Origin of the sequence: Pseudomonas sp. lyk4-TYG-107, assembly GCF_030209055.1 — a bacterium.
GTDB classification, from domain to species: Bacteria; Pseudomonadota; Gammaproteobacteria; order Pseudomonadales; family Pseudomonadaceae; genus Aquipseudomonas; species Aquipseudomonas putida_A.
In genome coordinates this window covers 1-57,671 of sequence record NZ_JARVST010000008.1, presented here as the reverse complement: position 1 = coordinate 57,671, position 57,671 = coordinate 1, and the positions used below count along the sequence as shown (strand labels likewise).

The 57,671-nt window shown below is 59.9% G+C and carries 46 protein-coding genes (1 of these 46 running past the window's edge); 20 read left to right on the top strand and 26 right to left on the bottom strand.

Going from position 1 to position 57,671, the window contains the following annotated elements:
- Positions 1 to 118, bottom strand: partial view of a copper-resistant cuproprotein CopI gene (gene copI, locus QRN61_RS09015; RefSeq protein WP_134786947.1) — the 5' portion only. Its footprint begins 416 nt before the window's first position; 118 of the gene's 534 nt are visible here — the first part of the coding sequence; the start codon lies at positions 116 to 118; its stop codon lies beyond the left edge, outside the window.
- Positions 119 to 272: 154 nt separating this feature from the next.
- Between copI and QRN61_RS09010 the strand changes: the two genes are divergently transcribed.
- Positions 273 to 953 (top strand): heavy metal response regulator transcription factor, encoded by a 681-nt coding sequence (locus QRN61_RS09010; protein ID WP_098964794.1) that lies wholly within the window; start codon positions 273 to 275, stop codon positions 951 to 953.
- Complete coding sequence (locus tag QRN61_RS09005) at positions 953 to 2,302, top strand: heavy metal sensor histidine kinase (protein WP_285373607.1); 1,350 nt, start codon at positions 953 to 955, stop codon at positions 2,300 to 2,302. The genes QRN61_RS09010 and QRN61_RS09005 overlap by 1 nt, the downstream gene beginning before the upstream one ends.
- Before the next feature lie 98 nt (positions 2,303 to 2,400).
- Here the strand turns inward: QRN61_RS09005 and QRN61_RS09000 are convergent, their stop codons facing one another.
- From QRN61_RS09000 to QRN61_RS08990, 3 genes are all read right to left on the bottom strand, one after another.
- Entirely contained in the window at positions 2,401 to 3,645 is a 1,245-nt protein-coding gene (locus tag QRN61_RS09000; RefSeq protein ID WP_285373606.1) for a lipoprotein-releasing ABC transporter permease subunit, read from the bottom strand.
- A 169-nt stretch (positions 3,646 to 3,814) separates the two neighbouring features.
- Entirely contained in the window at positions 3,815 to 4,501 is a 687-nt protein-coding gene (gene lolD / locus QRN61_RS08995; RefSeq protein ID WP_171061910.1) for a lipoprotein-releasing ABC transporter ATP-binding protein LolD, read from the bottom strand.
- Positions 4,502 to 4,508: 7 nt separating this feature from the next.
- Positions 4,509 to 5,759 (bottom strand): lipoprotein-releasing ABC transporter permease subunit, encoded by a 1,251-nt coding sequence (locus tag QRN61_RS08990; RefSeq protein ID WP_007968198.1) that lies wholly within the window; start codon positions 5,757 to 5,759, stop codon positions 4,509 to 4,511.
- Positions 5,760 to 5,853: 94 nt separating this feature from the next.
- On the opposite strand from QRN61_RS08990, the gene QRN61_RS08985 reads away from it, so the two are divergent.
- A complete protein-coding gene (locus QRN61_RS08985; RefSeq protein WP_007968195.1) occupies positions 5,854 to 6,435 on the top strand; it encodes a PilZ domain-containing protein in 582 nt (193 codons plus the stop codon).
- Positions 6,436 to 6,449: 14 nt separating this feature from the next.
- Positions 6,450 to 7,172: a glycerophosphodiester phosphodiesterase gene (locus QRN61_RS08980; RefSeq protein ID WP_008087738.1), complete on the top strand. Its 723-nt coding sequence runs from the start codon at positions 6,450 to 6,452 to the stop codon at positions 7,170 to 7,172.
- 42 nt (positions 7,173 to 7,214) lie between these two features.
- Here the strand turns inward: QRN61_RS08980 and sthA are convergent, their stop codons facing one another.
- Positions 7,215 to 8,609 (bottom strand): Si-specific NAD(P)(+) transhydrogenase, encoded by a 1,395-nt coding sequence (gene sthA / locus QRN61_RS08975; protein WP_003226580.1) that lies wholly within the window; start codon positions 8,607 to 8,609, stop codon positions 7,215 to 7,217.
- 197 nt (positions 8,610 to 8,806) lie between these two features.
- Positions 8,807 to 9,856, bottom strand: a complete 1,050-nt coding sequence (locus QRN61_RS08970; RefSeq protein ID WP_285373605.1) for an FAD:protein FMN transferase — start codon at positions 9,854 to 9,856, stop codon at positions 8,807 to 8,809.
- A gap of 72 nt (positions 9,857 to 9,928) precedes the next feature.
- Here QRN61_RS08970 and QRN61_RS08965 point away from each other — a divergent pair, with 72 nt between their 5' ends.
- The gene (locus QRN61_RS08965) at positions 9,929 to 11,230 is read left to right on the top strand and encodes an MFS transporter (RefSeq protein ID WP_047295263.1); all 1,302 of its coding nucleotides are present in this window, start codon (positions 9,929 to 9,931) and stop codon (positions 11,228 to 11,230) included.
- Positions 11,231 to 11,411: 181 nt separating this feature from the next.
- Here QRN61_RS08965 and QRN61_RS08960 read toward each other — a convergent pair whose 3' ends face one another.
- Positions 11,412 to 12,875, bottom strand: coding sequence for a glyceraldehyde-3-phosphate dehydrogenase (locus QRN61_RS08960; protein ID WP_285373600.1), 1,464 nt, complete (start codon positions 12,873 to 12,875; stop codon positions 11,412 to 11,414).
- A gap of 354 nt (positions 12,876 to 13,229) precedes the next feature.
- Here QRN61_RS08960 and mfd point away from each other — a divergent pair, with 354 nt between their 5' ends.
- The 3 genes from mfd to QRN61_RS08945 are packed head-to-tail and all read left to right on the top strand — an operon-like array spanning position 13,230 to position 19,958.
- Positions 13,230 to 16,679 carry a transcription-repair coupling factor gene (gene mfd / locus QRN61_RS08955; RefSeq protein WP_096797171.1) on the top strand — a complete coding sequence of 1,150 codons (3,450 nt, stop codon included), beginning with the start codon at positions 13,230 to 13,232 and terminating at the stop codon, positions 16,677 to 16,679.
- Between the two features lie 10 nt (positions 16,680 to 16,689).
- Positions 16,690 to 17,256: a CsiV family protein gene (locus QRN61_RS08950; RefSeq protein ID WP_027611454.1), complete on the top strand. Its 567-nt coding sequence runs from the start codon at positions 16,690 to 16,692 to the stop codon at positions 17,254 to 17,256.
- 11 nt (positions 17,257 to 17,267) lie between these two features.
- Positions 17,268 to 19,958 carry a DEAD/DEAH box helicase gene (locus tag QRN61_RS08945; RefSeq protein WP_285373599.1) on the top strand — a complete coding sequence of 897 codons (2,691 nt, stop codon included), beginning with the start codon at positions 17,268 to 17,270 and terminating at the stop codon, positions 19,956 to 19,958.
- A 147-nt stretch (positions 19,959 to 20,105) separates the two neighbouring features.
- On the opposite strand, the gene QRN61_RS08940 is transcribed toward QRN61_RS08945, so the two are convergent.
- The 4 genes from QRN61_RS08940 to QRN61_RS08925 form a co-directional block, all read right to left on the bottom strand.
- Positions 20,106 to 23,399 (bottom strand): DEAD/DEAH box helicase, encoded by a 3,294-nt coding sequence (locus tag QRN61_RS08940; RefSeq protein ID WP_285373598.1) that lies wholly within the window; start codon positions 23,397 to 23,399, stop codon positions 20,106 to 20,108.
- A gap of 9 nt (positions 23,400 to 23,408) precedes the next feature.
- Complete coding sequence (locus QRN61_RS08935) at positions 23,409 to 24,146, bottom strand: S-methyl-5'-thioinosine phosphorylase (protein WP_150369293.1); 738 nt, start codon at positions 24,144 to 24,146, stop codon at positions 23,409 to 23,411.
- Positions 24,147 to 24,157: 11 nt separating this feature from the next.
- A complete protein-coding gene (nagZ, locus tag QRN61_RS08930) occupies positions 24,158 to 25,168 on the bottom strand; it encodes a beta-N-acetylhexosaminidase (RefSeq protein ID WP_041068989.1) in 1,011 nt (336 codons plus the stop codon).
- 158 nt (positions 25,169 to 25,326) lie between these two features.
- Complete coding sequence (locus QRN61_RS08925) at positions 25,327 to 26,034, bottom strand: TetR/AcrR family transcriptional regulator (RefSeq protein WP_007961819.1); 708 nt, start codon at positions 26,032 to 26,034, stop codon at positions 25,327 to 25,329.
- Between the two features lie 229 nt (positions 26,035 to 26,263).
- On the opposite strand from QRN61_RS08925, the gene lexA reads away from it, so the two are divergent.
- Positions 26,264 to 26,872 (top strand): transcriptional repressor LexA, encoded by a 609-nt coding sequence (gene lexA, locus QRN61_RS08920; RefSeq protein WP_003226590.1) that lies wholly within the window; start codon positions 26,264 to 26,266, stop codon positions 26,870 to 26,872.
- A 10-nt stretch (positions 26,873 to 26,882) separates the two neighbouring features.
- Positions 26,883 to 27,356: an SOS-induced cell division inhibitor SulA gene (sulA, locus tag QRN61_RS08915; RefSeq protein ID WP_003226591.1), complete on the top strand. Its 474-nt coding sequence runs from the start codon at positions 26,883 to 26,885 to the stop codon at positions 27,354 to 27,356.
- A 94-nt stretch (positions 27,357 to 27,450) separates the two neighbouring features.
- Here sulA and QRN61_RS08910 read toward each other — a convergent pair whose 3' ends face one another.
- The 7 genes from QRN61_RS08910 to QRN61_RS08880 all read right to left on the bottom strand — a co-directional run bounded on the left by QRN61_RS08910 (position 27,451) and on the right by QRN61_RS08880 (position 35,858).
- Positions 27,451 to 27,684 carry a hypothetical protein gene (locus tag QRN61_RS08910; RefSeq protein ID WP_003226592.1) on the bottom strand — a complete coding sequence of 78 codons (234 nt, stop codon included), beginning with the start codon at positions 27,682 to 27,684 and terminating at the stop codon, positions 27,451 to 27,453.
- Between the two features lie 106 nt (positions 27,685 to 27,790).
- Positions 27,791 to 28,315, bottom strand: a complete 525-nt coding sequence (locus QRN61_RS08905) for a DUF6586 family protein (protein WP_027611448.1) — start codon at positions 28,313 to 28,315, stop codon at positions 27,791 to 27,793.
- A gap of 144 nt (positions 28,316 to 28,459) precedes the next feature.
- On the bottom strand, positions 28,460 to 31,090 hold the full coding sequence (topA, locus tag QRN61_RS08900) for a type I DNA topoisomerase (protein WP_096797175.1): 2,631 nt from the start codon (positions 31,088 to 31,090) through the stop codon (positions 28,460 to 28,462).
- A gap of 114 nt (positions 31,091 to 31,204) precedes the next feature.
- Positions 31,205 to 31,441: a DUF1653 domain-containing protein gene (locus QRN61_RS08895; protein WP_027611446.1), complete on the bottom strand. Its 237-nt coding sequence runs from the start codon at positions 31,439 to 31,441 to the stop codon at positions 31,205 to 31,207.
- A 99-nt stretch (positions 31,442 to 31,540) separates the two neighbouring features.
- A complete protein-coding gene (gene fadA / locus QRN61_RS08890) occupies positions 31,541 to 32,716 on the bottom strand; it encodes an acetyl-CoA C-acyltransferase FadA (protein ID WP_285373597.1) in 1,176 nt (391 codons plus the stop codon).
- A 29-nt stretch (positions 32,717 to 32,745) separates the two neighbouring features.
- On the bottom strand, positions 32,746 to 34,893 hold the full coding sequence (gene fadB, locus QRN61_RS08885) for a fatty acid oxidation complex subunit alpha FadB (protein WP_024013640.1): 2,148 nt from the start codon (positions 34,891 to 34,893) through the stop codon (positions 32,746 to 32,748).
- A gap of 527 nt (positions 34,894 to 35,420) precedes the next feature.
- Entirely contained in the window at positions 35,421 to 35,858 is a 438-nt protein-coding gene (locus QRN61_RS08880) for a hypothetical protein (RefSeq protein ID WP_027611444.1), read from the bottom strand.
- A gap of 103 nt (positions 35,859 to 35,961) precedes the next feature.
- Here QRN61_RS08880 and QRN61_RS08875 point away from each other — a divergent pair, with 103 nt between their 5' ends.
- A complete protein-coding gene (locus QRN61_RS08875; RefSeq protein ID WP_027611443.1) occupies positions 35,962 to 36,399 on the top strand; it encodes a universal stress protein in 438 nt (145 codons plus the stop codon).
- A gap of 173 nt (positions 36,400 to 36,572) precedes the next feature.
- Here the strand turns inward: QRN61_RS08875 and QRN61_RS08870 are convergent, their stop codons facing one another.
- Complete coding sequence (locus QRN61_RS08870) at positions 36,573 to 38,495, bottom strand: ATP-binding cassette domain-containing protein (protein ID WP_150369297.1); 1,923 nt, start codon at positions 38,493 to 38,495, stop codon at positions 36,573 to 36,575.
- Between the two features lie 214 nt (positions 38,496 to 38,709).
- On the opposite strand from QRN61_RS08870, the gene QRN61_RS08865 reads away from it, so the two are divergent.
- On the top strand, positions 38,710 to 40,638 hold the full coding sequence (locus QRN61_RS08865; protein ID WP_027611441.1) for a transglycosylase SLT domain-containing protein: 1,929 nt from the start codon (positions 38,710 to 38,712) through the stop codon (positions 40,636 to 40,638).
- Between the two features lie 85 nt (positions 40,639 to 40,723).
- Here QRN61_RS08865 and QRN61_RS08860 read toward each other — a convergent pair whose 3' ends face one another.
- Entirely contained in the window at positions 40,724 to 42,502 is a 1,779-nt protein-coding gene (locus tag QRN61_RS08860; RefSeq protein WP_027611440.1) for an ABC transporter transmembrane domain-containing protein, read from the bottom strand.
- Positions 42,503 to 42,758: 256 nt separating this feature from the next.
- Between QRN61_RS08860 and QRN61_RS08855 the strand changes: the two genes are divergently transcribed.
- Positions 42,759 to 42,938 carry a PA1571 family protein gene (locus QRN61_RS08855; RefSeq protein WP_027611439.1) on the top strand — a complete coding sequence of 60 codons (180 nt, stop codon included), beginning with the start codon at positions 42,759 to 42,761 and terminating at the stop codon, positions 42,936 to 42,938.
- A gap of 183 nt (positions 42,939 to 43,121) precedes the next feature.
- On the opposite strand, the gene pdxB is transcribed toward QRN61_RS08855, so the two are convergent.
- On the bottom strand, positions 43,122 to 44,264 hold the full coding sequence (gene pdxB / locus QRN61_RS08850; RefSeq protein ID WP_096797181.1) for a 4-phosphoerythronate dehydrogenase PdxB: 1,143 nt from the start codon (positions 44,262 to 44,264) through the stop codon (positions 43,122 to 43,124).
- 171 nt (positions 44,265 to 44,435) lie between these two features.
- Here pdxB and QRN61_RS08845 point away from each other — a divergent pair, with 171 nt between their 5' ends.
- The gene (locus tag QRN61_RS08845; RefSeq protein WP_096797182.1) at positions 44,436 to 45,845 is read left to right on the top strand and encodes an MATE family efflux transporter; all 1,410 of its coding nucleotides are present in this window, start codon (positions 44,436 to 44,438) and stop codon (positions 45,843 to 45,845) included.
- 137 nt (positions 45,846 to 45,982) lie between these two features.
- Here QRN61_RS08845 and tusA read toward each other — a convergent pair whose 3' ends face one another.
- Both tusA and rlmM read right to left on the bottom strand, forming a co-directional pair.
- Positions 45,983 to 46,234, bottom strand: coding sequence for a sulfurtransferase TusA (gene tusA, locus QRN61_RS08840; protein ID WP_003226616.1), 252 nt, complete (start codon positions 46,232 to 46,234; stop codon positions 45,983 to 45,985).
- A gap of 178 nt (positions 46,235 to 46,412) precedes the next feature.
- Entirely contained in the window at positions 46,413 to 47,486 is a 1,074-nt protein-coding gene (gene rlmM / locus QRN61_RS08835) for a 23S rRNA (cytidine(2498)-2'-O)-methyltransferase RlmM (protein ID WP_285373596.1), read from the bottom strand.
- A 222-nt stretch (positions 47,487 to 47,708) separates the two neighbouring features.
- Here rlmM and acnA point away from each other — a divergent pair, with 222 nt between their 5' ends.
- Positions 47,709 to 50,450, top strand: a complete 2,742-nt coding sequence (acnA, locus tag QRN61_RS08830) for an aconitate hydratase AcnA (protein WP_285373595.1) — start codon at positions 47,709 to 47,711, stop codon at positions 50,448 to 50,450.
- Between the two features lie 361 nt (positions 50,451 to 50,811).
- Here the strand turns inward: acnA and QRN61_RS08825 are convergent, their stop codons facing one another.
- Together QRN61_RS08825 and QRN61_RS08820 are read right to left on the bottom strand one after the other, a co-directional pair.
- The gene (locus QRN61_RS08825) at positions 50,812 to 51,633 is read right to left on the bottom strand and encodes an aminoglycoside phosphotransferase family protein (protein WP_285373594.1); all 822 of its coding nucleotides are present in this window, start codon (positions 51,631 to 51,633) and stop codon (positions 50,812 to 50,814) included.
- Positions 51,620 to 52,108: an SRPBCC family protein gene (locus QRN61_RS08820; protein WP_183781264.1), complete on the bottom strand. Its 489-nt coding sequence runs from the start codon at positions 52,106 to 52,108 to the stop codon at positions 51,620 to 51,622. Before QRN61_RS08820 ends, QRN61_RS08825 begins: the two co-directional genes overlap by 14 nt.
- Positions 52,109 to 52,305: 197 nt before the next feature.
- On the opposite strand from QRN61_RS08820, the gene QRN61_RS08815 reads away from it, so the two are divergent.
- The 5 genes from QRN61_RS08815 to QRN61_RS08795 all read left to right on the top strand — a co-directional run bounded on the left by QRN61_RS08815 (position 52,306) and on the right by QRN61_RS08795 (position 55,479).
- Positions 52,306 to 53,226, top strand: a complete 921-nt coding sequence (locus tag QRN61_RS08815; protein WP_285373593.1) for an ADP-ribosylglycohydrolase family protein — start codon at positions 52,306 to 52,308, stop codon at positions 53,224 to 53,226.
- A gap of 56 nt (positions 53,227 to 53,282) precedes the next feature.
- Entirely contained in the window at positions 53,283 to 53,687 is a 405-nt protein-coding gene (locus QRN61_RS08810; protein ID WP_115989276.1) for a lysozyme inhibitor LprI family protein, read from the top strand.
- Between the two features lie 220 nt (positions 53,688 to 53,907).
- On the top strand, positions 53,908 to 54,513 hold the full coding sequence (locus QRN61_RS08805; protein WP_095140016.1) for a DUF2975 domain-containing protein: 606 nt from the start codon (positions 53,908 to 53,910) through the stop codon (positions 54,511 to 54,513).
- Between the two features lie 9 nt (positions 54,514 to 54,522).
- A complete protein-coding gene (locus QRN61_RS08800; RefSeq protein ID WP_003226632.1) occupies positions 54,523 to 54,729 on the top strand; it encodes a helix-turn-helix domain-containing protein in 207 nt (68 codons plus the stop codon).
- 78 nt (positions 54,730 to 54,807) lie between these two features.
- A complete protein-coding gene (locus QRN61_RS08795) occupies positions 54,808 to 55,479 on the top strand; it encodes a hypothetical protein (protein WP_115989275.1) in 672 nt (223 codons plus the stop codon).
- A 68-nt stretch (positions 55,480 to 55,547) separates the two neighbouring features.
- On the opposite strand, the gene mrdA is transcribed toward QRN61_RS08795, so the two are convergent.
- On the bottom strand, positions 55,548 to 57,440 hold the full coding sequence (gene mrdA, locus QRN61_RS08790; protein WP_285373592.1) for a penicillin-binding protein 2: 1,893 nt from the start codon (positions 57,438 to 57,440) through the stop codon (positions 55,548 to 55,550).
- Between the last annotated feature and the right edge of the window lie 231 nt (positions 57,441 to 57,671).

The window sequence follows — 57,671 nt, the reverse complement described above, 5'->3', positions numbered from 1 at the left end:
TAGCCTTGGCTGCTGGTGCCGGTTGGCCGAAATCATAGCTGTGCGCGGGTGCGGCCCAGACAGGTGAACTCAGCGCCAGCACACAGGCGGCGACGGCCAGAGGGTTGCGCAAAAACATAGTCATACTCCAACAAGATAAGGTTCAGCCTGTGGGAAACTCTAGCCCGCCTGCGCTGGCAGCTACCTGACAGGCAGATTACAACTTTGTCAGGTTGGCATGTGTCGCCTGCTCCCACGGTATAACGCTTTTGTTCCTACAACCCGAGTCGCCCATGAAACTGCTGATCGTCGAAGACCAACCGAAAACCGGCCACTACCTGCGCCAGGGCCTGACCGAGGCCGGCTTCAACACAGAACTGGTGGCCGACGGCGTCAGCGGTCAGCAACTGGCGTTGAGCGGAGATTATGCGCTGTTGATTCTCGACGTGATGCTGCCCGGGCGCAGTGGCTGGCAGATTCTGCAGGCGGTGCGCAACGCCGGCCTTGACACGCCGGTACTGTTTCTGACCGCCAAAGATGCAGTCGAAGATCGGGTTCACGGCCTCGAACTCGGCGCCGACGATTATCTGGTCAAACCGTTCGCCTTTTCCGAATTGCTGGCCCGGGTGCGCAGCCTGCTGCGCCGGGGCAGCGCCCTGCCCCAGGAAACCAGTCTGCAACTGGCCGACCTGCGTCTGGACCTGATTCGCCGTCGGGTCGAACGCAGTGGCCAGCGCATCGACCTCACCGCCAAGGAATTCGCCCTGCTGGAAATGCTTCTGCGCCGTCAGGGTGAAGTGCTGCCGAAATCGCTGATTGCCTCGCAAGTCTGGGACATGAACTTCGACAGCGACACCAACGTGATCGAAGTGGCGATCCGTCGCCTGCGCCTGAAGATCGACGATGACTTCCCCAACAAACTGATCCACACCGTGCGCGGCATGGGTTACGTGCTTGAAGAGCGTCCGGCCTGATGCGTCGCCTGTCCTTGAGCTCTCGTCTGGCCTTGCTGTTTGCCGCCTGCACCGCCGTAGTATCGCTGTTCGCCGGGGTGCTGTTCAGCCGCGCCAGCGAGGCGCACTTCATTGAGCTCGATCAGCAATTGCTGGACGGCAAGCTGATCGGTTTGCGCCGTGCCTTGCAGGATGTGCAACCCGTTCAGCGTGAGGCGCGGCTGGCGGATGAGCTGAGCCGTCAGGCCGATCTGGCGCTGCGTATTACCGGCAGTGACGGCCAGCGCTGGTACGACAGCTCGATCAATTTACCGCAGGACTTGCCGCAACAGCCGGGCCTGTCGACCATCAGCCATGACGGCGCCGACTACCGCGTGCTCAACGCCCCGCTCTACCCTGACAAAACCGACTCGCCACAGCTCACTCTGCTGCTGGACATCACTCATCACCAGCACTTCCTGCAGCGCATGCAGCATCTGATCTGGCTGACCGTCGGCTTGTCGGCCCTGGCCACCGCGCTGCTCGGCGCGTGGGCCGCGCGCAGCGGTTTGCGTCCGTTGCGCCGTATGAGCGCAGTCGCCCGTGGGATTTCTGCACATTCGCTCAACGCCCGACTGCCGGAAGCGCAAATGCCGCCAGAACTTGCAGAAATGGCCCACAGCTTCAACGCCATGCTCGGACGCCTCGACGACTCGTTTCAACGGCTGTCGGCGTTCTCTGCCGACATCGCCCATGAACTGCGCACACCGCTGTCGAACCTGCTGACCCACACCCAAGTCACCCTCACCCGCCCACGGCCAATCGAGGATTACCGCGAAGCCCTGCACAGCAACCTCGAAGAACTGCAATGGATGGCGCAACTGGTCAACGACATGCTTTATCTGGCCAAGGCTGACCACGGTTTGCTGATGCCCAAGCGTGAGGCACTGGAACTGGCGGATGAGAGCGATGTGCTGCTGGAGTTTTTTGCGCCACTGGCCGAGGACGCCGGGGTGACGCTGAGCCGCGAAGGTCATGCGCGTATAGAAGGCGATCGCAGCATGCTGCGCCGGGCCTTGTCGAATCTGCTGGATAACGCGCTGCGCTTCACCCCGGCGTCAGGCAGCGTGCGCCTGTCCATCGTCGATCAACCGCACATAGCGCAGGTGTCGGTGGAGAACAGTGGCGAAGGCATTTCGGCAGAGTTGTTGCCACGGCTGTTTGACCGGTTTTATCGAGCAGATCCGGCGCGGCAGGAAGGCAGCAGTGAACATGCGGGGCTGGGGCTGGCGATTACCCAATCGATCGTCCGCGCGCATGGCGGGCAGATTCATTGCGAATCGGCTGCGGGGTGGACGCGGTTTGTGATCGAGTTGCCCAAAGGAGAATGAGGTCGATAGGACCGGCCCCTTCGCGAGCAGGCTCGCTCCCCCAATTGGAATGCATTTCCCTGTGGGAGCGAGCCTGCTCGCGAAGACGGTATTGGCGCTTACGAATATCTCAGCGCATGCGCCGGCTCAATCTTCGCCGCCCGCAACGCCGGGTACACCGTCGCCAGGAAGCTCAGAATAAAGCCCGCCGAGCAGATCAACAGCACATCCCCGCCCTGCAATTCCGAAGGCAGGTTGCTGACGAAGTACACGTCGGAACTGAAGATGTGCTGCCCGGTAACGCGCTCAACCCAGCCGACCATCTCGCTGACATTCAGCGCCGCGATCACGCCGAGCACGCCGCCAATCAGCGTGCCGACAATCCCGATCACCGTGCCCTGCACCATGAAGATCGCCATGATCTGCCGTGGCGTGGCGCCGATGGTGCGCAGGATCGCGATGTCCGCGCCCTTGTCGTTCACCACCATGATCAACGTGGCGATGATGTTGAACGCCGCCACGGCGACGATCATCAGCAACAGCAGGCCGATCATGGTTTTTTCCATTTTCATCGCGCTGAACAGGCTGCCCTGGGTGTGGGTCCAGTCGTCAGCCTTGAAGTCGACACCGAGGCCTGCGGCGATGTCCGAGGAGACTTTCGGCGCAGCGTACAGATCCTTCACCGCCAGGCGCACGCTCTGCACTTGATTCGGCTGCCAGTGCTGCATGGTCGCGGCATCGGCCACGTGGATCAGCCCCATCGAGCCGTCCAGTTCAGCGCCGACCTTGAACACACCGACCACGTTCAGGCGCTGCATGCGCGGGGTAATGCCACCCGGTGCGGTGCTGACTTCCGGCACGATCAGAGTGATCTTGTCGCCGACGTTGAGGCGGAAGCGGCGCGCGGTGATTTCACCGATCACTACACCGAACTCGCCCGGTTTCAGGTCATCGAGACGCCCCTGCACAATGTGCTGGGCCACGATCGACACCTTGCCTTCCTGGGCCGGGTCGACGCCGCTGATCTGGATCGGCTGCATCAAACCCTTGTAGGACAGCATGCCTTCCATCTCGGTGAACGGCACGGCGGCGGTCACTTCCGGATTTTTCAGCGCGGCGGCGGCTACCGGCTGCCAGTCATCGATCGGCTTGACGCCAACGATGGTCGCGTGCGGCACCATGCCGAGGATGCGCGAGCTCATTTCACGCTGGAAGCCGTTCATCACCGACAGCACCACGATCATCGCCAGCACGCCGAGGGCGAGCCCGATCATCGAAGTCATCGAGATGAACGAAACAAAGCGATTGCGGCGCTTGGCGCGGGTATAGCGCGTGCCGATAAAGATCGATAACGGTCTGAACATTCGCTGGGGCACCGTATAAAAAATCAAGCTTAAAAAAGCGGCCAATCGCTTGAGAGCGTAGCGAGCGAAGGAAAGACAAGGCAAAAACAGGCGAGGAAGCGGAGTCTACTGGCTGTAAATGAGCATTCCGAGCCTGTTTTTAACGCAGTATTTCCGAGCGCAGTAGCTCTCAAGCGATTGGAGTCAGGCAGCCTTCCTGCAATTGAAGGACGCGGTCCATCTGGCGGGCCAGGTTCATGTCGTGAGTCACCACCAGGAACGCCGTGCGCATTGAAGTGCTGAGTTCCAGCATCAAGTCCTGGATGCCTTCGGCGGTGTGCGAATCAAGGTTGCCGGTTGGCTCGTCGAGCATCACCAGGCCTGGATTGTTCACCAGCGCCCGGGCGATGGCCACACGCTGGCGCTCGCCACCGGACAGCTCGGCCGGTTTGTGCTCCAGACGATGGCCCAGCCCCACCCGCTCCAGCAATGCGGTAGCGCGCTGGCGTGCTTCCGGGATCGCGGTCTTGCCGATCAGCAGCGGCATGCAGACGTTTTCCAGCGCGGTGAATTCCGGCAGCAAGTGGTGGAACTGGTACACGAACCCCAAGGCACGGTTACGCAGCAGGCCACGCTTCTTCTCGCTCAGCGCCGACAGTTCTTCGCCGTCGAGCCAGACGCTGCCTTCAGTCGGCGTGTCGAGACCGCCCAGCAGGTTGAGCAAGGTACTTTTGCCGGAACCGGACTTGCCGACGATCGCCACACGCTCGCCCGGGTGCAACTCCAGTTGCAGACCGGCCAACACTTGCACCGACTCCGGGCCTTCCTCGTAGGATTTGCCCAGGTTGCGGCAGCTCAAAATTGCTTTATCACTCATGCCCGACTCACTCATAACGTAGCGCCTCCGCCGGCTGGGTGCGCGCAGCACGCCAGGCGGGATACAGGGTGGCGAGGAAACTCAGGACCAACGCAGCAGCGCAGACCATGACCACGTCCTGGCTCTGCACCTGCGACGGCAGGTAATCGATGAAATACACATCGGCGTTGAGGAACTTGTGGCCGATCAGCCCTTCGAGGGCGGAAATCGCCGCACTGACGTTGAGCGCAGCGAGAATACCGAGCACGGCGCCAATCGCCGTACCGACCACGCCGATCACGGTGCCCTGCACCATGAACGTGCGCATGATCGTCCCCGGCGTGGCGCCGAGGGTACGCAGAATGGCGATGTCGCTCTTCTTGTCATTTACCACCATCACCAGCGTGGAAATGATGTTGAACGCAGCCACCGCGACGATCAGCAGCAACAGCAGACCGATCATGGCTTTTTCCATGCGGATCGCCTGATACAGGTTGCCGTGGGTGCGGGTCCAGTCGCGGGCGTAGTAATGGTCTTCGCCCAGCTGCTGGGCGATGGTCCAGGCCACGCGTGGCGCCTGGAACAGATCATCGAACTTCAACCGGATGCCCTGCACCTGATCGGGCTTCCAGCGGTGCATCTTCGCCAGATCCTGCAGGTTGGTAACGCCCAGGTAGCCGTCCAGCTCACCGGCGCCGACATGGAAGATGCCGACCACGGTAAAGCGCTTCATGCGCGGGAACATCCCGGCGGGGGTCACGCTGACCTCCGGCGCGACGAAGGTGACTTTGTCACCGAGGCCCACGCCGAGCTTGGTCGCGGCCTTGTCGCCGATGACGATGCCGAAGCTGCCCGGCGTCAAATCGTCGAGTTTGCCCTGCTTCATGAAGTTGTCGATGATCGACACATTGCGCTCGAGCGCGGGGTCGATGGCGTTGAGCAACACCTTGGACACCTGGCCGTTGTTGGTCAGCAAACCCTGCATCTGGGTGAACGGCGCAACCGCCGTCACCTCAGGGTTGCGTTTGACCTTGGCGGCCAGGCTCTGCCAATCGTTGATCGGCTCGCCGGTTTCAAGAGTCGCGTGGGGCACCATGCCCAACACGCGGGTGCGCATCTCATGATCGAAGCCGTTCATCACCGATAGCACCACGATCATCACGACCACGCCAAGGGCGAGCCCGATCATCGAAGTCAGGGAAATGAATGACACAAAATGATTGCGACGCTTTGCACGGGTATAACGCGTGCCGATAAATACGAAGAGAGGTCTGAACATGTCGGGGCTTGTTCGGAGGGAAAAGGAACGTCCTTGTGGCGGGGGTCGATAACCAGCTTTACACTCAGACCACCGCCGCTACCATGGGTTCGCCATGTCGACATTAGATGAAGAAGATCGCCGCGAATACTACCGTATCGAGGACATGATCGCACTGGAAATTCGGCCCCTGTCCGCTCCCGAAGCCGCAGGCCAGGAAGTGTTGCAGGATGCTTCTCCACTGTTCAACCTGCTCAGCGAACTGCACCTGAGCGAATTCGAGTCGCAGCACCTGTTGCGCCAGATCAGCGAACGCGACCGGGCTATCGCCGCGTTCCTCAAATCCCAGAACAAACGCATCGACCTGCTCAGCCAGGTGGTCGCCCTGACCGTGCTCGGCCATATCGGCGAGCCACAACCGGTGATCATCTCCGAAGGCGGGATCGACTTTCAGCACCCGACCCCGATTGCCACTGGCGCGCACCTTTCGGTGAAACTGGTGCTGATGCCGCAGGCACTGGGCCTGCTGCTGCGCGCCCGCGTCACCCATTGCGACCGCAAGGGCGACGGCTACGACGTCGGCACCGAGTTCGAACACTTGACCGACGCCCAGCGCCAGTTGCTCGCCCGCTATATCTTGCAGAAACAGGCCCAGGAACGACGCCTGGCCCGTGAACAGAACGAATCAGGCATTTAAATTAAGGAAGCACCGTGACCCTCATCTACGGCCACCGCGGCGCCAAGGGCGAAGCACCGGAAAATACCCTGAGCAGTTTTCAGGAATGTCTCAAGCACGGCGTACGCCGTTGCGAACTGGATCTGCACCTGTCCAAGGACGGCGAGCTGATGGTGATCCACGACCCGACCCTCAAGCGCACCACCGACCGGCGCGGCAAGGTGGTCGAACACACCGCCGCCGAACTGGTGACCTACGACGCGCGCAAGGGCGGCCCGGGCTGGATCAAACCGTGCCCGATTCCGACCCTGGAAGAATTGTTCGAGCAGTGTGATTTCGAGCACTGGCAACTGGAAGTCAAAAGCGCTTCACGCACCCGCGCCGCGACTACCGTACTGGCGATTCGCGAAATGGCCCAGCGTCATGGCCTGCTGGACAAGGTCACCATCACTTCGAGCTCGCGGGAAGTGCTGAAAGCGGCGCTGGACCTGGTACCGGACGTGTCGCGTGGACTGGTGGCCGAATACGCCTGGCTCGACCCGTTGAAGGTCGCCGCCAGCTATGGCTGTGAGATTCTGGCTCTGAACTGGACGCTGTGTACGCCGGAACGCCTGCAGAAGGCGCAGCGTCAGGGGCTGCATGTGTCGGTGTGGACCGTCAACGAGCCTGCGCTGATGCGCAGACTCGCCGACTTCGGCGTTGACAGCCTGATTACAGACTTTCCCGGTTTGGCCACTGCCACCCTCGAGAATTGCTGAAATCGGTCTCCCCGGCCGGCTCAGGCCACCGGCCGGAGCCCGTCAAAAAAGCCGGTTGAGGCCGTCGTACGCCGCTACCCGATAGGCTTCGGCCATGGTCGGGTAGTTGAACGTGGTGTTGACGAAGTACTTCAGCGTATTCAACTCGCCCGGCTGGCTCATGATCGCCTGACCGATGTGCACGATCTCCGACGCCTGATAACCGAAGCAGTGAACACCCAGCACTTCCAGGGTTTCACGGTGGAACAGGATCTTCAGCATGCCTTGCGGCTCGCCGGCGATCTGCGCACGCGCCATGCTCTTGAAGAACGCCTTGCCGACTTCGTACGGCACCTTGGCCTGGGTCAGCTCCTGCTCGTTCTTGCCGATCGAACTGATCTCCGGAATGGTGTAGATACCGGTCGGCACGTCGTTCACAAAGCGCCAGCTGCCGTTATCAACGATGCTGCCGGCAGCCGAACGACCCTGGTCGTGGGCGGCACTGGCCAGGCTCGGCCAGCCGATCACGTCGCCAGCGCCGTAGATGTTCGGCACGCAGGTGCGGTAAGCCTCGTCGACTTCGATCTGGCCACGGCTGTTGACCTTGACCCCGATGTTTTCCAGACCGAGCTGGTCGGTGTTGCCGGTACGGCCGTTGCACCAGAGCAAGGCATCGGCCTTGATCTTCTTGCCGGACTTGAGGTGCAGGATAACCCCGTTATCGACGCCCTCAACGCGATCGTAATCTTCGTTGTGGCGCACGGTGATGTTGTTGTTGCTGAAGTGATAGCTCAACGCCTGGGAGATTTCCGAGTCGAGGAAGCTCAGCAACTGACCGCGGTTGTCCACCAGTTCAACCAGTACCCCCAGACCGCTGAAGATCGAGGCGTATTCGCAACCGATCACACCGGCGCCGTAAACGATGAGTTTGCGCGGGGTGTGGCCGAGGCTGAGGATGGTGTCGCTATCGTAGATACGCGGATGATTGAAATCGATGTCCGCCGGGCGATAAGGGCGCGAACCGGTGGCGATGATGATGTGCTTGGCCACCAGCTTCTCGACCACACCGTTGGCGCAGACCACTTCGATGGTTTGCTCGTCGGCGAAGCTGCCGGTGCCGAAGAACACGTCGACGCGGTTACGGGCGTAGTAGCCAGTGCGCGAAGCGACTTGTTTGGAAATGACTTTCTCGGCGCTTTTCAACACGTCCGGGAAGGAGAACCAGCGCGGTTCGCCGATCGCCCGGAACATCGGGTTGGTGTTGAACTGCATGATCTGCCGCACCGAGTGACGCAGGGCCTTGGACGGGATGGTTCCCAGGTGGGTGCAGTTACCGCCGACCTGGCGACGGCTGTCGACCATCGCCACCTTGCGCCCTGCTTTGGCGGCGTTCATTGCCGCGCCTTCTCCCGCCGGGCCGGAACCCAACACCACCACGTCGTAGTTGTAGACAGCCATGCGTACTCCTCAGAACAGGCCGCGGTGCCAGCAGCACCGGCGGCTAAATCACGCCGAATCGTGGCGCGAAGGAACAATTGGGGGTCAGTAAAGAACCCGGACACAGTCTATAGAAGCGTCAACGCCGCGCACATTAACCCTTGGTCGCGTCGTAGGCTACTTTTGCCTGCACTACAACGCCAGCTTTCGTACTGTTTTCAGTCAACTTTTGCGCCACTGAGGCGCTCGAAAGCTGCACTGGTGCGGATAACAAAACCTGTATCGGCACGAATCACGAAGAATGCACCAATGTCGTGTTTTTCGGCATAGTCCCAAGCCCTTTCCGGCCCGAGAATCAGCAACAGCGTCGATAGTCCATCGGCCATCAACGCTGAAGGATGAATCACCGTGACCGACGCCAGGCTGTGTAAGACCGGCGCTCCGCTACGCGCATCGAAGGTGTGGGAATAGCGCCGGCCATCCTGCAGAAAATAGTTGCGGTAATCACCGGAGGTGGAAACCCCGTAGCCGTCGACCTGAATGATCCGTTCGGTCACCTGTTGATCGTCTCGCGGCTCTTCCAGCGCAATACGCCAGGATGAGCCATCAAGCTTCTTGCCCTTGGCCTTTAGCTCACCGGTGGCTTCGGCGAGATAGTCATGGATGCCCATCGACTCGAGCCTGGCGGCGATGGTGTCGACCGCGTAACCGGCGGCGATGCTGTTGAAGTCGACTTCGACAGCGGCGTCCTTGCACAAGCGGTCGCCGTCGATATGCAAATGGCGGTAGCCGACTCGCTGCAGGGTTTCGGCCAGCGCGGCGGAGTCGGGGACTTTCTCTTCACGCCCTTGCGGGCCGAACCCCCACAGGTTCATCAGCGGTTCGACAGTCAGGTCGTAGGAACCTTCGCTTTGCTCCGACAGCTGCTCGCCGACACGGACCAATTCGAGCACGGCAGCCGGCATGGTCTGACAGCTGTTCGCTGGCAAGGCATTGAAACGTTCGATGTCGGAGTCATTGCGATAGGTCGACATCTGCCGATCCACTTTCGCGAGGATAGCCTCCACTTCCCGGCGAACTTGCGCCGGTTCGGCAATACCCGAGTGCCGCACGTACTTGATCGAATACGTGCTGCCCATGGTCGCCCCCCCAAAGCTTTCCATGGACTCACCGTTGCCACAGGCAGCGAGGACAACCGCCACACTCACAAGCCAAACCCACCGTCCAGTGAACAATTCTTCATCTCCCCATAAAAGCGCGCCAGCCATTATGGATCAAAGGCCCGCACGCTCCCCAACGGATGCAACGCGTCATAAGAAACCAATAATGAGTAACTGAAAATGTCCTCGACCACGGGCAAAGGCAAAGCGATTTTTCGCGTTGTCAGCGGCAATTTTCTCGAGATGTTCGACTTTATGGTCTATGGCTTCTACGCCACGGCCATCGCCAAAACCTTCTTCCCGGCCGACAGCGCCTTCGCTTCCCTGATGCTGTCCCTGGCCACCTTCGGTGCCGGTTTCCTGATGCGTCCGCTGGGCGCGATCTTCCTTGGTGCCTACATTGACCGTCACGGTCGTCGCCAGGGCCTGATCATTACCCTTGCGTTGATGGCCGCCGGTACGATCCTGATCGCCTGCGTGCCGGGCTATGCCACTCTGGGTGTTGCAGCGCCGTTGATCGTGCTGTTCGGTCGCTTGCTGCAAGGCTTCTCGGCCGGCGTCGAGCTGGGCGGAGTTTCGGTGTATCTGGCGGAAATCGCTACGCCGGGCCGCAAAGGCTTTTTCGTCAGTTGGCAGTCCGCCAGCCAGCAGGCGGCGGTGGTGTTTGCCGGCCTGCTCGGGGTGGGCCTCAATCACTGGCTAAGCCCGGAACAGATGGGTGACTGGGGCTGGCGTGTGCCGTTCCTGATCGGCTGCATGATTGTTCCGGTGATCTTCGTCATTCGTCGTTCCCTGGAAGAAACCCCGGAATTCCAGGCGCGTAAACATCGCCCTACCCTGCGGGAAATCGTCCGCTCAATCGGTCAGAACTTTGGCATCGTCATCGCCGGCATGGCGCTGGTGGTGATGACCACGGTTTCGTTCTACCTGATCACCGCCTACACCCCGACCTTCGGCAAGGCTGAACTGCATCTGTCGGATTTCGACGCGCTGCTGGTGACCGTGTGCATCGGTCTGTCGAACTTCTTCTGGCTGCCGGTGATGGGCGCGGTGTCCGACAAGATCGGGCGCAAACCCCTACTGCTGGCGGCGACCCTTCTGGCGATCCTGACCGCCTACCCGGCGCTGTCGTGGCTGGTGGCGAACCCGAGTTTCAGCCATCTGCTGATTGTCGAACTGTGGTTGTCGTTCCTGTACGGTTCGTACAACGGCGCGATGGTCGTGGCTCTGACCGAAATCATGCCGGTGGAAGTGCGCACCACCGGATTCTCGCTGGCCTATAGCCTGGCGACGGCGACCTTTGGTGGCTTCACGCCGGCAGCCTGTACTTACCTTATCCACGTGCTGGACAACAAGGCTGCGCCGGGGATCTGGCTCAGCGGTGCGGCGGTGCTGGGACTGATTGCGACGCTGGTGCTGTTCCGTGGCAATAAGCATGAGCTGCGGACTGCGCAAGCGGCCGTGGCAGGTGGCGCCCGATAAAACGCCTTCGGGAGCAAGCCCCCTCCCACAAGGTCCGGTGGTGCCAACATGATTGTGTGAACACCGCCAAACCTGTGGGAGGGGGCTTGCTCCCGAAGAGGCCGGTACAGGCAATAAAGATTCAGCAGGCATAAAAAAACGCCCCGACCTAAGTCGGGGCGTTTTCATTTGCAGCGAAGGCTTAGCGCGGGAATGCTGGCGGGTTTACACCGGCCATGTCTTCCATCACGCGAACCACCTGGCAGCTGTAGCCGAACTCGTTGTCGTACCAGACGTACAGCACAACGCGGTTGTCCTGAACGATGGTCGCTTCAGCGTCGACCACACCGGCGTGACGCGAACCCACGAAGTCAGTGGACACCACTTCCTGCGAGTTGACGAAGTCGATTTGCTTGTGCAGATCGGAGTGCAGCGCCATGTAGCGCAGGTACTCGTTCATCTCTTCACGGCTGGCGACTTTCTCAAGGTTCAGGTTGAGAATGGCCATCGACACGTTTGGCGTCGGAACGCGGATCGCGTTACCGGTCAGCTTGCCGGCCAGCTCAGGCAGAGCCTTGGCAGCAGCGGTGGCAGCACCGGTTTCGGTGATGACCATGTTCAGCGCGGCGGAACGGCCACGGCGATCGCCCTTGTGGAAGTTGTCGATCAGGTTCTGGTCGTTGGTGTACGAGTGAACGGTTTCGACGTGACCGTTGATGATGCCGAACTTGTCATTCACAGCCTTCAGCACCGGCACGATGGCGTTGGTGGTGCAGGAAGCGGCGGACACGATCTTGTCGTCAGCGGTGATTTCGTTGTGGTTGATACCGTGAACGATGTTCTTCAGCTTGCCTTTGCCAGGCGCGGTCAGAACAACGCGAGCGACACCCGGGCATTGCAGGTGCTGACCCAGGCCATCGGCGTCACGCCATACACCGGTGTTGTCCACCAGCAGCGCGTCTTTGATGCCGTACTGGGTGTAATCCACCTCGGTCGGGTTCTTCGCGTAGATCACCTGGATCAGGTTACCGTTGGCGGTGATGGTGTTGTTTTCTTCGTCGATGACGATGGTGCCGTTGAACGGACCGTGTACCGAATCGCGACGCAGCAGGCTGGCGCGCTTGGTCAGGTCGTTTTCGGCGCCTTTGCGCACGACGATGGCACGCAGACGCAGACCGTCGCCACCACCGGTTTTCTCGATCAGGATGCGCGCCAGCAGACGGCCGATACGACCGAAGCCGTACAGCACAACGTCAGTGCCTTTGCGGGCCGAAGCGTTTTGCTGACCAACCACGTCAGCCAGTTCTTCACGCACGAACTGCTCGGCGCTGCGGCCATTGCCTTCGCTGCGGAATTTGAACGCCAACTTGCCCAGGTCTACCGAAGCCGCGCCGAGCTTGAGCTCGCTCATGGCTTTCAGCAGAGGGAATGTTTCGTGGACGGAGAGTTCGCTATCGTCGGAGGAACGGTGGCGAGCAAAGCGGTGAGCTTTGAGAATCGCGATGACAGACTGGTTGATCAGGCTGCGGCCATAGATCGAGCTCACCACGTTGTTATTGCGGTAGAGCTGACCGATAAGCGGAATCATCGCTTCTGCGAGTGCTTCACGGTCGATCCATTCACCAAGACACTGGTCGGGCTTCTGAGTCACGGGAACCTTCCACATGTAGGGGCAGAAAAAAGGGGCTACATTATGCCGCCGAGAACCTCTTGTAGCAATGCGCGCTTGTCGCGCAATCGGTAACAAAATTCCGTTCAAAAAAATTACGCCCCGCGCCAGCCCAGTAAAACCGGGGCTTCCAGCGCAGTCAATTTTTCGACGACTGTTAGACGATGTCTGTAACCCTCCGTAACACCAGTCGATTTCGGCACTACATAACCACTAAAAAAGTGCTCGTTTTTATGGTTACCACTACATTTTGCGCAAACCGTGAAGATAGACGCAGTCTGCAACTGACAGCCGGCACCGGACGCCGCTACAATTACCGACTTTGTCGCAAAGCCTGGAGCTCAACCTTCCGTGCCCGTTCTGCGTCTACCGCTTCTCCCTGCCGCGGCAGGTAAACAGCATTGGGGCAACCTGCCCGGTGCTGCCCTCAGCCTCGCGATTGCCGAGGCTGCCAGCGCTGCCAAGCGCTTCACCCTGCTACTGACCGCCGACAGCCAGAGTGCCGAACGGCTGGAACAGGAGCTGAGTTTCTTCGCCCCGGATTTGCCCGTGCTGCATTTTCCCGACTGGGAAACCCTGCCGTACGATCTGTTCTCGCCGCACCAGGACATCATCTCCCAGCGTATCGCCAGCCTTTATAGACTGCCGGAACTGGCGCACGGCGTGCTGGTGGTGCCGATCACCACCGCCCTGCACCGCCTGGCGCCGACCAAGTTTCTGCTCGGCAGCAGCCTGGTGCTGGATGTCGGGCAGAAGCTCGATGTCGAACAGATGCGCTCGCGCCTTGAGGCCAGCGGCTATCGCTACGTCGATACGGTCTACGAGCACGGCGAGTTCACCGTGCGCGGCGCGCTGATCGACCTGTTCCCGATGGGCAGCAAACTGCCCTATCGTATCGACCTGTTCGACGACGAAATCGAAACCCTGCGCACCTTCGATCCGGAAAACCAGCGCTCCATCGACAAGGTCGATTCGGTCAAGCTGCTGCCGGCCCGAGAGTTCCCGCTGCAGAAAGATGCGGTCACCCGCTTCAAGGCGCGCTTTCGCGAGCGTTTCGATGTCGACTTCCGGCGCTGCCCGATCTTCCAGGACTTGAGCAGCGGCATCACCCCGGCCGGTATCGAGTACTACCTGCCGCTGTTCTTCGACGAAACCTCGACACTGTTCGATTACCTGCCGCAGGACACTCAAGTGTTCTCGCTGCCGGGTATCGAACAAGCGGCAGAAAACTTCTGGAACGACGTGCGCAATCGCTACGAAGAGCGCCGCGTCGATCCATCGCGCCCTCTATTGCCGCCTGCGGAATTGTTCCTGCCGGTGGAAGACTGCTTCGCCCGCCTCAAGAGCTGGCCACGGGTCGTTGCCAGTCAGCAGGACGTCGAATCCGGTGCCGGTCGCGAGCGCTTCCCGGCGCAGGCACTGCCAAACCTGGCGATCGAAGCCAAGGCCACACAACCACTGGCGGCGCTCTCGACATTCCTCGACGAATTCCCCGGACGCGTGCTGTTCACCGCCGAATCCGCGGGCCGGCGTGAAGTCCTGCTGGAGCTGCTGGAACGGCTGAAGCTGCGGCCGAAAACCGTCGACAGTTGGCCGGACTTCGTTTCGAGCAAGGATCGCCTGGCGATCACCATCGCGCCGCTCGACGAAGGCTTGATGCTCGATGACCCGGCGCTGGCGCTGGTGGCGGAGAGCCCGTTGTTCGGTCAGCGCGTCATGCAGCGTCGTCGCCGGGAAAAACGCGCCGACGCCAACAACGATGCAGTGATCAAAAACCTTACCGAACTGCGCGAAGGCGCGCCGGTGGTGCACATCGATCACGGTGTCGGGCGTTATCTGGGCCTGACGATTCTGGAAATCGACAACCAGGCTGCGGAGTTCCTCACTCTGGAATATGCGGAGAACGCCAAGCTCTATGTGCCGGTGGCCAACCTGCATCTGATCGCGCGTTACACCGGCAGCGATGACTCACTGGCGCCGCTGCACCGCCTCGGCTCCGAGACCTGGCAGAAAGCCAAGCGCAAAGCCGCCGAACAGGTGCGCGATGTCGCCGCTGAGCTGCTCGACATCTATGCCCGTCGTGCCGCCCGCGAAGGCTACGCGTTTGCCGACCCGAAAGCCGATTACGCGACCTTCAGCGCCGGTTTCCCGTTCGAAGAAACGCCGGACCAGCAAGCGACCATCGAAGCGGTGCGCGAAGACATGCTCGCGCCAAAGCCGATGGATCGTCTGGTCTGCGGCGACGTCGGTTTCGGCAAGACCGAAGTGGCGATGCGCGCAGCGTTCATCGCCGTACACGGCGGGCGTCAGGTGGCGATTCTGGTGCCGACCACCCTGCTCGCCCAGCAGCACTACAACAGTTTCCGCGACCGTTTCGCCGACTGGCCGGTGACCGTGGAAGTGATGAGCCGCTTCAAATCGGCCAAGGAAGTCAACGCGGCGATCGCCGACCTGGCGGAAGGCAAGATCGATATCGTCATCGGCACGCACAAGCTGCTGTCCGACGATGTGAAGATCAAAAACCTGGGTCTGGTGATCATCGACGAAGAGCACCGCTTCGGTGTGCGGCAGAAAGAACAGCTCAAGGCCCTGCGCAGCGAAGTCGACATTCTCACGCTGACCGCCACGCCGATTCCGCGCACGCTGAACATGGCGGTGTCGGGCATGCGTGATCTGTCGATCATCGCCACCCCGCCGGCGCGCCGCCTGTCGGTACGCACCTTCGTCATGGAGCAGAACAAGAGCACGGTCAAAGAGGCTCTGCTGCGTGAACTGCTGCGCGGTGGGCAGGTTTACTACCTGCACAACGACGTCAAAACAATCGAGAAGTGCGCGGCGGATCTCGCCGAACTGGTGCCGGAAGCACGGATCGGCATCGGTCACGGACAGATGCGCGAACGCGAACTCGAACAGGTGATGAGCGACTTCTATCACAAGCGCTTCAACGTGCTGATCGCCTCGACCATCATCGAGACCGGCATCGACGTGCCGAGCGCCAACACCATCATCATCGAGCGCGCCGACAAGTTCGGCCTGGCGCAATTGCACCAGCTGCGCGGACGCGTCGGCCGCAGTCACCACCAGGCTTACGCGTACCTGCTAACCCCGCCGCGCCAGCAAATCACTTCGGACGCGGAAAAGCGTCTGGAAGCGATTGCCAACACCCAGGATCTGGGCGCCGGTTTCGTGCTGGCGACCAACGACCTGGAAATCCGTGGTGCCGGCGAACTGCTGGGCGACGGCCAGAGTGGGCAGATTCAGGCCGTGGGCTTCACGCTGTACATGGAAATGCTCGAGCGCGCGGTGAAGTCGATCCGCAAGGGCGAACAGCCGAACCTCGATCAACCGCTCGGCGGTGGCCCAGAGGTCAACCTGCGCGTGCCTGCGCTGATTCCGGAAGATTATCTGCCGGATGTTCACGCCCGTCTGATTCTGTACAAGCGCATCGCTTCGGCCACCGACGAGGAAGGCCTGAAGGATCTGCAAGTGGAGATGATCGACCGTTTCGGCCTGCTGCCGGAGCCGACCAAGAATCTGGTGCGCATCACTGCGCTGAAGTTGCAGGCCGAACAGCTGGGCATCAAAAAAGTCGACGGTGGCCCGCAGGGTGGACGCATCGAGTTCGCCGCGCAGACGCCGGTCGACCCGATGACCTTGATCAAACTGATCCAGACTCAGCCAAAACGCTACAAATTCGAAGGCGCCACGATGTTCAAGTTCCAGGTGCCGATGGAACGCCCGGAAGAGCGCTTTAATACTGTAGAGGCGCTGTTCGAGCGCCTCCTCCCGAAAACTGTTTGAAGGACGCCGCATGCGCCTGTTTCGCTCACTGACTTTGCTACTTGCCTTGGTAGCCCCTTCGGTTTTCGCCGATGACCTGTATCAGGTCGAAATGATTCTGGTGCGCCAGAACGCCGTGCCGGCTATCGTCAGCCGCGCCGCCCCGGAAGACTGGGCCGCCGGCGCTCAACGCCTGGGTGATGACAGCCTGCGCACACCTGCGCTCGGCGACGTTGCCAGCAAACTCAGCGCCAGCGGTGATTACAGTGTGCTGATGCACAAGGCCTGGCAGCAGACCCTCGGCGAAGCGCCGACCAAGGTGGCCGTCAGCGACGGCAAGGAACAGTTCGGCCAGTTCCCGATCGAGGGCACGCTGGAAATGAAACTCGGACGCTTCACCGACGTGAACGCCGACTTCTGGGTCAACCAGATCGACGCCAACGGCATGGTCACTGCCAGCGAACACCTGAAACAGGACAGTCACACCAAAAACGGCCAGCTCAACTATCTCGACAACGGCCACCTGGCGCTGCTGATCAAGATCACGTCCCTGACGGCGCCCGCCCCTCGGCAAGCCCCTGAAGCGATTCCGGACTGATCGAAGTCCTTATGTCCCCGCCCCTGAGTAAACCGTTGGCACCCTCCTGGGTCAGCCGATTCAAGGAACAGAGCCTGGAGCGTGGCCGCCGCTACGCCCTGGAAAACCGGGTACGCATCGCGCAGGTTGGCGATGCGACCATCACCGCCAGTTGCGAAGGCTCTGGCGGTAACGTCTACCGTCAGACCATTCACCTGCGCGAGTCAGCCAAAGACACCCTGTTGCTGGTTGACGCCACCTGCACCTGCCCGGTGCGCAATAACTGCAAACACTGCGCCGCAGTACTCCTGCAAGTGCAGGAAACCCTCGAATACCCTGCCGCTGCGAAAGACGCCGAGTTGCTGGAAAAGCTCCAGGCTGTTCTGGAAAACCGCAGCCCCAAGGCGCCGCCGCAAGTGCTGGTGGACAACGTGCAACCGCTGCCGCGCCTGTGGCTGGCCAGCGTTGAGTTCAGCGCGTTCGAGCCGCGCAACGGCAAGATGCAGCGCTATATTCAGCATCGGGCGGCGCTGTCGTTCAGCTATCTGGATGAATACGTCAGCGGACAGAAAAACAGCGACATTCTGATTCGTCAGGAAACCCAGACCCTGCGGATAAAACGCCATCCGGAAGTGGAGCAGTCCTACCGCGAACAGTTAAGAATCCTCGGCTTCCGTATCGCCACGCGCCAGAGCAAAGCGCTGCCGGAAAGCGCAGGCGAGCTGTACGAGATGGTCAACGACAGCGCCTGGCTGACGTTTACCCTCAACGAACTGCCGAAGCTGCGCACCCAAGGTTGGGAATTGCAGATCGACGAGGAATTCGGTTTCGACCTGACCGCCGTCGACGACTGGTACGCCACCGTCGAACAGGCGCCGGAGCGCGACTGGTTCGATCTGGAACTGGGGATCATCGTCAATGGTGAACGCCTGAGCCTGCTGCCGATCCTGCTCAATCTGATGCGCTCGCACACGGAAATCCTCAACCCGGAACGCCTTGCGCGGCGCCGCGATGACGAGCTGATTCTGGTCAATATTCCGCAACGCAACAGTGAGCACGGGCCATTGCAAGTGGCGCTGCCCCTTGGGCGGCTGAAACCGGTATTGGCGACGCTGGGCGAGTTCTACCTGCAGGAGCCGGGCGAAACCACCCTGCGCTTGAGCAAGGCCGATGCCACACGCCTCAACTCGCTGGAAGGCATTCCCCTGCTGTGGGAGGGTGGCGAACAGATTCGAAGTTTCGCCCAACGCCTGCGCGACATCCGCGACTACAGTGCACAAGCGCCGAAGGGCTTGAACGCGACGCTGCGTCCCTATCAGCTCGAAGGCTTGAGCTGGATGCAGTCCCTGCGTCAGCTTGAGGTCGGCGGGATTCTGGCGGACGACATGGGTCTGGGTAAAACCTTACAGACCCTGGCGCATATTCTCAGTGAGAAAAACGCCGGGCGTCTGGATCGACCGTGCATGGTGGTGATGCCCACCAGCCTGATCCCGAACTGGCTCGACGAAGCCGCGCACTTCACGCCGCAACTGAAAGTGGTCGCGCTGTACGGTGCCGGCCGCAAAAAGCATTTCGAGCATCTGGCCGACTTCGACCTGATCCTGACCACCTATGCACTGCTGCCCAAGGACGTCGAACGGCTGGCACAACAGCCGCTGCACGTTCTGGTGCTCGACGAAGCGCAGTACATCAAGAACCCGAACAGCAAGGCCGCGCAGGCCGCTCGCGAACTCAACGCGCGCCAGCGCCTGTGCCTGAGTGGCACACCGCTGGAAAACCACCTCGGCGAGTTGTGGTCGTTGTTCCACTTTCTGCTGCCGGGCTGGTTGGGCGATGTCAAAAGCTTCAATGCCGACTACCGCGTGCCGATCGAAAAGCGCGCCAGCGAAGTCAGGCTGCAGCACCTCAATGGGCGGATAAAACCGTTTCTGCTGCGCCGCACCAAGGAACAGGTGGCCACCGAACTGCCGCCCAAAACCGAGATCATCCACTGGGTCGATCTCAATGAGGCGCAGCGCGACGTGTACGAAACCATGCGCCTGGCGATGGACAAGAAAGTCCGCGACGAGATCACTCGCAAAGGCGTGGCGCGTAGCCAGATCATCATTCTTGAAGCCCTGCTCAAGCTGCGTCAGGTCTGCTGCGATCTGCGCCTGGTCAACGACGCCACCCTGCCCGCCCGCGGCAGCAGCTCGGGCAAGCTCGACAGCCTGATGGAAATGCTCGAAGAGTTGTTCGAAGAAGGTCGGCGGATTCTGCTGTTCTCGCAGTTCACGTCGATGCTGTCACTGATCGAAGACGAACTGAAAAAACGCAACGTGGCCTATGCCCTGCTGACGGGACAGACCCGCGATCGGCGCACGCCGGTGAGGGAATTCCAGAGCGGCAAGCGTCAGATCTTTCTGATCAGCCTGAAGGCCGGCGGCGTCGGCTTGAACCTGACCGAAGCGGATACGGTGATTCATTACGATCCGTGGTGGAACCCGGCGACCGAGAACCAGGCAACCGACCGCGCCTATCGAATCGGCCAGGAAAAACCGGTGTTCGTCTACAAGATGATTGCCCGGGGCACAGTGGAAGAGAAGATTCAGCACCTGCAGAAGGAAAAGTCTGACTTGGCAGCAGGCGTACTGGATGGGCGCAAGGCCGGGGACTGGAAACTGCAGAGCGATGACATCGAAGCGCTGTTTGCGCCATTACCGGACAAGTTCGACAAGCGTTGAGATGTGTTTTTCAGATAAATTGCCATCGCTGGCAAGCCAGCTCCCACGGTGCTTTGCGTCGAGCACTATTTTGTGAACATTACAAAACCTGTGGGAGCTGGCTTGCCAGCGATGGGGCCATCAGATGTCGAACTCTGACCTGGACAGTCAACCCCTGGAAACCGGCAGCGGCGCAAACAGCGCCTCGATGTCACTCTGTTCCAGCTTGAACCCACCTGTCGTACCCCCTTCCAGCACCGCCCCGGCCAACGCTGCTTTCTCCTGCTGCAACGCTTGTATCTTTTCCTCTACCGTGCCGCGAGCGATCAGCTTGTAAACAAACACCGGATTGTTCTGCCCGATACGATAAGCGCGATCAGTTGCCTGATTCTCCACTGCCGGGTTCCACCACGGGTCGAAGTGGATCACCGTGTCCGCAGCCGTCAGGTTCAGACCGGTACCGCCAGCCTTGAGGCTGATGAGGAACAACGGCACCTTGCCGCCCTGGAAATTCTTGACTGGCGTGCGCCGGTCGGTGGTGTCGCCAGTCAGCAACGAATAACCGATAGCGCGCTGCTGCAACTCCTGCTCGATCAGCGCCAGCATCGAGGTGAACTGGGAGAACAGCAGGATGCGCCGACCTTCGCCGAGCAACTCTTCGAGCATCTCCATCAGGCTGATCAGCTTGCCGCTGCCTGAGCGCAATGCCTTCGCCGTGAGAGGCATGTTGATCAACCGCAGATCGCAGCAGACCTGACGCAGCTTGAGCAAGGCATCAAGAATGATGATTTGACTGCGCGCCACACCACTGCGGGCAATTTCATCGCGCACTTTTTTGTCCATCGCCACGCGCACCGTTTCATAGACGTCGCGCTGGCCGTCGCTGAGTTCAACCCAATGGATGATTTCGGTTTTCGGCGGCAGCTCAGTGGCGACCTGATCTTTCTTGCGACGCAGCAAAAACGGCTTGATGCGCGCCGTCAGGTGCTGCATGCGCTGGACATTGCCATGCTTCTCGATCGGTGTGCGGTAATCGCGGTTGAAGGACTTGCTGTCGCCCAGCCAGCCAGGCATGAGGAAATGAAACTGCGACCACAGCTCGCCGAGATGGTTTTCCAGTGGCGTGCCGCTCAGACACAAGCGCTGACGGGCCTGCAAGTCACGTGCGGCCTGCGCCGCTTTGCTCAGCGGGTTCTTGATGTTCTGCGCTTCGTCGAGAATCAGCACGCTCCACGACTGCGGCCGCAACGTTTCAAGATCCCTGGGCAGCAAGGCGTAAGTGGTCAGCACCAAGTCGTATTCGGCGAGATTGGCGAAGTCTTTTTGCCGCCCGGCCCCATGCAGCGCCAGAACCTTCAACTGAGGCGTGAAGCGCTGGGCCTCGTCGAGCCAGTTGGGAATCAGGCTGGTCGGCATCACCGCCAGTGCCGGGCAATCGAGGCGACCGGCGTGCTTTTCCGTGAGCAGATGCGCCAGGGTCTGCAGGGTTTTGCCCAAGCCCATGTCATCGCCAAGAATGCCGCCGACCTCCAGCTCCCGCAGAGTCTGCATCCAGCCAAGGCCTTCGAGCTGATATGGGCGCAGTTGCGCATTAAGGCCGGCCGGCGCAGCAATATGGGTGTGACTGGAATTGTGCAGCCGCTTGGCAAAAGTGCGCAGGCGTTCGCCGCCCTGCCATTCCAGTGGCATGCCATCGAGCATACTCAGGCGCGCGGCGTCTGGAACAGTCAAGCGCAGCGCATCGCCCTGATGTCCGCCCAGGTACAGCTCGCCCAGCGTCGCCATCAGCGGTTTGACCCGACTCAGCGGCAACGCCACCTTGGCGCCTGCCGGGTCGCCAAAACCGCTGGGCTTGAGTTCGATCAGGAGTTTTTCGTCGTCGCTGCGTTGCGCCAGATTCACCGGGTCGAGCAAACGTGGCTGGGTGCGCAACAGATGCAGAAGGATCGGCAACAAGCTGTAGCGCTCGCCATTGACGACGATGCCCAGTTGCAGATCAAACCATTGATGCCCGGCCTCTTCTTCGACCTCCGCGTACCAGTGTTCGACCGGCTGCACATCGAAATGGAAGCCGGGACTGATTTCGATTTCCCAGTCCGCGGCGCGCAGTGTGGCAAGCCCTTCATGCATGAATCCGAGCCAGGCGGAATCATCCGGCAAGGTGAACATCTCGCCGAGACGATCCATAGCGCTCTTGCGCGTGGCTTTTTTGAAGCCGTGCTTTTGCAGGCTCTGGCGCAGCTTCTTTTCCATCGCAGGCTGGCGTCGAATGCGCTGGGTTTCAGTGCCATTGAGGATCATCACTTCCGGATTACGATCCACCGCCGGATGACCGTTGTAGGTAAACACCAGAGCGGCGCGGTGCTCCAGAACGTATTCCCAGCGCGAACGCTCCCGGCCGCTGACCAAGGTCAATTGCGGTTGCGGAAGCACGTCATCGATGATTCGTTCGGTGAGCTTGTGCGGCGGCGGGATTTTGGTCATCGCGCTCATGCGATGGCTGAACTGCATCGCCTGACGCGCCGGGATGTCTGGGGCGAGGGTCAAATGGCAGGCCAGTTTTTCTTCCAACTCACTGAACAGAGGGCCAACCTGTCGCTGCTCACGATCGATGTAATAAAGCGGCTCCAGCGCCAGCACGGTTTCCTGCGCAGCCTCGGCACTGCTCCACTGGGCGCGAAACCCACCGTCGGCCTGCTCGGCCCAAGAGAACAGACCCATGCGTTTCGCGCCCGGCGTCAGTGGCTGCAAGTTTTCGAAGTCGAGGAACAGGCGCGAGGTGCGCAGGAGCATTTCCAGCAGTTCCGCGCCACTGCTGCCTTCCAGCGGATAGCCGCTGTAGTAGGCGTGATGGGAATGCATGGCGACCAACAGCCTGGCGACGCGCAGATCCAGTTCGGACAGATAACCGGGCTGACGCATGAGCATGTCCGACAGCGAATACAGCGGTTTTACTTCGCGTAACTCGCCGCTCTTGAGCTGATAGACCTTGAAAATATCGAGCAGCCACTTGCCGTTCGCAGACGTGGGTTTGAGTTTGTAAAACAGGCGCGTGCCCGCGGTTTGCGCCCCTTCGTCGACGGGCCTGGCCGGGACGGGGACTGTCGAAAGCCAATGCTCCAGCGCCCGACCCAAGGGGATCTGGGCGTCACTTTCGGACGTATCGTCGTCAATGCCCTGCAGGAGATAGAGCACCGCCGCGCAGTGCTTGCAATCAATCGCGACGGGGCAGGTGCATAAGCAACGCAAATTAACCGATCCCAGGCGATCATCGGACAGGTAGATGCTTTGTTCATACGCCTGAGTTTCCGAACCGACGCAGAAGGCCTCGATTTTCCTGTCATCGATCTCGATGATCTCTACCCGATCATCGGCAGCATAAGCGCGGGCCTTGGCCAACGCCTTGCTACTGAATGCGTGAGTCCATGCCAGCCCTTTAAGCCGCTCGATGAAAGTGCTCATGGACAGTCCTTAGCTGGCCAACACCCGCGCGAGCGTCGATTTCACCTTGCCCATGCCGTCATGCAGCGCCTGCTCGATCTCGGCCATGGTGATAACCGCCGTGGTCTTGCCCGCCGCCGGATTCACCACCAGCGACAGGCAGGCGTAATCCAGATCCAGCTCACGAGCCAATGCCGCTTCCGGCATGCCGGTCATGCCGACGATGTCGCAGCCATCGCGCTCCAGACGCACGATCTCGGCCACAGTTTCCAGACGCGGGCCCTGGGTGCAGGCATACACGCCCTGATCGCTGTATTCGCAGCCTTCGGCAGCCAGCGCGACGATCAATTGCTGACGCAGCGGCTCACTGTAAGGGAAGCTGAAATCGATATGGGTGACGTGCTCCAGATCATCGGCGAAAAACGTGTGTTCGCGACCGCTGGTGTAATCGACGATCTGGTGTGGCACACAGAAATGCCCGGTGCCCATGGCCGGATGGATCCCGCCCACCGCGTTGACCGCGATGATCGCCTCGGCGCCGGCCTGCTTCAGCGCCCACAGGTTGGCGCGGTAGTTGACCTTGTGCGGCGGGAAACGGTGCGGATGGCCGTGACGGGCGAGGAACAGCACTTCCTTGCCGGCGTATTCGCCGATCTGCACGTCGGCCGATGGCGCACCGTAGGGTGTGTCCACCGCCAGCGACTGGCGAATGGTCAACCCTTCGAGCTGGGTCAGGCCGGTGCCACCGATGATTGCGTAAACCGTCATAGCAAAAATCCTTAATCGATCAGTTGAGCGTCTTTGAGCGCGCCGATGGCGGTGAGCCAGCGCGGATCCTGACGGTAGTCGGTGCTGGCGAACGCCTGCCCGCGCATGCGCGCGATGCGCGCGGACGGTTTGACTTTCATCCGTTGCGCGGCACTGAGCGCAAGTTCCGCAGCAGCGCGGTCGTTGCACACCAGCCCCATATCACAGCCGGCAGTCAACGCGGCCTCGATACGGCTGGCGGCATCGCCAACCACGTGGGCGCCAGCCATTGAAAGGTCGTCGCTGAAGATTACACCGTCGAACTGCAACTCGCCGCGCAGGATGTCCTGCAACCAGCGACGGGAGAACCCGGCCGGCTGCGAATCGACTTGCGGATAGATGACGTGCGCCGGCATGACCGCAGCGAGTTGCTTGCTGAGTCTGGCGAACGGTACGAGGTCGTTGGCGCGGATCTCGTCGAGACTGCGCTCGTCATTCGGGATCGCGACGTGGGAGTCGGCTTCGGCCCAACCGTGACCGGGGAAATGCTTGCCGGTAGCGGCCATGCCCGCGCTGTTCATGCCGCGGATGAAGGCGCCTGCGAGCAACGCTGCGCGCTCGGGATCCCCTTCGAACGAACGAGTGCCGACCACGGCGCTGCGCTGGTAATCCAGATCCAGCACCGGGGCGAAACTCAGGTCGAGGCCGACCGCCAACACTTCGGTGGCCATGACCCAGCCGCATTGTTCGGCGAGGTATTCGGCGTTCGGGTTGTCGGCGATGGCACGCATGGCCGGCAGGCGCACGAAGCCCTGACGCAGACGCTGCACCCGGCCGCCCTCCTGGTCGACCGCCAGCAGCAGATCCGGGCGAATGGCGCGGATCGCAGCACTCAGCTCGCGCACTTGGCGCGGGTGCTCGATGTTGCGCGCGAAAATGATCAGGCCGCCCACTTCGGGCTGGCGCAACAATTGGCGATCTTCGGCCGTCAGCCAGGTACCGGCGACGTCCACCATCAACGAGCCTTGCAGGCCAGCAGTCATAGAGATTCCTTGAAAACGAAAAACCCGATCCGCCAGAAATCGCTACCGTGAGCAGTGCTCGGCAGGCCAATAATTTCTATGGAGATCGGGTTCAGAACGAAAGTCGGCATGGGCGGCTAGCTTAGCGGATACAAGCAGCCGCGCCCACCCGTGTGCGGTTAAACCTTGGCGGCCACCGGAGTCGATTTGCTGCGCGGGCGAAGCTGCGCAGTCGCCATCGCCGGGTCGGTGACACCGGTTTCGGCACGCATGCCGGCGGCAAGGAACGGCACCATCAGACGCATCACCTGTTCGATCGAGGTGTTGACGCCGAAATCGGTCTCGGCAATCGCGCGCAAGGCCTTGATCCCGGACATGCTGAACGCCGCAGCGCCGAGCATGAAGTGCACGCGCCAGAACAGCTCGATTGGCGGGATGCGCGGAGCCGCTTCGTTGACCAACAGCATGTAGCGGCGGAACACCTTACCGTACATGTCTTCCAGATAACGACGCAGGTGACCCTGGCTCTGGCTGAACGCCAAACCGAGCAAACGCATGAAGATCGACAGGTCGTTACCGCTGCGTGGCTGCACCACGAGCGCTTGCTCGACGAGGATTTCCAGCAACTCTTCAAGGGTCGGCTTGTTTTCAGGCTTGGCCTGGCGACGCTCCAGCTCTTTATCGAGGCTGATGCAGAACGGCCCGAGGAAGCGCGAGAAAACCGCCTGGATCAGCGCTTTCTTGGAGCCGAAATGATAATTCACCGCCGCCAGGTTTACCCCGGCCTTGCTGGTGATCAAACGCAATGAGGTTTCAGCGAAACCTTTCTCCGCGAACAACTGCTCGGCAGCATCAAGAATGCGTTCAACGGTTTCCGACTGGGCCATGGCTACTCCGCCTGACAAACACTTGTTTGAAACATACGTTTCAGCCTGTGCCTTGTCAAGCCTGCCAGTTCGTTTTGGGAATGGTCGGTCAGCTATTTAACCACACTCGACCGGCGCATTAATAAGCACGGGAACCGACCGTCCGGCGGGCTGCAAAAAAACGGGCATTGCCAAGACCGCTTCACTGTATATAATCCCAGTCACTGTATAAAAAGACAGAGCGATCAATATGCTAAAGCTGACGCCACGCCAAGCCGAGATTCTGGCCTTTATCAAACGCTGCCTCGAAGACAACGGCTACCCGCCAACCCGCGCGGAAATCGCTCAGGAACTGGGTTTCAAGTCGCCCAATGCGGCGGAAGAACACCTCAAGGCCCTGGCCCGCAAAGGCGCTATCGAGATGACCCCGGGCGCCTCCCGCGGCATTCGCATCCCCGGTTTCGAAGCCAAGGCTGACGACTCTACCCTGCCGATCATTGGCCGGGTCGCTGCCGGCGCACCGATCCTCGCCCAGCAGCACATCGAAGAGTCCTGCAACATCAATCCTGCGTTCTTTCACCCACGGGCCGATTACTTGTTGCGCGTACACGGCATGAGCATGAAGGACATCGGCATTTTCGACGGTGACCTGCTGGCGGTTCACACCACCCGCGAAGCACGCAATGGCCAGGTGGTGGTTGCACGGATCGGCGATGAAGTGACGGTCAAGCGCTTCAAGCGCGAAGGCAGCAAAGTCTGGTTGATTGCCGAAAACCCTGAGTTCGCCCCTATCGAAGTCGACCTGAAAGATCAGGAACTGGTGATCGAAGGCTTGAGTGTCGGCGTAATCCGCCGCTAAAGGAGGCTTTATGCAGTTCCCACACACACCCCAGCAAACACAACTGCCTCTATTCGAAGCGTTTCTGGCACAACCGATGGCACCGATCCTGAAAGATGTGGTCGAGCGCCCATGGATTGCCGAACCGGAAGTATTCAGTGAGCTGTCACTGCGCGGTGCGGCCGGGAACTGCCTGAACCTGCTGGCCCCGATCCTTCGCGAACTGAGCGAGGATCAGGATGCACGCTGGCTGACGCTGATCGCCCCTCCAGCCAGCCTGACTCAGATCTGGCTGCGAGAGGCCGGCCTGAACCGTGAACGCATTCTGCTACTGCAACCTCGTGGTGCGCAAAGCGCTCAGCAACTGGCCTGCGAAGCACTGCGCCTGGGTCGTAGCCATACGGTGGTAACCTGGCTCAATCCGCTGAACACAAGTTCACGGCAACAACTGATCAGCGCAGCCCGCACGGGCGACGCTCAGAGCCTGAACATTCGATTGGGTTGATTCACTTGTAACGCGCGCTGTGTGAAGCGCATGGCTTCTCCAAGGACAGAGAAGCCGATCTGATGCGGTAACAGCAAACGCCGACAGGCGGGGCTCAGTGAAGAACCCGCGGCCCTTCTTCCTTATCAAATTCGCCTTCGACCATACGGCCGGCCATCTGTACGCCGACGCTCAACATCGCTTTCGCGATTTCCACATGCTGGCCTTGCAGGAATGCTTTAGCATCCTCGGAGAAATCCAGCGTCACCAGAGAACCCTCGTCCTCAGCCCTGCGCAGTTCGATTCGGCCGTCTGGTAACTCGACAATTTCTAGAAAGGACGTTGGCATATAGGTCTGTTCTCCACGAAAGGCAGGGATTATATAGACATCATTCGGGCTTCGCTCGGGATCTTGACCAGCAGCATGTTTCAGATTGCCACCGTGTCAATTGTCCTCAGCATTCGTTCAAGCCTTCGCGAAAGCGGATTGCCAGGCCCTTGAGATTCTGCCGCCAGCTCTCCAGCTCTTCCCGACTCAACTCCTGCGGCGCCTCTTCTTCATCGAGATTAATGGCCTGAATCAATGGCTGTGTCACATCACCCTTGGGCTTGTGGGGCACCCGTGGCGGCTGAAACAACGCTGAGTGCGCCGCCAGCAATTTCGCCAGCCAGGTTTCAGGGTTACCAGCCAGCTCAACCATCTCGGCCAGTTCCGGGATCGCAATCGATTCCAGGACTTCGCGAGTCAGCAACGCTTCGGCTCGCGATGCATTGGCCTGAGGCAGACGATAGAAACCGGCGATCTCGTGACACAGTCCCAGAAGCGCGCCATAGAGGTGAAACAATGCTGATTCACGGCCAGCCTGAATCAGCGCCAACGCATTCATCGCCCGCCCCTCTTCGGCGCGAGCCAGAGCCTCCAGCGACAGGCCGGCGAAATAGATCTTCTGATTGGTGCGGGTATAGAGTTCGTGCGCCATGCCGGCAGTCTCCACAGCGAAATAATTGCGTCACACAGACCCGACAGTGTCGTGGATCAGCGGATCCGACCGCAAGCACAAAACAAAAAGGCCGCATGAAAACCCGAGAGTCATCATGCGGCCTTTTGTGGATCAGGCTAGCGCTTACTCAGCCTTGGCTTTTGTGCGCTTGTCTTCAACAGTCCACTTGCCACCGTCGTAGTAAGCCTTCCAGCCGGTAGGCTTGCCGTCGACCTCGGTCTGTACATATTGCTCCTTGGTCTTGCGGCTGTAACGGATTACTGCCGGCAGACCATCAGGATCCTTCTGCGGCGCTTCGCAGAGGAAGTGGTACTTCGGATCGATCTCATCCTTGTGCGGCAGAATCTCGATCACCAGCGGAGCACGAGTCTCGCGGTTTTTCGGGAACTGGCTGGCCGCCAGGAACAGACCGGAAGCACCGTCGCGCAGAATGTAGGTGTCGTTGACCTTCTCGCATTTCAGCTCAGGCATCTTCACCGGATCCATCTTCGGCGGCGCCGCGTCACCACTCTTCAGCAGTTTGCGGGTGTTCTTGCAGGTCGGGTTGGTGCAACCGAAGAACTTGCCGAAACGGCCGGTCTTGAGCTGCATCTCGCTGCCGCACTTGTCGCATTCCAGGCTCGGACCTTCGTAGCCCTTGATGCGGTAGTTGCCCTCTTCGATTTCATAGCCGGCACAATCCGGGTTGTTACCGCAGATGTGCAGTTTGCGCTTCTCGTCGAGCAGGTAGGCATCCATCGCGGTGCTGCAGATCGGGCAGCGATGCTTGCCGCGCAGCACCAGCGACTCCGACTCGCCCTCGTCGTCCGCAGCGATCTCGTCGCCCGGCACCAGGTTGACGGTGGCCTTGCAGCGCTCTTTTGGCGGCAGGCTGTAGCCCGAGCAACCGAGGAACACGCCGGTCGATGCCGTACGGATCTGCATCGGACGACCGCACGTGGTGCACGGAATGTCAGTCATGACCGGCTGGTTGGCACGCATGCCGCTTTCCGGGTTCTCGGCCACTTCGAGCTTCTTCTTGAAGTCGCCGTAGAACTCGTCCAGCACGTTTTTCCAGTCGCGCTCGCCCTGAGCCACATCATCGAGGTTCTCTTCCATGCCGGCGGTGAAGCCGTAGTCCATGAGGTTCGAGAAGCTCTCCGACAGACGCTCGGTGACGATATCGCCCATCTTTTCCGAATAAAAACGACGGTTGTGCAGGGTCACATAACCGCGATCCTGAATGGTCGAAATGATCGCCGCATAGGTCGAAGGACGACCGATGCCTCGTTTTTCCATTTCTTTCACCAGACTGGCTTCCGAGTAACGGGCCGGTGGTTTGGTGAAGTGCTGCGACGGATCGAGCTTGATCAGCTTCATCGCGTCGCCCTGCGCCATGTCCGGCAGAACATCGTCGTCGCCAGGCTTGGTGATTTGCGGCAGAACGCGGGTGTAACCGTCGAACTTGAGGATGCGGCCCTTGGCACGCAACTCGAAGTCGCCAGCGGCAACGCTGACGGTGGTCGACAGATATTGCGCCGGCAGCATCTGGCAAGCGAGGAACTGGCGCCAGATCAACTCGTAGAGGCGCTCAGCATCACGCTCCATGCCTGCAAGCTTGCTTGGCGTGGTGTTGGCATCGGAAGGACGAATCGCTTCGTGAGCCTCTTGTGCGCCTTCTTTGCTGCTGTAGACATTCGGCGTTTCCGGCAGGTACTTCTTGCCGAACTCGTCCTCGATATAAGTACGCGCCATCGCCACGGCATCAGCCGAGAGGTTGGTCGAGTCGGTACGCATATAAGTGATGTAGCCGGCTTCGTACAGACGCTGGGCCATCATCATGGTTTTCTTCACGCCGAAGCCCAGGCGGTTGCTCGCGGCCTGCTGCAGGGTGGACGTGATGAACGGCGCCGACGGCTTGCTGCTGGTCGGCTTGTCTTCGCGCTTGACGATGCTGTAGCTGGAGGACTTGAGCTTCTCCAGCGCGGCTGTGGCCTGAGCTTCGTTCAGCGGTTTGAAGGCTTCACCCTTCTCGCGCGCCACTTCGAAACGTACGGTCGAACCCTTGGCGGTGCCAAGATCAGCGTGCACTTCCCAGTACTCTTCCGGGTTGAATGCACGAATCTCACGCTCACGCTCCACCACCAGTTTCACGGCAACCGATTGCACGCGACCGGCTGACAGGCCACGGGCGATCTTGGCCCACAGCAACGGCGAGACCATGTAACCCACGACGCGGTCGAGGAAACGACGCGCCTGCTGGGCATTTACACGATCAATGTCCAGCTCGCCCGGCTCGGAGAAAGCTTCCTGAATCGCCTTCTTGGTGATTTCGTTGAACACCACGCGCTTGTAGCGGCTGTCGTCACCACCAATGGCTTCGCGCAGGTGCCAGGCAATGGCTTCCCCCTCGCGATCCAAGTCGGTTGCGAGATAGATGGTGTCAGCATCCTTGGCGAGCCGGCGCAGCTCTTCGATGACCTTCTCTTTACCCGGGAGGATCTCGTACTGGGCTTTCCAGCCATGATCGGGATCGACACCCATGCGCGAGACCAGTTGCTTGCGCGCTTTCTCTTTCGGCGTGAGCACCGGCCCCTCGCCCGCGGCAGCCTTGCCGCGCTTGGCGGCTGGCTCTTTGCTGGCGCTAGCCGAACCGCTGGTGGGCAGGTCTCGGATATGGCCGATACTCGACTTCACCACGTATTGGTTGCCCAGATACTTGTTGATGGTCTTGGCCTTAGCCGGGGATTCCACAATGACCAGCGATTTGCCCATGGATCAGAAAATTCCTGAATTCTAGAAGTGAAAGGCGGTTGGCGCCTGACGCGGCACCGCTATATATAGTGGCTACAAGGTGAGGTCAAGCACAGGGTTCTGTGCGCACTCGCCTTATGCCTTGGAAAAAAGGCTCGGTTCGGCGTGCACCAAAGCAAAGCGTGGCACCTGCTCGCCGTCAACCTCGACCGACTCGACGAACATGCTCAAAGGGCGCACCCAAAAGCCGTAATCGCCATACAGGGCTTGGTAAAACACCACTTCCTCTTCGGTCTCGGAGTGCCGCGCAACACTGAATACGCGGTACTGCGGACCTTTGTAATGTTGGTAGAGCCCAGGTTGTATCGGCATGCTTCGGCCCTCACTCAAATTTTTTCAAAATAAATACAAAAATAAATCCGCAAAAACAAAAACCGGGGCACTGGGCCCCGGCTTCCATCGACGAGACGCTTAAACGCGTTCGAAGACGGTGGAGATGCCTTGGCCGAGACCAATGCACATGGTGGCCACCCCGAAGGTGCCGCCATTCTGCTTCATCACGTTCAGCAAGGTGCCGGAAATACGGGCACCGGAGCAACCGAACGGGTGACCCAGGGCGATCGCGCCGCCGTGCAGGTTAACCTTCTCGTTCATCTTGTCGAGCACTTTCAGATCTTTCAGCACTGGCAGGGCCTGTGCAGCGAAAGCTTCGTTGAGCTCGAAGAAGTCGATATCGTTGATGCCAAGGCCCGCACGCTTCAGGGCTTTTTGTGTCGCCGGCACTGGACCATAGCCCATGATCGCCGGATCCACACCCGCCACTGCCATCGAACGGATCACGGCCATCGGCTGGATCCCCAGATCCTGTGCACGCTGCGCCGACATCACGATCATGCACGAAGCACCATCGGTGATCTGCGACGAAGTACCGGCTGTCACGGTGCCGCCTTTTGGATTGAAGGCAGGCTTGAGGGCCGCCAGACTTTCCAGGGTGGTTTCCGGACGAATGGTTTCGTCGTAGTCGTACAGCTTCAGGAAGCCGTTTTCGTCGTAGCCCTGCATCGGGATGATTTCGTCTTTGAACTTGCCTTCCACTGTCGCTTTATGGGCGAGCTGGTGGGAGCGCACGCCAAAGGCATCCTGCTGCTCACGAGTGATGCCGTGCATCTTGCCGAGCATTTCTGCGGTCAGACCCATCATGCCCGAGGCTTTCGCCGCGTACAGCGACATGTGCGGGTTCGGATCGACACCGTGCATCATGCTCACGTGGCCCATATGCTCGACGCCGCCAACCACGAATACGTCACCGTTGCCGGTCATGATCGCTTGCGCTGCAGTGTGCAGGGCGCTCATCGACGAGCCGCACAGACGGCTGACGGTCTGGCCGGCCGAGGTGTGCGGAATCTGGGTCATCAGCGACGCCATGCGCGCGATGTTCCAGCCCTGCTCCAGGGTCTGGTTCACACAGCCCCAGATCACGTCCTCGACTTCAGCAGGATCAACCTTGCTGTTGCGTTCCAGCAGTTTGCTGATCAGGTGCGCCGACATGTCTTCGGCGCGGGTGTTGCGGTGCATGCCGCCCTTGGAGCGGCCCATCGGAGTACGACCGAAGTCGACAATCACGACGTCTCTAGGATTCAAGCTCATAAGTTCACTCTCACTCTAGTTGGGGGCGCTTAACCGAAGAAGCTCTGGCCGTTTTTGGCCATTTCGCGCAGCTTCGCGGTCGGGTGGTACAGCGCGCCCAAATCAGCGTACTGGTCAGCCAGGGCAACGAACTCGGCCACACCGATCGAATCGATGTAGCGCAGCGCACCGCCACGGAATGGAGGGAAACCGATACCGTAGACCAGACCCATGTCGGCTTCGGCGGCAGTTTCAACGATGCCGTCTTCCAGACAACGCACGGTTTCCAGGCACAGCGGGATCATCATCCAGTTGATGATGTCTTCGTCAGTGACTTCGCGCTGCTCGTAAACGATCGGCTTGAGCACTTCCAGCACCGACGGATCGGCAACCTTCTTCTGCTTGCCTTTCTTGTCGGCTTCGTAGGCGTAGAAGCCCTTGCCGTTCTTCTGGCCCAGACGCTTGGCTTCGTAAAGCACGTCGATGGCCGAACGACGGTCATCCTTCATGCGATCCGGGAAACCTTCAGCCATCACGTCACGACCGTGGTGACCGGTGTCGATGCCGACCACGTCCATCAGGTACGCCGGGCCCATCGGCCAGCCGAATTTTTCCATGACTTTATCGATGCGGACGAAATCCACACCAGCGCTGACCAGCTTGGCGAAACCGCCGAAGTACGGGAACAGAACGCGGTTGACCAGGAAGCCCGGGCAGTCGTTGACGACGATCGGGTTCTTGCCCATTTTCTTGGCGTAGGCAACGGTTGTGGCAATCGCCAGCTCGCTGGACTTCTCGCCACGGATCACTTCCACCAGCGGCATCATGTGCACCGGGTTGAAGAAGTGCATGCCGACGAAGTTTTCCGGACGCTTGAGGGCCTTGGCCAGCAGGCTGATGGAAATCGTCGAGGTGTTGGACGCGAGGATGGTGTCCTCTTTGACCTTGTCTTCGACTTCAGCCAGCACCGCTTGCTTGACCTTCGGGTTCTCGACCACGGCTTCAACAACCAGATCGACGTGACCGAAGTCGCCGTAGGACAGGGTCGGACGAATGCCGTTGAGCACTTCAGCCATTTTCGCGGCGGTCATGCGACCTTTGTCAACGCGGCCAACCAGCAGTTTGGCGGCTTCGGCCAGACCCTGCTCGATACCGTGCTCGTTGATGTCCTTCATCAGGATCGGCGTGCCTTTGGAGGCCGACTGATAGGCGATACCGCCACCCATGATGCCGGCGCCGAGTACGGCAGCCTGCTTCACGTCCTTGGCGATTTCGTCGTAGGCCTTGGCCTTTTTCTTCAGCTCCTGATCGTTCAGGAACAGACCGATCAAGCTCTGCGCGGCAGAGGTCTTGGCCAGTTTGACGAAACCTGCTGCTTCGACTTCCAGCGCCTTGTCACGACCGAAGTTCGCGGCTTTCTGGATGGTCTTGATGGCTTCAACCGGCGCCGGGTAATTCGGGCCAGCCTGCCCTGCCACAAAACCTTTGGCGGTTTCGAAAGCCATCATTTGTTCAATGGCGTTGAGCTTGAGTTTTTCAAGTTTTGGCTGACGCTTGGCCTTGTAATCGAACTCGCCGGAGATGGCGCGCTTGATCAGTTCAAGGGCAGCTTCCTGCAGCTTCTCCGGAGCAACCACGGCGTCGACGGCGCTGACTTTCAGCGCGTCTTCAGGACGGTTTTCCTTGCCGGCGGCAATCCACTCGATGGCGTTATCGACGCCGATCAGACGTGGCAGACGCACAGTACCGCCGAAGCCTGGGTAGATGCCCAGTTTGACTTCCGGCAGACCGATCTTGGCCTTGGTCGACATGACGCGGTAGTCCGCCGCCAGGCACATTTCCAGACCACCACCCAAGGCGATGCCGTTGATCGCGGCCACGGTCGGAACGTTGAGGTCTTCGAAATCGCTGAAGATCTTGTTGGCTTCGAGATTGCCAGCAACCAGCTCGGCATCCGGCAGCTTGAAGTTGTCGACAAATTCGGTGATGTCGGCGCCGACGATGAACACGTCCTTGCCACTGCTGACGATCACGCCCTTGATCGAAGCATCTGCCTTGATGGTGTCCACGGCCTGACGCAGTTCGTTCAGGGTAAGACGGTTGAACTTGTTGACGGACTCACCCTTGAGGTCGAATTTCAATTCGACGATGCCACTTTCAAGAGCTTTAACCGTGATGGCTTTACCTTCGTAAATCATCAACTGATCTCCACGATATGGAAGCTGAACAGTACACGTCGGACGCAGGTAAATGGCTCGGCAGGACGCTTTTTCGTCGATGCTGACGCCAATCCACCCGGCACACCCGCCAACGCGATAGTCGGGATTCTGTAGGAGCAGTCTGTAAGACAAACGCTCAATTCATACGCCCGTTTGATTTGGGTACGTCACCTTCACGGAATTTCCAACAATTGTCAATCGCCCAAAATACGGGTTGAAATGCGACTTTGTGGTCATTTCCGTTGCACACAGATCCGCAACACGCAGCTGCATGCAAAGCCATTCATAGAATCAATAGTTAGAAAAGTCGCCCTAATTCCCGGCGAGCCTTGTTTAACAGGCTACGCTGGCTGGACTACAGGGAGAATCGCTGACCGCGAAAAGCCAAGGCAGCGATAAAAACAGTTACCGGCCTGCCTGGCCACCCCGCCCGATGAATCATGTCGGGCTTTTTATTGCTCGTCTGCCGGACGCTCCCCACCCTTGCAGTGGGAAAAGTCCGCGAGTCAGGCCAGCGCTTTCAGAGTCGCGTCGATATCCTGCAAAACCGTGGCTTCGCCCTTCTCGCCCCAGTACAGCGCGATCATCTGCTTGTCGGCCTCGACCTTGAACACGTTGCCCGGCAACTTTTCGAAATGATCGAGCAGCAACCGGTCCTCGCAGACTTCCTGCCACTGATTGACCCATACCCCCGGCGATTTCTGCCAGTAGGTCCAGCACGCCGGCTGAGTGCCACGCCGTGGCCGATGATATTGCGCGCACGGGCTGGGCGGCTCCTGAGACAGCCAGTGCGGCCACTCCTGAGGCGCCAGCTGCATGGCCAGCCCGATGCGTCGCGCCTCCATGCGCAGGGCCATCCGGCCGCTCTGCACGCGCGACGGGCGCAACCACGCCAGTGGACTCAAAACCACCAGCAGGATTGACACCACCAACCAGACCGTCATATCTCTACTCCCGACTTAAGGTGAGCGCATTGTGTCACTTTGGAACCAATGCGCTTGAAACCAGCCATACTTAACAATATTGAACCGTCACGAGGAGCACCTCATGCCCTACAACCATATCCTGGTCGCCGTAGACCTGACCGAAGAGTGCGACCCTGTGATTCACCGCGCCCGAGAGCTGTCGGCGAGCAATGGCGCCAAGCTGTCGCTGGTGCATATCGTCGAACCGATGGCCATGGCGTTCGGCGGCGATGTGCCGATGGATCTGTCACAACTGCAACAGCAGCAGTTCGATCAGGCCAAGGAGCGTCTTGAGCGCCTGAAAGCCAAATATGCCGAGCTCGAAGGCGCCAATTGCCACCTGACCTATGGCCAGCCACGTCAGGAGATCCATCATTTCGCCAAGGAAAACTCGTGCGATCTTATCGTGGTCGGCAGCCATGGCCGTCACGGTCTGGCACTGTTGCTGGGCTCCACGGCCAATGACGTGCTGCATGGCGCGCCTTGCGATGTTTTGGCGGTACACCTGGTCAAACGTTGAAACACTGATCATTGTGGGAGCGAGCCTGCTCGCGAAGGCGTCGGCACATCAGCATTAATGCCGCATGACATACCGCATTCGCGAGCAGGCTCGCTCCCACATTAGGTCTCCACCCGTATATGAAAAGCCCGGCGCTCATCACTGAACGCCGGGCTTTTTCATGGCCGGATCAATCAGGCATCCAGCTCGGCCCAACGCTCGACCAGCGTATCGAGCTCAGCCTGCAACTGCTCCAGCGAAGCAATCACCTTGGCCGTTTCTGCTGGCGGACGCTGATAGAAGCCGGCTTCAGCCATTTCGGCTTCGACGGCCGCGATCTGCTGCTCCTTGGCATCGATGTCGCCCGGCAATGCTTCCAGCTCGCGCTGCAGCTTGTAGCTCAGCTTCTTCTTGGCTGCCGGTGCGGCAGCGGCAGGTGCGGCAACCACGGCTGGTTCAGCAGTGACCACCGCCGAATTCAGGTCAGCCTTGCCCGACTTGCTCTCGGTCACGCCCAGCAGGCGCGGCGAGCCGCCCTGACGAATCCAGTCCTGATAGCCGCCGACGTATTCCCGCACCTTGCCTTCACCTTCGAAGACCAGGGTGCTGGTGACCACGTTGTCGAGGAATGCCCGGTCGTGGCTGACCATCAGCACAGTGCCGTTGAAGGTCAGCAGTACTTCTTCGAGCAGCTCGAGGGTTTCCACGTCGAGGTCGTTGGTCGGTTCGTCGAGTACCAGCAGGTTCGCCGGTTTGCTGAACAGTTTGGCCAGCAGCAAGCGCGCACGCTCACCACCGGACAGCGCCTTGACCGGCGTGCGCGCACGCTGCGGGCTGAACAGGAAGTCACCGAGGTAGCTCAGGACGTGGCGGCTCTGGCCGTCGATATCGATGAAGTCGCGACCTTCGGCGACGTTGTCGATCACGGTCTTTTCCAGATCCAGCTGATGGCGCAACTGGTCGAAGTAGGCCACGTCAATCCGGGTGCCCTCTTCCACTTTGCCGCTGGTCGGTTGCAGACCATTGAGCATCAGCTTCAGCAGGGTGGTCTTGCCGGTACCGTTGGCGCCGAGCAGGCCGATACGGTCGCCGCGCTGCAGGACCATCGAGAAGTCCTTGATCAGGTACGGACCGTCCGGGTGATGGAAGCTGACATTTTCCAACACCATCACTTGCTTGCCGGACTTGTCGGCAGTTTCCAGCTGGATATTCGCCTTGCCGGTCCGCTCGCGACGCTCGCTGCGCTCAACACGCAGGGCTTTCAAAGCGCGCACACGGCCTTCGTTACGGGTCCGACGAGCTTTGATGCCCTGACGGATCCACACTTCTTCCTGAGCCAGACGCTTGTCGAACAGCGCGTTGGCGGTTTCTTCCGCGGCCAGCGCAGCTTCTTTGTGCACGAGGAAGCTGGCGTAGTCGCCGTTCCAGTCGATCAGGCCGCCGCGATCCAGTTCGAGGATGCGCGTGGCGAGGTTCTGCAGGAAAGAACGGTCGTGCGTGATGAACAGCACGGCGCCCTGGAAATCCTTCAGCGCTTCTTCGAGCCAGGCAATCGCACCGATGTCCAGGTGGTTGGTCGGTTCGTCGAGCAGCAGCAGATCCGGTTCCGAGACCAGCGCCTGCGCCAGCAGCACGCGACGGCGCCAGCCGCCGGACAACTCGGCGAGGGTCTTGTCGGCCGGCAGTTGCAGGCGGCTCAGAGTGCTGTCGACCAGGGTCTGCAAGCGCCAGCCGTCACGGGCTTCGAGGTCATGCTGAACGTGCATCAGCTTGTCCAGATCGGCGTCGGTGACGATGTTCTGGCTCAGGTGATGATATTCGGCGAGCAAGGCGCCAACGCCGTCGAGACCTTCGGCAACCACGTCGAATACGGTCCGCCCGTCGGCCACCGGCAATTCTTGCGGCAATTCGCCGATTTTCAGACCGGGGGCACGCCACACCGAGCCGTCATCGGGCTTCTGGTCGCCCTTGACTAGTTTCATCATGCTGGATTTGCCAGTGCCGTTGCGGCCGATGATGCACACCCGCTCACCACGGGCGATCTGCCAGGACACCTTGTCCAACAACGGCATCGCGCCGAATGCAAGGGACACATCGCTGAATTTGAGCAGGGTCATGAGCTTCTCCAAAAACCGGGCGCGCATTCTACCTGAGTTAGGCTCTCAGCAGGCCGGCAATTTGTCTGCCGAAGCACTCTGCACAACATTTGTTGCGAACTTGTGCTGCAAGACCGGCAAAGCTTTCGCCCGTTGCTGGCAAAAGGCTAAGCTACAGACAATTCAGTGCTGGCCGCGGCCGGTGCTTGTCATGATTTCTCTGCCCGGATGTCTCATGCGCAGTCGCCTTTTCAGTGTCTTGTCCTGTTTGCTACTTACCGCCGCTGCCGCTCAATCCGCCCAGGCGGTGGACCTGTCCACCCAACGCCAGTATTACGATGAAGCCAAGCGTGCCTTGGCCAAGGGCGATACCGGCCCGTACTTCCGTTATAGCCAGGCCCTCGCCGATTACCCGCTGGAACCGTATCTGGCCTACGACGAACTTACCGCGCGTCTGAAAACCGCGAGCAACGCCGAAATCGAGAAGTTCCTCGCCGAGCACGGCGACCTGCCGCAGGCCAACTGGATGAAACTGCGCTGGTTGCGCTGGCTCGCCGACCGTGGCGACTGGGCTACTTTCACCAAATATTACGACCCTAAACTCAACTTCACCGAACTGGACTGCCTCAATGCGCAGTTCCAGATCAGCAGCGGCCACAAGGCCGAGGGCTATGCCAACGCCGACAAACTGTGGCTGACCGGTAAATCGCAACCGGCTGCCTGTGACGGGCTGTTCGGCATCTGGGCCGCCGACGGCCAGTTGACCGAACAGAAACGCTGGGAACGCACCAAACTCGCCGCCCAGGCGCGCAACTATCCACTGGCCAACAGTCTGGTCAACGGCCTGACCACCCTCGCCCCGCGCGGTCGGCTGCTGGTAGATGTGGCGCAGAAACCCGAGCTGCTCAATCAGCCGTCGCGCTTCACCCCGGCCGACGAGCCGATGTCCGACGTGGTCAGCCTCGGCCTGCGCCGCCTCGCCCGTCAGGATCCGGACAAGGCCATGGCCCTGCTCGACGGATACGCCAGCAGCATGCATTTCTCCCGTGACGAGAAAGTCGCAATTGCCCGGGAAATCGGCCTGACCCTGGCCCGGCGTTTCGACAGCCGCGCGCTGGACGTGATGACCAAATACGATCCTGAACTGCGTGACAACACCGTGTCCGAATGGCGCCTGCGTTTGCTGCTGCGCCTGGCACGCTGGGACGATGCGTATCAGTTGACTCGTCGTCTGCCACAGGATCTGGCGACCACCAACCGCTGGCGTTACTGGCAGGCCCGCAGCCTGGAACTGGCGCAACCGCAGAACCCGGAAGCGCAGACCCTGTACAAGAATCTGGCGAAGGAACGCGACTTCTACGGTTTCCTCGCTGCCGACCGCTCGCAACTGCCTTACTCGCTGATGAACAAGCCGCTAGTACTCAGTCAGGCGACCATCAACAAGGTGCGCAACACTCCCGGCGTGCGGCGCGCGCTGGAATTCCATGCGCGTGGGCAGATCGTTGACGGGCGCCGCGAGTGGTATCACGTCAGTCGCCATTTCAATCGTGACGAAATGGTCGCTCAGGCCAAACTGGCCTACGACCTGAAATGGTATTTCCCGGCCATCCGCACCATCAGTCAGGCGCAATACTGGGACGACCTGGATATCCGCTTCCCGATGGCCCACCGCGACACCCTGGTGCGTGAAGCCAAGACGCGCGGCCTGCACTCAAGCTGGGTGTTCGCCATCACCCGCCAGGAAAGTGCCTTCATGGACGACGCCCGCTCCGGCGTTGGTGCCAGCGGTCTGATGCAGTTGATGCCCGGCACTGCCAAGGAAACCGCACGCAAGTTCAGCATCCCGCTGGCCTCGCCGCAACAAGTGCTCGATCCGGACAAGAACATCCAGCTCGGCGCCGCTTACCTGAGCCAGGTACACAGCCAGTTCAACGGCAACCGCGTGCTCGCCTCCGCCGCCTACAACGCCGGCCCCGGCCGCGTGCGCCAGTGGCTGCGCGGTGCCGATCACCTGAGCTTCGACGTGTGGGTGGAAAGCATCCCGTTCGACGAAACCCGCCAGTACGTGCAAAACGTGCTGTCATACTCGGTGATCTACGGGCAGAAGCTCAATTCGCCGCAGCCGCTGGTGGACTGGCATGAGCGGTATTTCGACGATCAATGACAGGTGCTGAATACCTGAAATGAAAAATGCCCGCATCAATCGATGCGGGCATTTTTTTTGCCGTCAGCAAAGATCTGCGGCAGTTCTACACCGCCACCGCATGCCCGTCGTTGAACTGCAGCGCTGCCAACCGGGCATACAGCGGATTGCTTACGATCAGTTCCTGATGGGTACCGATGGCCACTAGGCTACCCTGATCCATCACCGCGATCCGGTCGGCGTTTTTCACTGTGGCCAGGCGATGCGCGATTACCAATGTGGTGCGATTTTGCATCAGGCTTGGCAACGCTTCCTGAATCAAGTGTTCGCTCTGCGCATCGAGGGCGCTGGTGGCTTCGTCCAGCAGCAGAATCGGCGCATCCACCAGCAACGCGCGGGCAATCGCCAGGCGTTGACGCTGGCCGCCGGAAAGTCCGAGGCCGGCGTCCCCCAAGTGGGTCTGATAGCCATTGGGCATCTTCTCGATGAAGTCATGGGCGTGGGCAATTCTTGCCGCTTCCTTGACCTGTTCCAGCGTCGCATCTGCATTGCCGTAACGAATATTCTCTTCGACGCTGCCGAAAAACAGCGCAGGCGATTGCGAGACCAGGGCGAAATTGCGCCGCAGATCCAGCGGGTCGAGGCTGGTCAGCGGCACACCATCTATCAGGATCCGGCCTTCAAGCGGGTCGTAGAAGCGCAACAGCAAGTCATACACCGTGGACTTGCCGGCCCCGGATGGCCCGACAAGGGCCAGGGTCTCGCCGGCCCTGATGGTCAGGCTCAAGCCGTTGACGGCGTAGCTGTCCGGACGTGACGGGTAGGAGAAACGCACATTCTGCAATTGCAGCTCGCCCTTGATCCGTTCTGGCAATGTCACCAGTCCGATGCTCGGTGGCTGGATGATGTTCTGCGAACTGAGCAGTTCCGCAATGCGCTCAGCGGCACCCGCCGCACGCTGCAACTCGCCGATGACTTCACTCAACGTGCCGATCGCACTGCCGACGATCAGGCTGTAGAAAACGAACGCTGCCAGCTCACCACCGGTAATGCGCCCTGCAATCACGTCCATGCCGCCGACCCACAACATCACCGCTACCGCGCCGAGCACCAGCACGATCACCACGGTGATCATCCAGGAGCGCTGAAAGATGCGCTTGCGCGCGGTATCGAACGCGTCCTCGACCGTCGTGGCAAAACGCCGCTCGTCCTGCACCTGATGGTTGTAGGCCTGCACGGTCTTGATCTGGCCAAGGGTCTCGGAAACATAGCTGCCGATGTCGGCGACCCGATCCTGGCTCAACCGCGACAGATTGCGCACGCGCCGACCGAAAATCAGAATCGGCGCGACCACGAACGGCAAGGCAATCACCACGATGCTGGTGAGTTTCGGGTTGGTGATAAACAGCAGGACCACCCCGCCGATCACCATCAACAGGTTGCGCAAAAACATCGACAGTGACGAGCCGATCACCGATTGCAGCAACGTGGTGTCGGCAGTCAGTCGGGACTGGATCTCCGAACTGCGGTTGTTTTCGTAAAACCCGGGATGCAGGTACACCAGATGGTTGAACACCTCGCGCCGGATATCCGCCACACAGCGCTCACCGATCCACGATACCCAGTAAAACCGTGCAAACGTGCCGACCGCCAGGCCCAGTACCATCAGCATGAAGATGCCGATGCTCTGGTTCAGTTGGTGCGGCGACTGCGTCATGAAGCCCCGATCAACCAGCAATTTGATCCCCTGCCCCATCGACAAAGTGACCGCCGCGGTGACGATCAGCGCCAGCAGTGCAGCGCCGACTTGCCAACGATAAGGCGCCAGAAACCGGCTGGTCAGGCTCAGCGCTCGACGGTGCCGGGAAGAAAGCTTCGAGATCATTCAGGTACACATCCGTGTTGATGAAAGGGCTAGCCTAAACCTTCTATGGGGCGGAACTCTGTAAATCACAATGAGTCAGGTTAAATATGCCCCCAAAGACTAGGCCATAGTTGCTATCGGTCTAATGTCCCGGTTGAGACGAGCGGTCATTTCTGTTGGACTGGAGGTGCCGCTTTTGACAGACCCAAGGGTGTTGTCACAGCCTGGTCACGTGGCGGTTTTAATCTACGTGCACAACCTGATGAGGAGACAGGCCATGTCCTTGCAACACAGCAGCGATGACAAGATTCAAGTGATCCGCACCAAGCCCGGCCAACCTCTGGGTTGCTCGATTATCGACAAGGATGGGCGTGAAGTACCGATCACTGAAGACATGATCCAGGACGCGTGCCGCGAACTGGAGAAGCGATTGGTCAAGCCTGCCGAACAAAAGTGATATAGCCACCGTCTTCCTGACCCGGCCCCTGTTTGGCCGGGTTTTTTCTGCCCACAAATTGACGATTGTGGTGCAACCATCGCGGGCAAGCCCGCTCTCACAGGTCCAGTGGTCAGTTCAGATCTTGCATAAAACGGGGAACCTGTGGGAGCTGGCTTGCCAGCGATAAAGCCAATTTTATTTCTAGACCGCCACCGCCCCCAGCGCCGCCACAATCTTTTGCAACTGCGGCGAATCCCCGTCGATCCGCACCTTCAGCCCCTCGATCTCGCGTCGTACCGGATATTGCTTGCGCAACACATCGAACGCCGCACGCTGCTCGCCGACATTGCCTACAAGACTGCGACGAAAATCCGCGTCATCGCGGCGCGGGTCATACACCCCGCGGCACAGCATCGCCAGCGCCCAGGCCGGATCGCTGTCGGCGTGCAGGGTCACTTCTGACAGCCACGGTGCCGGCAACAGGTCACTGAGCTGGATGCTCGGCGGCTGAACGATAAACTCGCAATAAGCCTGATAGATCTGCGCCGTCCCGCGCTGTTTGCCATCGAGGCTGTAACCGGCAATGTGCGGCGTGGCGAGCACGCAGAGTTCGGCGAGGGCGACATCGACTTCAGGCTCGGCTTCCCAGACGTCGAGCACCGCTTGCAGGTCTTCGCGCTCCAGCAGCACGTTGCGCAACGCAGCGTTATCCACCACCGGTCCACGCGCGGCATTGATCAGCCAGGTGCCGGGTTGGAGCTGTTGCAAACGCTGCTCGTCAAACAGATGCCAGGTCGCGCCCTCGCCGGTACGGGTCAGCGGCGTGTGCAGGCTGATCACGTCGCACTGCTCGATGATTTGCTCAAGGCTGACGTAATCGCCGCCCTCGGCTGCCTGACGCGGCGGGTCGCAGACTTTGACATTCCAGCCCAGCCCCTTGAGGACCTTGATCAGCCGCCCACCAACTTCACCGGCGCCGATCACACCGTACGTACGTTGCGGCAAATCAACGCCTTCGATTTCCGCCAGGGTCATCAGGCTGCCAAGCACGTAATCGACCACGCCTCGCGCATTGCAACCGGGTGCGCTGGACCAGGTGATACCGGCCTCGTTGAAATAATCGAGATCCAGGTGATCGGTACCAATGGTGCAGGTGCCGACGAAACGCACTTTGCTGCCTTCGAGCAACGCGCGGTTGACGTTGGTCACCGAGCGCACCAGCAACACATCGGCCTGCTCGACCGTTGCACGATCGATGGAACGGCCCGGCACCCGGCGGATCTCGCCGAAACCGGCAAAAAAGGCATCGAGCAGCGGAATATTTTCGTCGGCAACAATCAGCATGGCGGGCTCCTTGAGGGGATCGGCAGTTTAGGTGCAGATCCACCGTTGGGCCAGCGCCACAGTGGATGGCATCGATGATTACAAATCCGCAACAGAGGATTTTTCCTGACTGTCACGTCAGCGGCGTAGAATGCGGCGCCTTGCGCATCAACACCTGTGGACGCTTTGCCTGTGAATTCTGTTACTGATCAACCTCTCGCTGCCTCACTCACCCGCCCCGCGCGAATTCGCCTGGAGTTCAGGAACCTGCTCACCCTGGCCTTGCCGATCATCATCGCGCAACTGGCGACTACCGCGATGGGCTTCGTCGATGCGGTGATGGCCGGCCGCGTCGGGCCGAAAGATCTGGCGGCGGTAGCGCTGGGCAACTCGATCTGGGTCCCGGTGTTTCTGCTGATGACCGGCACCCTGCTGGCCACCACGCCGAAAGTCGCCCAGCGTTTTGGCGCTGGCACCCACAGCGAGATCGGCCCGATCGTGCGTCAGGCGCTGTGGCTGGCGCTGGTGGTGGGCCTGATCGCGACAGCGATGCTGGTCGCCGCCGAACCGGTGCTGCACCTGATGAAGGTCGATCCCGAGCTGATCGGCCCGTGCATGCAATACCTGCACGGCATTGCCAGCGGCCTGCCAGCGGTGGCGTTCTATCACGTGCTGCGCTGCACCAGTGACGGCATCGGCCGCACTCGCCCGGCGATGGTGCTGGGGCTGTGCGGTCTGGCGCTGAACATTCCGCTGAACTACATCTTCATCTATGGTCACTTCGGCGTGCCGGCCATGGGCGGCGTGGGTTGCGGTTGGGCCACGGCAATCGTGATGTGGGTCATGGCGCTGGGGCTGGCCGGTTACGAGCGCTGGGCGCCGGCCTATCGTTCGAGCGAGATCTTCAGCCGCTTCGACTGGCCACAATGGGCGGTGATCAAGCGTCTGCTGGCGATCGGTCTGCCGATTGGCATCGCGGTGTTTGCCGAGTCGAGCATCTTTGCGGTGATCGCCCTGCTGATCGGCAGCCTTGGCGCCACCGTGGTGGCCGGGCATCAGATCGCGCTGAACGTCAGCTCGCTGGTGTTCATGATTCCGTATTCGCTAGGTATGGCGGTGACCGTACGCGTCGGCCAGGCCTTGGGCCGTGAAGAGCCGCGTGAAGCACGCTTTGCCGCCGGTGTCGGCATGGGGACTGCGTTGGCTTACGCCTGTATTTCGGCGAGCATGATGCTGTTGCTGCGCGAGCCGATTGCGTCGATCTATACGGCTGATCCGACGGTGATCCACATCGCGGCGATGCTGATTGTGTACTCGGCGCTGTTTCAGTTTTCCGATGCGATCCAAGTGACGGCTGCCGGAGCTCTGCGCGGTTATCAGGACACCCGGGTGACGATGATCCTGACCCTGTTCGCCTACTGGGGCATCGGCCTGCCGGTGGGTTACGCCCTCGGCCTGACCGACTGGCTCGGCGAACCGCGTGGCCCGAGCGGCTTGTGGCAGGGTTTGATCGTCGGTTTGAGCTGCGCGGCACTCATGCTGTCGATCCGCCTGACCCGCAGTGCGCGCAAGCGTATTCGGATCAGTCGCAGCGCCGGCTAAAACCCTTACGCAGGACAAAAAAATGTGGGAGCGGGCTTACTCGCGAAAGCGGTGTTTCAGTCGACATTTACAGTGACTGACACACCGCCTTCGCGAGCAAGCCCGCTCCCACATTGGTATTTGCGTTTGCCTGAGGGTCAGGCTTGTTTCTTGCGGATCCAGTACAGATAAGTACCGGCCTCTTCGTGCTGCCCCACCAGTTCATGGTCGAGAAACACGCAGAACTTGGGAATGTCGCGACGGGTAGAGGGATCGGTGGCAATCACCTTGAGCAGGCCGCCAGGTACCAGGTCTCGGATGTGCTGGTGCAGCATCATCACCGGCTCCGGGCAATTGAGGCCGGTGGCGTCGAGGGTGCCGTCGACCGGGGTATCGATCATTTCACTCATGATTCACTCCTGAAACTGGCCGGCATTGTCGCGCATTGCCGGGTGCTCAGTCATCTGTAGCGAGGGGATTTATCCCTGATGGCTTGCGGGGCGGCCCCAAAGACTGGGGATGCGCTGCATCCCATCGGGGATAAATCCCCTCACCACAGAGATCATTCCCACAGGGTTTAGTGGTGACTTAGCGGGATTTGGTTTTCTTGATGTCATGCCGACGCAGATGGCAGGTCACTTCCTCGCGGTCGTGATACAGCTGCTTGCAGCCAATATCCACCTTGATCCCGCGCGCCTTGAAGCCATCGGCGATGCGTTCGAGCAAGCGCTTCACTTCGGCATAGCGCTGTTTCATCGGCAGTTTGAGGTTGACCACCGCTTCGCGGCAATGGCCCTCGCCGATCCACTCTTCAAGCATCGCCGCGTTGCGCGCCGGCTTCTCGACGATGTCGCAGACCATCCAATCCACCGGCTGCTTGGGCTTGAAGGTGAAACCGTCGGCCATCAAGTGCTGCACCAGCCCGGTGTCCATCAGGCTTTCAGCCATCGGGCCGTTGTCGATGGCGGTCACCAGCATGCCACGGTTGACCAGTTGCCAGGTCCAGCCACCCGGTGCGGCGCCGAGGTCGACACCGGTCATGTCGCTGTGCAGACGCTCGTCCCACTGATCACGCGGGATGAAGTGGTGCCAGGCCTCCTCCAGTTTCAAAGTCGAACGGCTGGGTGCCTCGCGCGGAAACTTCAGGCGCGGAATGCCCATCGGCCACATCGCCGAGTTGCCGGCATCCGCCATGCCGAGGAACACTTCGCGACCACTTTTGAAGGTCAGCAGCAGGCGCGGTTTGCTCGCGTCGTCCACCAGTTTGCCGGCGCCGGTCAGCGCCTTGCGCAGCGGCCCTTCGAATTTCTTGCAGAAGTTCGACAATTCTTTACCGTCGTTGGTGTCGACCACTTCCAGCCACAGGCTGCCGCAGACCGGGAAGTCCGCCATGTGCTCGAGGATCACGCTGATACGGTCGGTTTCCGGCAGATTGATGAAGACGCCACGCGCCCATTGCCGCGGGAAAATCAGCTCGGCAAAGCGTTGGCCGCGCATCAGGCGCTCGGCGCCGTCTGCTTCGGTGCAGACAAACTCGGCGTACGCGGTGGCCGGTTTGGCCTTGGCGTAACCGGCGACGTTGAGTTGGGCGGCGAGGTCGGAAATCTCCGAACAGACTTCGCCTTCGAAGCCTGGCCGGCAATGCATGAATAGGGTGTTCATTCTTACTCCTGGGCAGAGGGCGGACATTCGGCCCCTGCACGCTGCTCAAGCCTTGCGGTGAAGCAAAGCCTGTCACGAAAACCGGCGCATGATAGCCGATGTCGGAACCTTGGACTTGCCCATAGAGTCCAGTTATTAGCCAGCTACTGAAAACAGGGCTACGTTGATAGCTCTGCCCGTCCCCTCAATCCGTAGCCGTGCGGATTCAAAGGAGTGATCGTAATGCCGTCCCTCGATAGTCTGAAGACCCTTAAAACTCTACAAGTCGACGATAAGACCTACCACTATTTCAGCCTGCCCGATGCCGCCAAGAGCCTTGGCAATATCGACCAGCTACCGATGTCGCTGAAAGTCCTGCTGGAAAACCTGCTGCGCTGGGAAGATGAAAAAACTGTCACTGGCGCCGACCTCAAGGCCATCGCTGCCTGGCTCAAGGAGCGCCGCTCCGACCGGGAAATCCAGTACCGCCCGGCCCGTGTATTGATGCAAGATTTTACCGGTGTACCTGCGGTAGTGGATCTCGCCGCGATGCGCGCCGCCATGGCCAAGGCCGGCGGTGATCCGCAGCGAATCAACCCGCTGTCGCCGGTGGATCTGGTGATCGACCACTCGGTGATGGTCGACAAATTCGCCACCCCGAGCGCCTTCGAACAGAACGTCGACATAGAGATGCAGCGCAACGGCGAGCGTTATGCGTTCCTGCGCTGGGGTCAGAGCGCCTTCGACAACTTCAGCGTGGTGCCGCCGGGTACCGGGATCTGCCACCAGGTCAACCTCGAATACCTCGGGCGCACGGTATGGACCAAGGATGAGGACGGCCGCACCTACGCCTTTCCCGACACGTTGGTCGGCACCGACTCCCACACCACCATGATCAACGGCCTCGGCGTACTTGGCTGGGGCGTCGGCGGGATCGAGGCGGAAGCGGCGATGCTCGGACAACCGGTATCGATGCTGATTCCGGAAGTGATCGGTTTCAAACTCACCGGCAAACTCAAGGAAGGCATCACCGCCACCGACCTGGTGCTGACCGTCACGCAGATGCTGCGCAAGAAAGGTGTGGTCGGCAAATTCGTCGAATTCTACGGTGACGGTCTCGCCGATCTGCCACTGGCCGACCGCGCGACCATCGCCAACATGGCCCCGGAATACGGCGCGACCTGCGGCTTCTTCCCGGTCGATGACGTAACCCTCGAATACCTGCGCCTGTCCGGTCGCCCGGCCGAAGTGGTGAAACTGGTCGAGGCCTACACCAAGGCTCAGGGCCTGTGGCGCCTGCCCGGTCAGGAACCGGTGTTCACCGACAGCCTGGCGCTGGACATGGGCAGCGTCGAAGCCAGCCTTGCCGGGCCAAAGCGCCCGCAGGATCGGGTTTCGCTGCCGAACGTGGCGCAGGCCTTCAGTGACTTCATGGACCTGCAATTCAAGCCCACCAGCAAGGAAGAAGGTCGCCTGGAAAGCGAGGGTGGTGGTGGCGTGGCCGTGGGTAACGCCGATCTGGTCGGCGAAACCGAGTACGAATACGAAGGCCACACCTATCGCCTGAAAAACGGCGCGGTGGTGATTGCCGCGATCACCTCCTGCACCAACACCTCAAACCCGAGCGTGATGATGGCGGCCGGTCTGCTAGCGAAAAAAGCCGTGGAGAAAGGCCTGACCCGCAAGCCGTGGGTGAAGAGTTCGCTGGCACCCGGTTCGAAAGTGGTCACCGACTACTACAAGGCGGCGGGGCTGACGCAATACCTTGATCAACTCGGGTTCTCGTTGGTCGGTTATGGCTGCACCACCTGTATCGGCAACTCCGGGCCGTTGCCGGAGCCGATCGAAAAAGCCATTCAGAAAGCCGACCTCACCGTGGCGTCGGTGCTCTCCGGCAACCGCAACTTCGAAGGACGGGTGCATCCGCTGGTCAAGACCAACTGGCTGGCCTCGCCACCGCTGGTGGTCGCCTACGCCTTGGCCGGCAGCGTGCGCACCGACATCAGCACTGAACCGCTGGGTAACGACCAGCAAGGCAATCCGGTTTACCTGCGCGACATCTGGCCGAGCAGCAAGGAAATCGCCGAGGCGGTGAATCAGGTGAACACCGCGATGTTCCACAAGGAATACGCCGAAGTGTTTGCCGGCGACGAGCAATGGCAAGCGATCCAGGTGCCGCAGGCCGCCACCTATGTGTGGCAGGACGATTCGACCTACATCCAGCATCCACCGTTCTTCGACGACATTTCCGGACCGTTGCCGGTGATCACCGACGTCAAGGGCGCGCGGGTTCTGGCGCTGTTGGGCGATTCGGTAACCACTGACCACATCTCCCCTGCAGGTAACATCAAAGCTGACAGTCCGGCCGGGCGCTATCTGCGCGAAAAAGGCGTGGAGCCGCGGGACTTCAACTCCTATGGCTCACGGCGTGGCAACCACGAAGTGATGATGCGCGGCACATTCGCCAACATCCGCATTCGTAACGAGATGCTCGGCGGCGAAGAAGGTGGCAACACAATCTACATCCCGAGCGGCGAGAAAATGCCGATTTATGATGCCGCCATGCTGTATCAGGCCTCGGGCACGCCGCTGGTGGTGATCGCCGGTCAGGAATACGGTACCGGCTCCAGCCGTGACTGGGCGGCCAAAGGCACCAACCTGCTGGGCGTCAAAGCGGTGATCGCTGAAAGCTTCGAGCGTATCCACCGTTCCAACCTGGTGGGCATGGGCGTGTTGCCGCTGCAGTTCAAGCTCGATCAGAACCGCAAGAGCCTGAACCTCACCGGCAAGGAAACCCTGGATATTCAGGGCCTGACCGGTGTCGAGCTGACCCCGCGCATGAACCTGACTCTGGTGATCACCCGTGAAGACGGGCGCCAAGAGAAAATCGAGGTGCTGTGCCGCATCGATACATTGAATGAGGTGGAGTACTTCAAGTCCGGCGGGATTCTGCACTACGTGTTGCGGCAGCTGATCGCCTCTTGATTGCTTGATTCCTGTGGTGAGGGGATTCATCCCCGATGGACTGCGCAGCAGGCCCTTTTTTGAGGTCGCTTCGCTACCCATCGGGGATAAATCCCCTCGCTACAGGTGCTCGACACAAGCCTTCAGCGCTTTTGTACAGGCGAAAAAAAACCCGCCGAAGCGGGTTTTTCCCAAGACCATTATCGACTCCCTGTCGGCAGCGATCCTTGCTATGGTCGATCATCCGTGATCCTGAAACACTCCCTGTGTCTCAGTTGATGGGTGTAGATTACGCCGTGGATCCAATCGGCAATAGTCGCAAAAGCTACCACCGCGTGTAAGACATTCGCTATACCAGCCCTTCCGAAAACCCTTAGCCCTCTCAGTCATCCAGCAGGCAAGCGGCGATTTGCGCGACCTGCAGCTGTTGGGCAGCCTGTTGCTGCGCATCGTCCTCCAAGAACCAGGCGGCCGACAATCCGGCAAACGCCAGCACCCATTGCAGCAAGCGTCGGCGATCAAGCCCGGACGCCTCGACGATCACCTCGACCTGCCGGCGCAATCGCTGTGAATCGCCAGCCGTCGGCAAGTCCGGGTTGCAGATCAGGTTGGCGTAGTCATAACCGCGCTCGCCACGTATTCGTTTGGGATCAATAGCGAGCCAGCCGTGTGCAGCGAAATCGAGAACATTGTCGTGGTGCATGTCACCGTGCAGCACCACCACGTCCTGCGGATCTGCGAGCAAGGCTTCAGCCGCTCGCAGGCTCAGGGCATAGGTCCCGCCATGTTCGGCCGCTGCCACGCGCAGCGAGGCGAACCACGGTGCCAGCTCCACCAGCGGCGGTGGCGGCGTCGGGCGCGGCGCATGCAAGCGCGCTAGTGTCGTGCACATGATCTGCGTGGCTTCGTCGTCTTCACCGTTGAGCGCCATGTGCATCAACGAACGCCGGCCCATGGCCCGTTCCAGCAACAAACCTTCCTCGTGATGGGCCAGCACCTGCGCTGCGCCCTCACCGTCCCACCAAGTCATCAGTCGATTGCCGAATTGCTCGTCGGTATCCAGCGCAACCTTGAGCATGGCCGGCGTTTCGCCAAAACGCACCGGCAACAGACGGCTGCCGAGGGTGATGATCGGCTCACCGTCCGGCACCAGCGCCCAGCGTTGCAACCAGGGTTCGAAGATTGCGCAGTCAGTCACCGTCACGCTCGCGCGCCTTCGCGCTTTCGGCGAGAAACTGTTCAAGTCGACTCAGCTGTTCCTCCCAGCCACGGCTGTCCATGTAATACGCCTCCTTCTGTCGTACATCGGGAATGTGCGCGAAGCCGGACTCGGACACTTTGAGCAAAGTGCCGCCCTCGTAATCCTGCAGCTCGAACTTGACCAGCGTCGTCGGCTCCTGTGAATAGTCGATCTTTGGATTGACTGCGTAGGGGTGCCAGCGAAACGAAAACAACTGCTGTGGCTCGACCCGCTCGACGAGCACGTTCCACAACACGTGTTCATAACCAGGATACGTGACCTGCCCTTGCGTCCATTCCCCGGCAATGAACCGCCTGCCCTCCAGCGCCACACCAAACCACTGGCCAAAAGCCTCGGCATCGACCAATGCGCGCCAGACATAAGAACGCGGCGCCTTCAGCGTGATTTTGCGTTCGAAACTATTGGGTACCGGTTTCATAAGTCACCTCCTGTTTTGAACAGTAGGCTTGTATGACCACATGTCCAACCTGAAGTTGTATCAAAGGGCTGCACCTGTTCAGTCCAAAGGAAACATTCGGCGGCATTTCCGATCGTTGAATGAGTGAATGACTGACGCAACCCTCTCGCTGAACCTGTTACCTTTTCCAGCGAAATGGAAACAAACAAGGACGAAGCATGCAGCCATCTCTATCCGAACGTTATCGCGGCGCTCTGCTCGGTCTCGCTTGCGGCGACGCCGTCGGCACCACGGTGGAGTTCAAGCCACGAGGCTCATTCCAGCCGCTGACGGACATGGTCGGCGGTGGCCCCTTTCACTTGAAGCCCGGACAATGGACGGATGACACCTCGATGGCGCTGTGCCTGGCGGAGAGTCTTCTGAGCAAAAACACATTCGATGCGGCGGACCAGATGGGACGCTATCTGAACTGGTGGCGGTGGGGATATCTCAGCTCGACGGGGGATTGTTTCGATATTGGAATGACCGTCAGTCAGGCACTGTCGCAGTATCAGCAAACCGGTCAGCCCTTTGCCGGGTCAACCGACCCGTTTACCGCCGGCAACGGCTCGCTCATGCGTTTGGCGCCGGTGGTGCTGTTTTTCTTCCCTGACGTCCAGCAGATTCGCCAGTTCGCCAGCGACAGTTCGCGGACAACCCACGCGGCCCCTGAAGCCATCGAATGCTGTCAATTGTTTGCCGAACTGATCGCCAACGCGCTGTTCGGTACCTGCAAAAACGAACTGTGCAGGCTGCCGCGCTCAGCTTTCACTGAGCCTAAAATTGCCGCGATTGCTCGGGGAGATTATCTGGCCAAATCAGTCAATGATATCCGTGGCAGCGGCTACAGCGTTGAGTCGTTGGAAGCCGCGCTGTGGTGTTTTCATCACACCGACAGTTTTACAGCGGCGATTCTGCAAGCCGCCAACCTCGGCGATGATGCTGACACCACTGCCGCGATCGTCGGTCAATTGGCCGGGGCCTATTATGGCGTTCGGGCGATTCCTGCTCACTGGCTGGAAATACTTCATGACGGCGAGGAGATTGCAGCCACAGCGGATCGCCTGCTCGAAGCCTCCCGACTGCGCGTTCCTGAATAGAAGCACCACAGCCGCTAAACTGCTCTGCACTTTCATCCGACACAGTGAGATTAACCATGTTCCAACGCCTGCTCCTGGCCCTGACACCCGTCCTGTTCACGCCTCTCGCCCACGCGGCCGTCGACTGCGCCAACGCCAGCGATCAGGCCACCATGAACCAGTGCGCCGGGCAGGAATTCAAGGCAGCGGACAAGCAGCTGAACGCGGTGTATCAGCAGATCACCGGTCGTTTGAAGGACAACGCCGACGCCAAAAAGCTGCTGGTGAGCGCGCAGCGGGCGTGGATCGGCTTTCGTGATGCCGAATGCAAGTTTTCCGCGTCCGGTGTGGACGGCGGGAGTGTTTATCCATTGATTTACAGCAATTGCCTGACCGAGGTGACCAAGGTGCGGGTCGAGGCGCTGAAGCAGTATTTGAAGTGTCAGGAAGGTGACATGAGTTGCCCGGTGCCAGGGGCCTGATGTAGCAGGGGTTTCAGTTTCGCCGACAGGTTTGTTGATTCCCCACTCGGAGCACCTGTCGGCGCGCTGGCCAGCCTACCGACTCCCCGCACCATTGCGAGCGACCATGCGGAGCCGGATCAGAAGAGGATACCAAAACAACAAAATCAAAATTAATTATTGTTATTAGATAATTTATCATCGAGAATTCGCTACCAAATTGTAGCAACCAGGAATTTTCATGAGTACTCACATCAACGGATTGGCGCTGCAGCGCATGCATTGGATCGGGCTGCTGGCAGCAATTCTCGTCTGGGTTCTGGGGGTAACGGAGGTCGGCGGCAACGCAACGATCTGGTTCTTCAAAAAGGATGAAATGCTGGCGGGCCTGCTCTATGCCTTTGCTGAGGGCTCGCCGCAATTGCTTGACCCGTTTGTCGAAGGCGCACTGCTTGATCCCGACACCTGGCTGTCATCAACGGTCACGGCGCTGATCGTCTTTCTGGATTTCCTGCCCGTGGTCCTGTCGGCTTACGCGTTATGGCTGACCGGTTTGTTCTTTTTGCGCTTGTCGCGCGGCGAAACCTGGACCGACCGCAACATCAGGGTCCTCTGGCGAGTAGGCGTGCTCTGCATCGTTTCTCCGGCAACCTACCCGCTAATAGAGACCTTGCAAGGTCTGGCGTTGTCGATAGATCTGCCGCCGGGGGATCGGATTTTCCAGTTCTCGATCGGCATGTCTTCCGCTTCTGCCTACGAAATAATCAAAGGCGTATTACTCTGTATTTTTTCAATTATCATGCGTGACGCAAAAGTACTCAGCGATGAGCAAAGCCAATACATATAGAACAATATAATGACCATTATTGTCCGCCTTGACGTAGTCATGGCCACGCAAAAAATTCGTTCAAAAGAGTTAGCCGCCCTGCTCGGGATCACCGAGGCGAATCTGTCATTGCTCAAAAACGGCAAAGTCAAAGGCGTGAAGATGGCAACTCTGGACAAGCTCTGCGCTGCGCTCGATTGCCAGCCGGGCGATCTGCTGGAATACCAGAAAGACTAGCCCGCTGGTGGCGGTTTATTTATCGCCCCCTCATCCGTTTAACTTTTATTCAATCCTTAGTTTCAAGGCGTCTTTGTCATGTCCCGTTATTTGTTCTGCGTCCTATTAATGCTGACCGCGTTGCTTGGCGGCTGCGCCACGCAAATAGACGTAGCACTCAACGCAATACCTGATCCGGACTATCAGTTCGATCGAAAGGCAACCGTGCTGGTGACCTCGGCCAACGGCGCCGATGAGAACGCACTGAATGCCCGCTACTATCTTCGCGACATGGTCAACGCACTGAAAGACAGAGGCTTTCAGGAGGTTTATACCGACGCCAGCCTGCCCAGGAATCACGCGCCGATCAAAATGACCGTCACTCTCGATATCGGCAGCCGGCAAGTGTCTTATCGCTATACCGCCACCGACTATGGGCAAGTTCCAACCAGCACTACGACCGTGTGCAAGAACGCCAAGAAGAAAGATGACCGACTGACCTGCACCAGTAAGCCCAATACAACCTATGGCCCGGTGGGAACGTCAGAGCGTATCGGCTACACCACCCTCAGTACCTTCACTGTCACCGCCCGGGATGAGGCGAGTAAGCGCACGGTGTATCTGCTGCGGGCGTCGTCTTATAACGAGGACTGTCAGGCCGCCAAGGTCGAAGCGTTTCTGGTCGAGCAAGGCCTGCAGAACCTGAACTTCCAGGACCGCATGCAACGCAACTACAGCGTCACGATGCCCGAGGGTTACAGCTGCAAGTAGTCAGTTGCCCAAACGTGAGAGCTTCACAGCTCAGCCGGCGTGAGGCGGTGCTGTGAAGCTGACTCGGGTTAGACGTGGGGATCACCCGGCGGCTTGGCCGGCGCCGCGTATTGCGGCTTGAGGTGGCCGTCCTGGTCCAGTAACCAGGCGTCCATGATCTGTCGCACCACAGGGCCGGCCACTCGACCACCGGCCTCACCGTTTTCGATCATCACCGAGATGGCGATCTTCGGGTGCTCTGCCGGAGCGAAACCAACAAACAAGGCGTTGTCGCGATGACGTTCGAGGGTTTTCTCGCGGTTGTAGCGCTCGCCCTGCTTGATCGCAACCACTTGCGCGGTACCACTCTTACCGGCAATGCGATACTGCGCACCTGCCGCTGCGGCGCGCGCGATACCTCGGGCATCGTGCATCACCATCTGCATCCCGTGGTTGACCTGATCCCAGTCACGCGGATTCTTCAGCAGAATGTTCGGCATCGGATGCTCGTCGACCGGCGCCACACCATCGACTGTCTTCGCCAGGTGCGGACGATTCCATACGCCCTTGTTGGCAATCAGTGCGGTGGCCTGAGCCAGTTGTAGCGGCGTGACCTGCATGTAACCCTGCCCAATCCCGAGGATCACCGTTTCCCCCGGGAACCAGGCCTGACGGCGCGTGGCACGCTTCCAGGCCTGAGACGGCATCAAACCGGGCGACTCTTCGAACATGTCCAGCGAGACCTTTTCGCCAAGGCCGAACATCGCCATGTAGTCGTGCAGGCGATCGATGCCGAGCTTGTGTGCCAGGTCGTAGAAGTAGGTGTCGTTGGAGCGCATGATTGCCGCGTCCATGTCCACCCAGCCATCGCCACTGTGGTTCCAGTTGCGGTACTTGTGATCGAAATCCGGGAGTTGGTAGTAGCCTGGGTCAAAGACGCGGGTCTGCGGCGTCACGACACCGGCATCGAGGCCGGCGATTGCCACTTCCGGCTTGATGGTCGAGCCCGGCGCATAGAGGCCGCGCAACACACGGTTGAACAGCGGGCGGTCGATGGAATCGCGTAGCGCCGAGTATTCCTTGGAGCTGATGCCAGTGACGAACAGGTTCGGGTCGAAACTCGGATTGCTGACCATGGCCAGCACTTCACCGGTGGACGGGTCTAGAGCCACCACCGAGCCACGTCGGTCGCCCAGTGCGGCTTCGGCAGCCTCCTGCAGTTTGACGTCGAGACTTAGAACGATGTTTTTGCCAGGCACCGGATCGGTGTGCTTGAGCACGCGTAGCACCCGGCCTTGGGCGTTGGTCTCAACCTCTTCATAACCGACGTGGCCATGCAGCTGCGCTTCATAGAAGCGTTCAATGCCGGTTTTACCGATTGATTGTGTGCCGCGGTACTCTACCGAATCGAGGGTCTTGGACTCTTTTTCGTTGATCCGGCCAACGTAGCCGATCGAATGCGCGAAATGCGCCCCCCACGGGTAATGCCGAACGAACTGCGGCTCGACATCGAGGCCAGGCAAACGGAACTCGTTAACCGCCAACACGGCGATTTGTTCCTCCGTCAGCTCGTAGAACAGTGTCACCGGGGTGAATGGGTGACGGGACTGCTTCAGGGCCTTATCGAAAACCGTACGATCTTCGGCGGGTAAATGCAGCAGATTAATTACCTCGTCCAGCTCCTGATTAACATCAGTGGCGCGTTCGCGGGTAATGATCAGGTTGTAACTGGGACGGTTATCAGCGAGCAGCACACCATTGCGATCGTAGATCAGGCCTCTTGTCGGCGGAATCGGCAAGACGTGCACGCGGTTGTTTTCAGAGATGGTCGAGTGGTAGTCGTATTCAACCACTTGCAGGATGTACAGGCGTACCACCAGAGCGCAACTGATGGCAAAGACGAACAGAGCGCAGGCGATCAACCGCTTGTTGACCAGACGCGTCTCTTTTTCGTGATCCTTGATCGGGATGGGTTCAGGCATTTCTACAGCAACTCTTTGACATAAATTGAGTGCCGATCCGTGGGCATGACATCAGTCCGTTAAAAAACGAGCTGCACCATACCAAAAACCGAGTGGTCACTTCAGAAGGATTTTCCCTAATGGCAGTCCCGGCGACGGTTGGAACTCTCGTGCCGTCTGACTCTGGCGAGAGGAGCACTTTCCTGCGGGCAAAACAAAACCCCAACTGCTTTCGCAATTGGGGTTTCGGAA

Coding starts and splice junctions, on each gene's coding strand:
- pdxB (WP_096797181.1), bottom strand. CDS start 44,264: ATGCTGATTGTTGCCGACGAAAATATTCCGCTGCTCGATGCCTTTTTT.
- tusA (WP_003226616.1), bottom strand. CDS start 46,234: ATGAGTGAAATGATCGATACCCCGGTCGACGGCACCCTCGACGCCACC.
- QRN61_RS08875 (WP_027611443.1), top strand. CDS start 35,962: ATGCCCTACAACCATATCCTGGTCGCCGTAGACCTGACCGAAGAGTGC.
- QRN61_RS09010 (WP_098964794.1), top strand. CDS start 273: ATGAAACTGCTGATCGTCGAAGACCAACCGAAAACCGGCCACTACCTG.
- fadA (WP_285373597.1), bottom strand. CDS start 32,716: ATGAGCTTGAATCCTAGAGACGTCGTGATTGTCGACTTCGGTCGTACT.
- lexA (WP_003226590.1), top strand. CDS start 26,264: ATGCTAAAGCTGACGCCACGCCAAGCCGAGATTCTGGCCTTTATCAAA.
- QRN61_RS08870 (WP_150369297.1), bottom strand. CDS start 38,495: ATGACCCTGCTCAAATTCAGCGATGTGTCCCTTGCATTCGGCGCGATG.
- QRN61_RS08855 (WP_027611439.1), top strand. CDS start 42,759: ATGTCCTTGCAACACAGCAGCGATGACAAGATTCAAGTGATCCGCACC.
- QRN61_RS08950 (WP_027611454.1), top strand. CDS start 16,690: ATGCGCCTGTTTCGCTCACTGACTTTGCTACTTGCCTTGGTAGCCCCT.
- QRN61_RS08960 (WP_285373600.1), bottom strand. CDS start 12,875: ATGTGGAAGGTTCCCGTGACTCAGAAGCCCGACCAGTGTCTTGGTGAA.
- sthA (WP_003226580.1), bottom strand. CDS start 8,609: ATGGCTGTCTACAACTACGACGTGGTGGTGTTGGGTTCCGGCCCGGCG.
- QRN61_RS08805 (WP_095140016.1), top strand. CDS start 53,908: ATGAGTACTCACATCAACGGATTGGCGCTGCAGCGCATGCATTGGATC.
- acnA (WP_285373595.1), top strand. CDS start 47,709: ATGCCGTCCCTCGATAGTCTGAAGACCCTTAAAACTCTACAAGTCGAC.
- QRN61_RS08810 (WP_115989276.1), top strand. CDS start 53,283: ATGTTCCAACGCCTGCTCCTGGCCCTGACACCCGTCCTGTTCACGCCT.
- QRN61_RS08880 (WP_027611444.1), bottom strand. CDS start 35,858: ATGACGGTCTGGTTGGTGGTGTCAATCCTGCTGGTGGTTTTGAGTCCA.
- QRN61_RS09000 (WP_285373606.1), bottom strand. CDS start 3,645: ATGTTCAGACCGTTATCGATCTTTATCGGCACGCGCTATACCCGCGCC.
- QRN61_RS08925 (WP_007961819.1), bottom strand. CDS start 26,034: ATGGCCCAGTCGGAAACCGTTGAACGCATTCTTGATGCTGCCGAGCAG.
- QRN61_RS08945 (WP_285373599.1), top strand. CDS start 17,268: ATGTCCCCGCCCCTGAGTAAACCGTTGGCACCCTCCTGGGTCAGCCGA.
- QRN61_RS09005 (WP_285373607.1), top strand. CDS start 953: ATGCGTCGCCTGTCCTTGAGCTCTCGTCTGGCCTTGCTGTTTGCCGCC.
- QRN61_RS08940 (WP_285373598.1), bottom strand. CDS start 23,399: ATGAGCACTTTCATCGAGCGGCTTAAAGGGCTGGCATGGACTCACGCA.
- fadB (WP_024013640.1), bottom strand. CDS start 34,893: ATGATTTACGAAGGTAAAGCCATCACGGTTAAAGCTCTTGAAAGTGGC.
- QRN61_RS08895 (WP_027611446.1), bottom strand. CDS start 31,441: ATGCCGATACAACCTGGGCTCTACCAACATTACAAAGGTCCGCAGTAC.
- QRN61_RS08795 (WP_115989275.1), top strand. CDS start 54,808: ATGTCCCGTTATTTGTTCTGCGTCCTATTAATGCTGACCGCGTTGCTT.
- QRN61_RS08865 (WP_027611441.1), top strand. CDS start 38,710: ATGCGCAGTCGCCTTTTCAGTGTCTTGTCCTGTTTGCTACTTACCGCC.
- sulA (WP_003226591.1), top strand. CDS start 26,883: ATGCAGTTCCCACACACACCCCAGCAAACACAACTGCCTCTATTCGAA.
- QRN61_RS08905 (WP_027611448.1), bottom strand. CDS start 28,315: ATGGCGCACGAACTCTATACCCGCACCAATCAGAAGATCTATTTCGCC.
- QRN61_RS08815 (WP_285373593.1), top strand. CDS start 52,306: ATGCAGCCATCTCTATCCGAACGTTATCGCGGCGCTCTGCTCGGTCTC.
- QRN61_RS08860 (WP_027611440.1), bottom strand. CDS start 42,502: ATGATCTCGAAGCTTTCTTCCCGGCACCGTCGAGCGCTGAGCCTGACC.
- rlmM (WP_285373596.1), bottom strand. CDS start 47,486: ATGAACACCCTATTCATGCATTGCCGGCCAGGCTTCGAAGGCGAAGTC.
- mrdA (WP_285373592.1), bottom strand. CDS start 57,440: ATGCCTGAACCCATCCCGATCAAGGATCACGAAAAAGAGACGCGTCTG.
- QRN61_RS08970 (WP_285373605.1), bottom strand. CDS start 9,856: ATGGCTGGCGCGCTTTTATGGGGAGATGAAGAATTGTTCACTGGACGG.
- QRN61_RS08910 (WP_003226592.1), bottom strand. CDS start 27,684: ATGCCAACGTCCTTTCTAGAAATTGTCGAGTTACCAGACGGCCGAATC.
- QRN61_RS08820 (WP_183781264.1), bottom strand. CDS start 52,108: ATGAAACCGGTACCCAATAGTTTCGAACGCAAAATCACGCTGAAGGCG.
- lolD (WP_171061910.1), bottom strand. CDS start 4,501: ATGAGTGATAAAGCAATTTTGAGCTGCCGCAACCTGGGCAAATCCTAC.
- topA (WP_096797175.1), bottom strand. CDS start 31,090: ATGGGCAAATCGCTGGTCATTGTGGAATCCCCGGCTAAGGCCAAGACC.
- QRN61_RS08985 (WP_007968195.1), top strand. CDS start 5,854: ATGTCGACATTAGATGAAGAAGATCGCCGCGAATACTACCGTATCGAG.
- nagZ (WP_041068989.1), bottom strand. CDS start 25,168: ATGACTGCTGGCCTGCAAGGCTCGTTGATGGTGGACGTCGCCGGTACC.
- QRN61_RS08935 (WP_150369293.1), bottom strand. CDS start 24,146: ATGACGGTTTACGCAATCATCGGTGGCACCGGCCTGACCCAGCTCGAA.
- QRN61_RS08990 (WP_007968198.1), bottom strand. CDS start 5,759: ATGTTCAGACCTCTCTTCGTATTTATCGGCACGCGTTATACCCGTGCA.
- QRN61_RS08965 (WP_047295263.1), top strand. CDS start 9,929: ATGTCCTCGACCACGGGCAAAGGCAAAGCGATTTTTCGCGTTGTCAGC.
- QRN61_RS08800 (WP_003226632.1), top strand. CDS start 54,523: ATGACCATTATTGTCCGCCTTGACGTAGTCATGGCCACGCAAAAAATT.